At 36.0% G+C, this 57,671-nt stretch carries 55 protein-coding genes (1 of these 55 running past the window's edge); 51 read left to right on the forward strand and 4 right to left on the reverse strand.

Features of this window, described 5'->3' with window-relative positions:
- The first annotated feature begins 60 nt into the window (after positions 1-60).
- From ACFOU2_RS15190 to ACFOU2_RS15380, 39 genes are all read left to right on the forward strand, one after another.
- Entirely contained in the window at positions 61-387 is a 327-nt protein-coding gene (locus ACFOU2_RS15190; RefSeq protein WP_377916534.1) for a helix-turn-helix domain-containing protein, read from the forward strand.
- Positions 388-1,112: 725 nt separating this feature from the next.
- On the forward strand, positions 1,113-1,259 hold the full coding sequence (locus tag ACFOU2_RS15195; protein ID WP_377916536.1) for an anti-repressor SinI family protein: 147 nt from the start codon (positions 1,113-1,115) through the stop codon (positions 1,257-1,259).
- A 30-nt stretch (positions 1,260-1,289) separates the two neighbouring features.
- A complete protein-coding gene (locus tag ACFOU2_RS15200; RefSeq protein ID WP_377916538.1) occupies positions 1,290-1,478 on the forward strand; it encodes a hypothetical protein in 189 nt (62 codons plus the stop codon).
- Positions 1,479-2,024: 546 nt separating this feature from the next.
- Entirely contained in the window at positions 2,025-3,965 is a 1,941-nt protein-coding gene (locus ACFOU2_RS15205) for a lasso peptide isopeptide bond-forming cyclase (RefSeq protein ID WP_377916540.1), read from the forward strand.
- Between the two features lie 14 nt (positions 3,966-3,979).
- Entirely contained in the window at positions 3,980-4,114 is a 135-nt protein-coding gene (locus ACFOU2_RS15210) for a paeninodin family lasso peptide (protein WP_377916542.1), read from the forward strand.
- A gap of 188 nt (positions 4,115-4,302) precedes the next feature.
- Complete coding sequence (locus ACFOU2_RS15215; protein ID WP_377916544.1) at positions 4,303-5,232, forward strand: aldolase; 930 nt, start codon at positions 4,303-4,305, stop codon at positions 5,230-5,232.
- Positions 5,233-5,541: a lasso peptide biosynthesis PqqD family chaperone gene (locus ACFOU2_RS15220; protein ID WP_377916546.1), complete on the forward strand. Its 309-nt coding sequence runs from the start codon at positions 5,233-5,235 to the stop codon at positions 5,539-5,541. It begins immediately after the preceding gene.
- Positions 5,542-5,580: 39 nt separating this feature from the next.
- Positions 5,581-6,045: a lasso peptide biosynthesis B2 protein gene (locus tag ACFOU2_RS15225; RefSeq protein WP_377916548.1), complete on the forward strand. Its 465-nt coding sequence runs from the start codon at positions 5,581-5,583 to the stop codon at positions 6,043-6,045.
- A 15-nt stretch (positions 6,046-6,060) separates the two neighbouring features.
- Entirely contained in the window at positions 6,061-7,242 is a 1,182-nt protein-coding gene (locus ACFOU2_RS15230; RefSeq protein ID WP_377916550.1) for a nucleotidyltransferase domain-containing protein, read from the forward strand.
- 12 nt (positions 7,243-7,254) lie between these two features.
- Positions 7,255-9,051: an ABC transporter ATP-binding protein gene (locus ACFOU2_RS15235; RefSeq protein WP_377916552.1), complete on the forward strand. Its 1,797-nt coding sequence runs from the start codon at positions 7,255-7,257 to the stop codon at positions 9,049-9,051.
- 425 nt (positions 9,052-9,476) lie between these two features.
- Positions 9,477-10,169, forward strand: a complete 693-nt coding sequence (locus ACFOU2_RS15240) for a YveK family protein (RefSeq protein ID WP_377916554.1) — start codon at positions 9,477-9,479, stop codon at positions 10,167-10,169.
- Between the two features lie 12 nt (positions 10,170-10,181).
- The gene (locus tag ACFOU2_RS15245) at positions 10,182-10,826 is read left to right on the forward strand and encodes a CpsD/CapB family tyrosine-protein kinase (protein ID WP_377916556.1); all 645 of its coding nucleotides are present in this window, start codon (positions 10,182-10,184) and stop codon (positions 10,824-10,826) included.
- Between the two features lie 317 nt (positions 10,827-11,143).
- Positions 11,144-11,293, forward strand: coding sequence for a hypothetical protein (locus ACFOU2_RS15250; protein WP_377916558.1), 150 nt, complete (start codon positions 11,144-11,146; stop codon positions 11,291-11,293).
- A 29-nt stretch (positions 11,294-11,322) separates the two neighbouring features.
- On the forward strand, positions 11,323-13,149 hold the full coding sequence (locus tag ACFOU2_RS15255; RefSeq protein WP_377916560.1) for a polysaccharide biosynthesis protein: 1,827 nt from the start codon (positions 11,323-11,325) through the stop codon (positions 13,147-13,149).
- A 29-nt stretch (positions 13,150-13,178) separates the two neighbouring features.
- On the forward strand, positions 13,179-14,063 hold the full coding sequence (galU, locus tag ACFOU2_RS15260) for a UTP--glucose-1-phosphate uridylyltransferase GalU (RefSeq protein WP_377916562.1): 885 nt from the start codon (positions 13,179-13,181) through the stop codon (positions 14,061-14,063).
- A 74-nt stretch (positions 14,064-14,137) separates the two neighbouring features.
- Positions 14,138-15,439: an HlyD family secretion protein gene (locus ACFOU2_RS15265; RefSeq protein ID WP_377916564.1), complete on the forward strand. Its 1,302-nt coding sequence runs from the start codon at positions 14,138-14,140 to the stop codon at positions 15,437-15,439.
- Positions 15,440-15,480: 41 nt separating this feature from the next.
- A complete protein-coding gene (locus ACFOU2_RS15270; RefSeq protein WP_377916566.1) occupies positions 15,481-16,647 on the forward strand; it encodes a glycosyltransferase family 4 protein in 1,167 nt (388 codons plus the stop codon).
- Positions 16,610-17,677 carry a glycosyltransferase gene (locus ACFOU2_RS15275; protein WP_377916568.1) on the forward strand — a complete coding sequence of 356 codons (1,068 nt, stop codon included), beginning with the start codon at positions 16,610-16,612 and terminating at the stop codon, positions 17,675-17,677. The genes ACFOU2_RS15270 and ACFOU2_RS15275 overlap by 38 nt, the downstream gene beginning before the upstream one ends.
- Positions 17,599-18,795 (forward strand): glycosyltransferase family 1 protein, encoded by a 1,197-nt coding sequence (locus ACFOU2_RS15280; protein WP_377916570.1) that lies wholly within the window; start codon positions 17,599-17,601, stop codon positions 18,793-18,795. Before ACFOU2_RS15275 ends, ACFOU2_RS15280 begins: the two co-directional genes overlap by 79 nt.
- A gap of 23 nt (positions 18,796-18,818) precedes the next feature.
- A complete protein-coding gene (locus ACFOU2_RS15285; RefSeq protein ID WP_377916572.1) occupies positions 18,819-19,718 on the forward strand; it encodes a glycosyltransferase family 2 protein in 900 nt (299 codons plus the stop codon).
- A 106-nt stretch (positions 19,719-19,824) separates the two neighbouring features.
- The gene (locus tag ACFOU2_RS15290) at positions 19,825-20,892 is read left to right on the forward strand and encodes an EpsG family protein (protein ID WP_377916574.1); all 1,068 of its coding nucleotides are present in this window, start codon (positions 19,825-19,827) and stop codon (positions 20,890-20,892) included.
- 81 nt (positions 20,893-20,973) lie between these two features.
- Positions 20,974-22,095: a glycosyltransferase family 1 protein gene (locus ACFOU2_RS15295; protein ID WP_377916576.1), complete on the forward strand. Its 1,122-nt coding sequence runs from the start codon at positions 20,974-20,976 to the stop codon at positions 22,093-22,095.
- Positions 22,096-22,313: 218 nt separating this feature from the next.
- Positions 22,314-23,057 carry a glycosyltransferase family 32 protein gene (locus ACFOU2_RS15300; protein WP_377916578.1) on the forward strand — a complete coding sequence of 248 codons (744 nt, stop codon included), beginning with the start codon at positions 22,314-22,316 and terminating at the stop codon, positions 23,055-23,057.
- A 9-nt stretch (positions 23,058-23,066) separates the two neighbouring features.
- Positions 23,067-24,263, forward strand: coding sequence for a glycosyltransferase (locus ACFOU2_RS15305; protein WP_377916580.1), 1,197 nt, complete (start codon positions 23,067-23,069; stop codon positions 24,261-24,263).
- An 87-nt stretch (positions 24,264-24,350) separates the two neighbouring features.
- Entirely contained in the window at positions 24,351-25,382 is a 1,032-nt protein-coding gene (locus tag ACFOU2_RS15310) for a glycosyltransferase (protein ID WP_377916582.1), read from the forward strand.
- A gap of 18 nt (positions 25,383-25,400) precedes the next feature.
- A complete protein-coding gene (locus ACFOU2_RS15315; RefSeq protein WP_377916584.1) occupies positions 25,401-26,561 on the forward strand; it encodes a polysaccharide pyruvyl transferase family protein in 1,161 nt (386 codons plus the stop codon).
- Between the two features lie 13 nt (positions 26,562-26,574).
- Entirely contained in the window at positions 26,575-27,768 is a 1,194-nt protein-coding gene (locus tag ACFOU2_RS15320; protein WP_377916586.1) for a glycosyltransferase, read from the forward strand.
- 14 nt (positions 27,769-27,782) lie between these two features.
- A complete protein-coding gene (locus ACFOU2_RS15325) occupies positions 27,783-28,973 on the forward strand; it encodes a glycosyltransferase (RefSeq protein WP_377916588.1) in 1,191 nt (396 codons plus the stop codon).
- A 15-nt stretch (positions 28,974-28,988) separates the two neighbouring features.
- Positions 28,989-30,176: a glycoside hydrolase family 88 protein gene (locus ACFOU2_RS15330; RefSeq protein ID WP_377916590.1), complete on the forward strand. Its 1,188-nt coding sequence runs from the start codon at positions 28,989-28,991 to the stop codon at positions 30,174-30,176.
- 300 nt (positions 30,177-30,476) lie between these two features.
- A complete protein-coding gene (locus ACFOU2_RS15335; RefSeq protein WP_377916592.1) occupies positions 30,477-30,692 on the forward strand; it encodes a hypothetical protein in 216 nt (71 codons plus the stop codon).
- Positions 30,693-30,817: 125 nt separating this feature from the next.
- Positions 30,818-32,371, forward strand: coding sequence for a lipopolysaccharide biosynthesis protein (locus ACFOU2_RS15340; RefSeq protein WP_377916594.1), 1,554 nt, complete (start codon positions 30,818-30,820; stop codon positions 32,369-32,371).
- Between the two features lie 233 nt (positions 32,372-32,604).
- A complete protein-coding gene (locus ACFOU2_RS15345) occupies positions 32,605-33,696 on the forward strand; it encodes an acyltransferase family protein (protein ID WP_377916596.1) in 1,092 nt (363 codons plus the stop codon).
- Positions 33,697-33,753: 57 nt separating this feature from the next.
- Complete coding sequence (locus ACFOU2_RS15350; RefSeq protein WP_377916598.1) at positions 33,754-35,034, forward strand: TolC family protein; 1,281 nt, start codon at positions 33,754-33,756, stop codon at positions 35,032-35,034.
- Between the two features lie 166 nt (positions 35,035-35,200).
- Positions 35,201-36,253: a UDP-glucose 4-epimerase GalE gene (gene galE, locus ACFOU2_RS15355; protein ID WP_377916600.1), complete on the forward strand. Its 1,053-nt coding sequence runs from the start codon at positions 35,201-35,203 to the stop codon at positions 36,251-36,253.
- A gap of 447 nt (positions 36,254-36,700) precedes the next feature.
- Positions 36,701-37,315, forward strand: a complete 615-nt coding sequence (locus ACFOU2_RS15360; RefSeq protein ID WP_377916602.1) for a sugar transferase — start codon at positions 36,701-36,703, stop codon at positions 37,313-37,315.
- Positions 37,312-37,956 (forward strand): acetyltransferase, encoded by a 645-nt coding sequence (locus ACFOU2_RS15365; protein ID WP_377916604.1) that lies wholly within the window; start codon positions 37,312-37,314, stop codon positions 37,954-37,956. The genes ACFOU2_RS15360 and ACFOU2_RS15365 overlap by 4 nt, the downstream gene beginning before the upstream one ends.
- A 1-nt stretch (position 37,957) precedes the next feature.
- Complete coding sequence (locus tag ACFOU2_RS15370) at positions 37,958-39,124, forward strand: DegT/DnrJ/EryC1/StrS family aminotransferase (RefSeq protein ID WP_377916606.1); 1,167 nt, start codon at positions 37,958-37,960, stop codon at positions 39,122-39,124.
- Positions 39,125-39,543: 419 nt separating this feature from the next.
- Positions 39,544-40,143: a YdcF family protein gene (locus ACFOU2_RS15375; protein WP_377916608.1), complete on the forward strand. Its 600-nt coding sequence runs from the start codon at positions 39,544-39,546 to the stop codon at positions 40,141-40,143.
- A 320-nt stretch (positions 40,144-40,463) separates the two neighbouring features.
- Positions 40,464-40,811 (forward strand): helix-turn-helix domain-containing protein, encoded by a 348-nt coding sequence (locus ACFOU2_RS15380; RefSeq protein ID WP_377916609.1) that lies wholly within the window; start codon positions 40,464-40,466, stop codon positions 40,809-40,811.
- A 422-nt stretch (positions 40,812-41,233) separates the two neighbouring features.
- On the opposite strand, the gene ACFOU2_RS15385 is transcribed toward ACFOU2_RS15380, so the two are convergent.
- From ACFOU2_RS15385 to ACFOU2_RS15400, 4 genes are all read right to left on the reverse strand, one after another.
- Positions 41,234-43,579 carry a right-handed parallel beta-helix repeat-containing protein gene (locus ACFOU2_RS15385; RefSeq protein ID WP_377916610.1) on the reverse strand — a complete coding sequence of 782 codons (2,346 nt, stop codon included), beginning with the start codon at positions 43,577-43,579 and terminating at the stop codon, positions 41,234-41,236.
- A 455-nt stretch (positions 43,580-44,034) separates the two neighbouring features.
- Positions 44,035-45,144 (reverse strand): nucleotidyltransferase domain-containing protein, encoded by a 1,110-nt coding sequence (locus ACFOU2_RS15390; protein ID WP_377916612.1) that lies wholly within the window; start codon positions 45,142-45,144, stop codon positions 44,035-44,037.
- 27 nt (positions 45,145-45,171) lie between these two features.
- Entirely contained in the window at positions 45,172-46,992 is a 1,821-nt protein-coding gene (locus tag ACFOU2_RS15395; RefSeq protein WP_377916614.1) for an ABC transporter ATP-binding protein, read from the reverse strand.
- A gap of 148 nt (positions 46,993-47,140) precedes the next feature.
- Positions 47,141-47,365 carry a hypothetical protein gene (locus tag ACFOU2_RS15400; RefSeq protein WP_377916616.1) on the reverse strand — a complete coding sequence of 75 codons (225 nt, stop codon included), beginning with the start codon at positions 47,363-47,365 and terminating at the stop codon, positions 47,141-47,143.
- Positions 47,366-47,799: 434 nt separating this feature from the next.
- Here ACFOU2_RS15400 and ACFOU2_RS15405 point away from each other — a divergent pair, with 434 nt between their 5' ends.
- The 12 genes from ACFOU2_RS15405 to ACFOU2_RS15460 form a co-directional block, all read left to right on the forward strand.
- Positions 47,800-48,594, forward strand: a complete 795-nt coding sequence (locus tag ACFOU2_RS15405) for a hypothetical protein (RefSeq protein WP_377916618.1) — start codon at positions 47,800-47,802, stop codon at positions 48,592-48,594.
- Entirely contained in the window at positions 48,591-48,878 is a 288-nt protein-coding gene (locus tag ACFOU2_RS15410; protein ID WP_377916620.1) for a PqqD family protein, read from the forward strand. Before ACFOU2_RS15405 ends, ACFOU2_RS15410 begins: the two co-directional genes overlap by 4 nt.
- On the forward strand, positions 48,850-49,308 hold the full coding sequence (locus ACFOU2_RS15415; protein WP_377916622.1) for a hypothetical protein: 459 nt from the start codon (positions 48,850-48,852) through the stop codon (positions 49,306-49,308). Before ACFOU2_RS15410 ends, ACFOU2_RS15415 begins: the two co-directional genes overlap by 29 nt.
- Before the next feature lie 620 nt (positions 49,309-49,928).
- Positions 49,929-52,091 (forward strand): right-handed parallel beta-helix repeat-containing protein, encoded by a 2,163-nt coding sequence (locus ACFOU2_RS15420; RefSeq protein WP_377916624.1) that lies wholly within the window; start codon positions 49,929-49,931, stop codon positions 52,089-52,091.
- Positions 52,092-52,366: 275 nt separating this feature from the next.
- Positions 52,367-52,969 carry a YdcF family protein gene (locus tag ACFOU2_RS15425; protein ID WP_377916626.1) on the forward strand — a complete coding sequence of 201 codons (603 nt, stop codon included), beginning with the start codon at positions 52,367-52,369 and terminating at the stop codon, positions 52,967-52,969.
- Positions 52,970-53,350: 381 nt separating this feature from the next.
- Entirely contained in the window at positions 53,351-53,473 is a 123-nt protein-coding gene (locus tag ACFOU2_RS15430; RefSeq protein WP_377916627.1) for a hypothetical protein, read from the forward strand.
- Positions 53,474-53,863: 390 nt separating this feature from the next.
- On the forward strand, positions 53,864-53,995 hold the full coding sequence (locus ACFOU2_RS15435; RefSeq protein WP_377916629.1) for an anti-repressor SinI family protein: 132 nt from the start codon (positions 53,864-53,866) through the stop codon (positions 53,993-53,995).
- A 201-nt stretch (positions 53,996-54,196) separates the two neighbouring features.
- Entirely contained in the window at positions 54,197-54,508 is a 312-nt protein-coding gene (locus ACFOU2_RS15440; RefSeq protein WP_377917006.1) for an ArsR/SmtB family transcription factor, read from the forward strand.
- 452 nt (positions 54,509-54,960) lie between these two features.
- Positions 54,961-55,608: a DsbA family oxidoreductase gene (locus tag ACFOU2_RS15445; protein ID WP_377916631.1), complete on the forward strand. Its 648-nt coding sequence runs from the start codon at positions 54,961-54,963 to the stop codon at positions 55,606-55,608.
- 66 nt (positions 55,609-55,674) lie between these two features.
- On the forward strand, positions 55,675-56,808 hold the full coding sequence (locus ACFOU2_RS15450; protein WP_377916633.1) for an NADH:flavin oxidoreductase: 1,134 nt from the start codon (positions 55,675-55,677) through the stop codon (positions 56,806-56,808).
- A gap of 66 nt (positions 56,809-56,874) precedes the next feature.
- Positions 56,875-57,066 carry a 2-hydroxymuconate tautomerase gene (locus ACFOU2_RS15455; protein WP_377916635.1) on the forward strand — a complete coding sequence of 64 codons (192 nt, stop codon included), beginning with the start codon at positions 56,875-56,877 and terminating at the stop codon, positions 57,064-57,066.
- A gap of 228 nt (positions 57,067-57,294) precedes the next feature.
- Positions 57,295-57,671, forward strand: the 5' portion of a protein-coding gene (locus ACFOU2_RS15460) for an OsmC family protein (RefSeq protein ID WP_377916637.1). The gene runs 64 nt beyond the window's last position; only the first 377 of its 441 coding nucleotides appear in the window; the start codon lies at positions 57,295-57,297; its stop codon lies off the right edge, out of view.

Raw genomic sequence — 57,671 nt, forward strand, 5'->3', positions numbered from 1 at the left:
TGTGGGAGTGGAATTCTCTCTTGCGAATCGTAAAGGGAATACCGTACTTGCCTTTGCGTTGTGTACAATTACTATGTATTTGTACATATTTTCGAACGGTTATCATTGACCGAGTTAGCCAATCGTGCCGGTGTAGCAAAATCGTATATTTCTTCAGTAGAACGTGACATTCAATTCAATCCTTCACTCCAGTTTCTACAAAAAGTATCGAGTGTATTAGCTATAAGCGTAGAACAATTAATTAACGAAAAAGAGAAAGAAGACGATTCTAAAGACATTGACAGAGAATGGCTTGAACTTGCAAAAGAAGCGATGAATTCAGGTGTTAGTAAAGAACAGTTCAGGCAATTTCTTGAATTCCCAAAATGGCAGCAGTCTACTAAATAAAGAAGTCAAATCTTATACGATTTCACTTCTTTATTTTTATTCATATGTTTTTCATCCTCAATAAATTTCCGAACTTCATGTACACATACCCCAAGCTTCTTTGCTTCGATTTGTGAAAAGTTATGACATCCATATATCTGTTTTAGCTAAAATCTCCACTAGTCTCCGCTGTAAATGGACATAATCTCTTGTGTAAACCCGACTTTATCAGGAGGATCATAGAATTGATGAGAGAAAGTCAAGAGGTGGATGAAGAGCGGGCTAAACTGATATAGAAGCTAAGGAATTAGGTCTATCCATCCAGGAAATTCGAGAGTTCATTGAAAGCAATCCACTGCATCTTTTAACATAAAAGAGATTAGCAAACCTTAGATCAAATCGAAACAAAGTTAGACGTTTTGCTTAGGCAAAAAGGAAAATAGGTCATTGAAAGCCACCAGAAAAGGTGGTTTTTATTTTACACAATATTTAATTATTCATCATGAGAGAACAGAAAGGCAGTGAATAAGGTGGAGTAGAGTAGCATATGTTAAAAAGTCAAGAGGGCATGATCTTTTCTTAATTTTTATATTCCATGTTAAAAATTGGAGTTTTATGTCGCATTAACTAGATTGAAAGTTTAGGATATTCGGCATATAATGTTCTTAATAAAGAACGATGTTTTCTTATTTAAGAATATTTGCAGGGAGATGGCTGGATTGCTGTATCAGGGGGGAAGAAAATTGATGAGTCAAGAAAAAGAGATAGACCAAGAATGGCTTGAATTAATGGTAGAAGCAAAGAAATTGGGGCTCTCCATCCAGGAAGTCCGACATTTCATGACAAGTCACCAACTGCCTATATACAAAAAAGAAGATACGGCATCTGCATGAGAAAGATCTATTAATAGAGGGAAGTGAAAGATGTTGGAAGATAGGAATGTAAGAAAAGACAGTCAGTTTTCCGAAGTTTTGAGATACCAGCAACAATGGAGATACGAATCAGCACAAAAAAATAACAGAAAAGAATCGGAATTTCAGGAAAATCTCCTGCAAGCGTTAAATAGGATTGAAACAAAGCTTGATATATTACTGATGCAAAGAGGTAAATAGTGGATTTAAAGCACCTATTAAAGGGTGTTTTTCATTTGGTTAAATAAAAAAGAGTATGGAAGGCAGTTTTTTCTTACTTGATTATGTTTAAACAACTCTAATGTGTCCTCTGTTCTCCTTATGGTCTTTTATGTTACTTTAATAATTCTTTATAATGAACAAGTGGACCGAATTTTTATTATTTAAAACTTCAAGAAGTGATTGACATGTTACAGACGAGATGGTATTTTTATCTTGTGGTTGTTCTTTATAATGAACAATATATATTGTTTGAGCGTTGGGGAAATCAAGGTTTGATGAAGAATACATTAGTATGTTGAGAGTATTATCTATTTTTGTTCTTTATAAATAACGAATTAAATTCAATCCATGGACTATATGTATTGAAAAGAATTGAGAGTGTCATAACGAGGAAGAAGTGTAATGAGCTTTATCGAGTTACATATAGGATTGACCATGTCCAAACGTTCTTTAAAAAGAATGAACATGAGATATAATAAGCGGGTTTTGGAGAAATGAAGGTTTCTGGACATATAGGAGGAAAAAATGAGTGCAATAACCGGTATTTTTCATTTTAACGAAGAGCCTGTATTGATTGAGCACGGCCAGGGGTTAATGAGAGCCTTACAGAAATATCCCGCCGATGATATTCAAACATGGCATAAAGAGAACATCTTTCTCGGCTGTCATGCGCAATGGATTACTCCCGAGTCGGTTGGTGAGCAATTACCTTATTATGATTACGAAAGGCAGTTGGCCATTACAGCCGATGCTATTATTGATAATCGTGATGAATTATTCGAGAAGTTGCAAGTAGATCGTGCCGATCGAAAATGCATGACAGATAGTGAGTTGATTTTGCTCTCATACCACAAATGGGGAGAAGATGCTCCAAAGTTTTTAGTAGGTGATTTTGCTTTTATGATTTGGGATGAGAAGAAGCGGATGCTTTTTGGTGCAAGGGATTTTTCGGGAAGCCGCACCCTCTATTTTAATTATAATCAACAGCGCTTTGTCTTTTGTACGGTTATCCATCCCCTATTTTCTTTACGTTATATTGAGAAGGAACTTAATGAACAGTGGCTTGCTGAGTTTTTGGCTATCTCTGGAGTGATTGATACGGTAGATACTTCAATAACGCCTTATAAAAATATAGAACAAGTACCTCCATCTCATAGCATTTCAGTAGTTGGAGATAAAATAACGCTTACGAGATATTGTACTTTAACTTCAGGAGAACGGTTAAAACTAAAGTCAAATGAAGAGTATGTAGAAGCGTTTCAAGAGGTCTTTCAAGAAGCAGTAACATCACGGTTACGTACTTACCGTCAGGTTGGGGCTCACTTGAGTGGTGGATTAGATTCTGGTTCAGTCGTTAGCTTTGCTGTAAAAACTATGAGCACGGAAAACAAACCATTACATACATTCAGTTATATCCCTCCTAATGATTTTAAGGATTTTACACCTAAACAATTAATGCCTGATGAGAGACCGTTTATTAAATCGACAGTCGAACATGTGGGAGGGATTAAGGATCATTATTTAGATTTTGAAGGAAGGAACTCCTTTTCGGAAGTCGACGATTTTCTTGAAATAATGGAAATGCCTTACAAATTTTTCGAGAACTCTTTCTGGCAAAAGGGTATTTTTCAGAAAGCCCAAGAGGAAGGAATTGGAGTACTATTAAATGGTGGGAGAGGGAACTTGAGCATATCTTGGGGACCTGCTCTCGACTATTACTCTATCCTATTAAAAAAGCTAAAGTGGATAAAGCTTTATCAAGAATTGAATCAATATAGCAAAAATGTTGGGGGACCTAGGTTACGAAGACTACCAAACATTGTAAGATTAGCATTTCCTGTTATGAATAGGATTTTTCCATCTGGTAAAACATATCTTTTTCCTACATTAATTAACCAAGAATTTGCTAAGAACACTGGTGTTTTCAATAAACTTAGAGACTATGGTATGGATGAAACTGGATGGTTTTCCACAACGAATATATATGAACAAAGAAAAAAACATTTTGAGGATGTTTTTCATTGGAATGCTACTAATACAAAGGCGACGAAAATATCTTTACGTTATTCGTTATGGGAACGTGACCCAACCAATGATCTGCGTGTAATCCGTTTTTGTTTATCTGTACCCGAAGAACAATATGTTCAAAATGGATTAGATCGGGCGCTTGTCCGAAGGTCCGCAGAAAAATTTTTACCTGATAAAGTTAGGTTAAACCAACGTATTCGGGGTATACAAGGTGCTGATTGGGTTCATCGGATGATTCCATATTGGGACACATTTACAGATGAGGTACAGCAGCTTAGTACAGATAAAAGGGTTTTAGAATTTATAAATGGTCAAGTGATAAAGGCGGCTCTATTAAAGGCTAGGAAAGGGGTTCGACCAGAATATGCCACTGATCCTGATTATAGGATTTTAATGCGTAGCTTAATCCTATATCGATTTATTAAAAATTTTGATTGAAAGGAGGTGATATTATGAAAAAAGAATGGCAGAAACCTGTATTAGAAGTGCTTGATGTCAATATGACAATGGGTCATACAGAACAAAAGCAACATCTTGATAAAGATTATGAGGCCGGTACTGCTTATGAGGATCTAACTTGGAGTTAAGAGAGAAGAAAAAGAGGAACAGAGTGATTTAATTAATTTGCTGAATTGTACGTATCTGCCTAGATTTCATATATATTGTATCTTGCAGATTACTAGTGTTTTAGGGTTTATATGCTCTGAAAGCCCTTATACATTAAAGAGAGTATAGGGGCTTTTAACATAACCATGGATATAATGGAGTGAAAAGAATGTTAAAAGCTAAAAAAAAAGTGGTATATAAAGCCTTTGGCTTATCCGTCACTAGTGAAATTTCTCTTCCAGAATTACCCCATATGGGTAATAAAGTAGATTCAATAGATATAGAAATAAAAATTGAAGATTTATCAGAATTATGGTTTGAGTTATCAAATAAAAAAAATCGATTTGTAATTAATGAAAATCTAGTTATGTTTCAAATTCCTAATATTGCAACTTTTTCTATTCAAGAAGGAAAAAGAATATCTGTTTTACCTATGAAAGAAGATGAAGAAGATATGATTCGACTTTATATTCTTGGGACTTGTATGGGTGTGATATTGATGCAGAGAAAGATATTTCCGTTACATGGTAGTGCAGTAGCCATTAATGGAAAGGCATATGCCATTATAGGGGATTCAGGTGTAGGAAAATCTACACTGGCGTCAGGTTTCTTGAACCAGGGATATCGACTTCTAAGTGATGATGTGATCGCTGTATCTCTCTCGCATGATGACTATATTCCATTTGTTACTCCATCTTATCCGCAGCAAAAGCTGTGGGAGGATAGTCTAAATAACTTTGGGATGAAAACGAGTCATTACCAATCGATATGTCGTAGAGAAAACAAATATTGTGTCCCAGTTCCCTCTAAGTACTTTCCTAACCCATTACCTCTTGCTGGAGTATTTGAACTGGTGAAAACTGAGAATGAAAAGGTTGAAATACATCCAATCGAAAAACTTGAACGATTGCGGACCCTTTTCTGTCATACTTATCGTAACTTTCTTATTCCGCGTTTGGGGTTAATGGACTGGCACTTTCATACCTCCGCAACTATCTTAAATAAGGTTGATGTTTACCAATTACGTCGACCAGTGTCTAGATTTAGTGCTCCTCAACTAGTATCGCTAATATTAAATACTGTAAATAAAGGAGAATAAATGATGATTAAAAAACAGACTATTTCATTAAGTAAATTAATTGTACAAGGTAAAGGTAACATAGTTAGTGATATGGATGGAGAAAGAGTTATGCTAAGTATTTATAACGGAAAGTACTATAATTTAGGTGAAATGGGTGGAGCTATATGGGATCATATTGAGAAGCCGGTATCTGTTATCCAATTAGTTACCAGATTAATGTCTGAATATGAAGTAGAGCAGTCCGAATGTGAGGAACAAGTCATTTCCTTTTTGGAAACATTGTTGGAGGAAGGCTTACTTGAGATTGGCGAGGAAGTGAGCTCTTAGTCTAGTATTTTATTTTTGATAAGAAGTAGGGACGTATAAATGAACATCGTCAAAAAGGTAAGAACGTTTTTTTCATTAGATATGAAAACAATGCTTCTATTCACAGAGGCTTTTATTTATCTGGGATGGGCTCGTATTCTCAAATCTATGCCATTTTCTAAGGTTGCTCCTACATTAGGCATTCATATGAATGAAACATCTTTAAGTTATAACGAATCGGATAGGATGATATTAAAGAATATTTACGAAGCTATACATATTATGAGCCGTTACACCTTTTGGGAAAGTCAATGTCTTGTCAAGGCAATAGCCGGAATGAAAATGCTTGAAAGACGTCGGATCGAAAGCACGCTTTATTTAGGAACTGCAAAAGATGAGACTGGAAAAATGATTGCTCATGCATGGTTAAGGAGCGGTCCTTTCTATATTAGTGGATCAGAAGGAATGGAGAAATTCACTGTTGTAGGCAAATTTGCAAAAAAAATAGGCAATCAAAAGGGTTGAAGGAGAACGAATATAATGAATTATTGCAGTCTGGATTTGGAATATGTACCTAAGGAATTAAGGTTATTGCTGCAGGTTATTAAAAGAGAAAATGGCGATAAGGTTCATAAAAGCATGGAATTAACCTCAGCCATTGACTGGGGTCTTTTTCTTGCGATGGCTATGCATCATCGTACGTATCCCTTGTTAAACGCTGAATTTAAAATTATGGAAAATGAATTAATACCACCCTATGTTATTCAAGTTATTAATCAAGCGTACAAAAAAAATACGTTTCTTATGCTTCACTTAAGCGCAGAAATGGAACAATTAAGTAAACTTTTTTATGAAAATCAAATACGCCTTCTTGTGTTAAAAGGTCCGGTACTTGCGGAAGACCTTTATGGAGATTTATCCCTCCGTACATGTGGGGATTTAGATGTTCTTGTTCCAATCTCTGAGTTGGAAAAAGTGGATAAACTCCTTTTAAAGCTAGGCTATAAGAAAGATGATTATATTCAAACGGTATTGAATGACTGGAGATGGAGGCATCATCATGTAACATACTTCCATCCTCAAAAGAAGGTTAAACTAGAAATTCATTGGAGATTAAATCCTGGTCCTGGGAAGGAACCAAGCTTTAATGAATTGTGGGAACGGAAAAGAATTAGTTCTCTTACGAGTGATCCTGTCTACTATTTGGGAAGAGAGGATTTATTTTTCTTTCTTGTTTGTCATGGTGCACGACATGGTTGGTCACGCCTCCGTTGGTTGATAGATATAAACCAAATCGTTAAACAAAAGATAGATTGGATAAAACTTATCAAACTATTAAAGAAATATCAATACCTTCATGTCGGTGGACAGGCGCTTGTTTTAGCCTCACAATTATTAAACACTCCTATTACAAAAGAAATGAAACTTTTAATCAGAGGGAATCATCCCAAGCAATTGGCTCAAGATGCTATTTTCTATCTTGAAAAAATGGTGAATTTACATACAGATCCTGTTCCAGAGGATGTGGCCGCGTATCATAAGCGGCATTTATTTTCATTAATGTCTAATCAGCAAAAGTTTTTTTTCATCATGAGTTTTTTGTATCCATATCCTGAGGATGCTGAGACATTACCTTTACCAAAACATCTTCATTTTTTATATTTTCCTTTACGGCCCTTTTTATGGGCTTGGAGGAAAACGAGGAAGCATGTGTTGTCATAGGAGGAAGTAAAAATGAGAAATGTTTTATATTTTACAAAGAGAATTCATTCCTTTGCAGGAAGAATTCTATATCTTAACCTCATAGGGATGATGTTAATTAGTCTATTTGAAGGTATTGGTATTTTTCTTTTAATCCCGTTGATCAGTCTTACGGGTATTTTTGATTTTCATTTAGAAGAATCTTCCCCTATTTATTCAATCTATCGTATCTTTCAAGGTGTTCCTAAAAATGTAAGTTTATTACTTATTTTAGCAATATATGTATTGTTGATTATCGGACAAGGCTTTTTTCAACGTAATCAAATGATTTTGAATGGTAAAATTCAACAAGGATTTATTCGGCATTTACGAGATGAAACATATAAGAATTTGGTTCAAGCTAATTGGGATTTTTTTTTAAAAAAGAGAAAATCTGATATCATTAACTTAATGACAACAGAGTTATCACGTGTTGCTGGTGGAACGCACATGTTTCTTCAGTTCATTACCTCACTTGTTTTTACCTTCATACAAATTAGCATTGCATTTTGGCTTTCAGCACAGGTGACAATAGCCGTTTTATTATTTGGATTAGTACTTATCTTCTTTTCTCGAACGTTTATTCGAAAATCAAATTCGTTAGGAAATGAAACAGTAGAGTTATCAAAAACTTTTCTGGCAGGAATAACAGACCATTTTAATGGGATTAAGGATATTAAAAGCAATACGCTTGAGAAATCTCATTTAAATTGGGTTCGTTCACTAAGTTTGAAGATGGAACAAAATGTAAATGAGTTAATTGAATTGAAGACAACTTCTCAATTTATTTATAAAATTGTTTCTGCTTTTTTAATTGCAGGATTTGTATTTTTTTCCATCAAAATGTTTCAAGCACAGTCTGCACAACTAATGTTAATTATCGTTATTTTTTCAAGATTGTGGCCAAGAGTAAGTGGGATTCAATCAAACTTAGAGCAACTAGGTTCATTAATACCTTCATTTAAGGCTCTAATTAATTTACAAAGTGAATGTCTAAAAGCGAAGGAGTTAAATGAAGAGGACTATATGGATGTAGACCCGATTGTGATTGAAAAAGAACTTGAATGTCAGAATGTATATTTTCGATATGATCAAAACCAGTCTACTTACGCTCTTCAAAATATCAATATACAACTTCCAGCGAATCATATGACTGCCATCGTGGGCCCTTCTGGTGCAGGAAAAAGTACATTAATAGATTTATTAATGGGACTTAATCGACCGGAGAAGGGCGAAGTTTTAGTAGACGGAATACCTCTTACAAGTGATAATTTATTGTCATTAAGACGATCAGTCAGCTATGTTCCACAGGATCCTTTTTTATTTAATGGAAGCATAAGAGAGAATCTGTTGATGATTGAACCGGATGCAAGTGAAGAACAAATTTGGGAGGCACTCAAATTTTCGGCTTCTGCTGAATTTGTAAAAAGGCTGCCCAAAGGTCTGGATACTCTCATCGGGGATCGGGGAGTCAGGCTTTCAGGGGGAGAACGCCAGCGGCTTGTCCTGGCTAGGGCAATATTGCGAAAGCCTTTCATTCTTGTTTTGGATGAAGCGACAAGCGCATTAGATACGGAAAATGAAGCGAAAATTCAAGCGGCACTTGAAAGATTAAAGGGAACGATGACGATTATTGTTATTGCCCATCGTTTATCGACCATCCGTAATGCTGATCAGGTCATCGTATTAGAACAGGGAGAAGTCATTCAAAAAGGTGGATTTAGTCAACTGGCAAACGAAAAAAGAGGTATGTTTAGCAATCTATTAGAAAAGCAAATTAATAATTTATAATGAACACCTGCATGTATGCGGGTGTTTTCATCTGTGAATAAAAATCAACTTATATCTTTGAAATACAATTAGTTATCTTAGCACTTTTTATGGACACGTGACAATCTCAGCCGGGGATTTGTTCACTGATTCTTCAATGGGGAGAACTGGTGAAAATTGATTGGTGCTGATTATACACTTAATTTTTTGAAGAATTAAAAAAATAGATTGACTTGTTCGTTATAAAGAACTAAAATGATTATAGAATTCATACATAAGACCTAAAATAATATAAATTTGTCATTATATATTTCGTTATGACTTAAAAATTATAAAAAATTTTATTGTTTAGTTCTGTATAAAGAACAAAAATGTTTGGAGTAATGCATACAAATGCAGTGTTAAAGCTTGGTGCTAAGACATACCGAATATTGTTGGAGGTTGCTATGCAAAAGGAAATAAACCTAAAAGTGCTATTTAGCGTCATTAAAAAACGCCTCTGGCTCATTCTAATCATTACAGCAATCGCTACAACGGCAAGCGGCTACTATAGCAGTATATCTAAGGATCCTCCACCAGTCTACCAATCTTCCACAAGTATTTTACTTAACACAATTGATAAAGATGCTCTGAGCACACTTGAAGTCATTCTTAGAGATCCTGCCGTTTTGGATAAAGTAGTTGGAGAGCTGGGGTTAAATAAATCATTAGATGAATTGAATAAACAAATCAACTTTGCGAATGAGGGCGGCTCAAAAATAGTGAACATTATGGTGGCAGATACGAATCCAGAGTTAGCAGCCCAAATAGCCAATTCAACGGCGAACATCTTTACCAAACAAATGGGCAGTATACTTGGCATATACGATACTAAAATTTTATCAGAGGCACAGGTAAGCAGCACTCCTTCCTCCGTTGGCTCAGAGTCAACGTCACTACTAAAGTATTTGGTCATTGGATTTGGTGCGGGGCTCGTACTGAGTATCGGAATCGTGCTTTTTCTGGACAGCTTAGACGAAACTGTTCAGTCAGAACGTGAAATTGAGCAATTGTTAGAGTTCCCGGTGCTGGGATACGTTTCGAAAATGAACGGAAAAAATACGAAGAGCAAGAATAAAAAACGAGTAGTCCAAACTTAAGGGGTGGAACAGATGACGCTTAAAAAAAGAGAAAGAGGTTTAATTTCATCTATCAGTCCTGCTTCAACCATTTCTGAACAATATCGAGCCATTCGTACAAATATTCATTTTTCATCTGTTGATCACAAGTATCGGACATTGCTTATCACTTCTCCAGGCTTGGGAGAAGGAAAGTCAACAACTACCACAAACCTGGCCATTTCCATGGTACAACAGGGTGCAAAAGTATTAGTCATTGATGCTGATTTAAGAAAACCGACATTACATACAACGTTTAATATTGATAATACGACAGGGTTGGCGAACATCCTCAGAAGAGAAACAACACTTACAGAAGCGGTGAATCGGACAGAAATCGAAGGGCTGGAGATCATAACAAGCGGACCGGTCCCATCAAATCCGGCCGAACTCATTGGTTCACAGGCTCTGGACGAATTGATTGGAACAGCACAAGAGCATTATCATATTGTATTATTTGACTCTTCTCCCGTGCTGGAAGTAACGGATGCAAGAATCTTGGCCAACAAATGTGATGGAGTCATTTTAGTCTTATGCAATGGCAAGACAAAAAGTGAAATGGCAGTTGAGGCAAAAAGATTGTTGGAACTTGTAAAGGCGAAGTGTATAGGTGCGATCTTCAATCAAAAAAGCAAATAATTTTACCCAAAAAATTTTATCATTTTGTTCTTTATTAAGAACTTGTGTGTATTTTATAAAGTGCTACAAATAAAAAAATTGTTTTACAAGATCATTATTTTGGCGATGTCTCCTTGCCATTATCAATGGAGGCACTCGGTCATGCTGTGGGTTGAAAGAAACCTTAGACGCCAGTCGTCGAAAGTGTGGCGTGAGGAAGGGTTGGATGCCCTATTAAATTCAATTAAAGTTTTTAACTATGCGGTCTTTATGAACAGGATTTATAGTTAAGTACTTTAATAGGCACATTATGATTGATAAGGAGTTGTATGAAGGAAATGAAACATATAGATCAATATCCAAAATCTATTAAAAAAGCCGTCCGCTACATTAAGCAAGATGCAACAAAAGAACAATTGGAAGAGATTAAAAAGCTCATAGAAGATGCGATCGAAAGAAGAAAATCAGCTTTAAAGAAGACATCTTAATATAAACCATTGTTGAAAGGGTGAGTCTGTTGACATACCGTCAAAGGTTATCATTTTTAGCCTTCATGGATTCGGCTATTGTATTAACCGCCATTTTTTTTAGCAGTTTTTTAGTAAATGCCGATCTTCATGTGATAACTGTACCAATCATCGTAAGCTCCGTTACATTACTGCTTGGCCATCATTTTTTTTCTTTTATTTACAAGCTTTATAAAAAAGCATGGGAATATGCAAGCATAGGGGAGTTAATCATTATTTTCAAAGTGATTACATTTTCGATCATGGTGGCAGCTGCTGTCCAACTGCTAATTAGTCAAAATGTACACTTCCGTCTGCTTGCCGTCATCTGGATGTTACATATGTTGTTAATCGGAGGGTCGCGTTTTACTTGGAGGATGTTTCGGGACGCCTATATGAAAAAGGCTGATAACAAAAAACGAACTCTAATTGTAGGAGCAGGTTCCGCAGGTGCGATGATTGCCAGACAACTGCTAAATAACCATCATGCAGAATTACTGCCTGTTGCATTTATTGACGATGACGTCAAAAAACATCATCTTGATATACTCGGAATTCCGGTAATAGGAGGGGTGGATCATATTGAGAGATCCGTTCAAGAACTAGATATCGACAACGTTGTGATAGCCATTCCATCCTTGGGCAAAAAAGAACTGAATGTCATCTTTCAAGAGTGTGCGAAAACGAAAGCAAAAACGCAAATCCTTCCAATGATAGAAGATCTGGCGACAGGGAAGGTTTCGGTTAATCAATTTCGGGATGTACAGGTAGAGGACTTGTTAGGCAGGGATCCGGTCGAATTAAATATCGATAGTATTTGTGAATATATCACCAATAAAGTGGTATTAGTTACCGGCGCAGGCGGGTCAATCGGTTCGGAAATTTGCCGGCAAATTGCCAAGTTCCATCCTGAGAAATTAGTTTTATTGGGACATGGTGAAAACAGTATCTACACGATTGAGATGGAATTAAAGGATTTATACAAAAATACTGAAATCGAATTTATAACTGAAATTGCAGATTTACAAGATAAGTTGAAAATGATATCCGTTATGAACACATATAGCCCTCATGTTGTCTATCACGCCGCTGCACATAAGCATGTACCGTTAATGGAACGTAATCCGGAAGAAGCGGTCAAAAACAATGTCATTGGAACCATGAATGTTGCCAAAGCAGCCAGCATGCACGGTGTTGAAACGTTTGTCATGATATCGACTGATAAAGCGGTGAATCCGACAAGCGTCATGGGGGCAACAAAACGGCTGGCTGAAATGATCATCCAGTATATTGATCAAACGAGTAACACAAAGTTTGTGGCCGTTCGCTTCGGAAATGTATTGGGAAGTCGCGGCAGTGTGATTCCGCGGTTCAAGAAACAGATTCAAATGGGAGGACCGGTGACCGTTACGCATCCAGACATGATCCGGTATTTCATGACAATCCCGGAAGCATCCAGACTGGTCGTCCAGGCTGGCGCTCTTGCCAAAGGCGGCGAAATCTTTGTGTTAGATATGGGAGAACCGGTGAAAATTGTGGATCTTGCCAGGAATTTAATCAAGCTGTCAGGAAATAGCGTTGAGGACATCGGAATAGAGTTCACGGGAATAAGACCGGGTGAAAAGCTGTTTGAAGAACTGTTTAAAGAAAACGAAGTGAATGAACAGCAAGTATATCCAAAGATTTATATAGGCAAAACGACAAATCTTTCAATTGAAGAGATTGAAAACATCATCTCAACTTACCCTGCTCTTGATAAAGACAAACTAAGAGAAGAGCTATTAGCGTTAGCGAATCATAATGTCCAGTCGAAAAAACTAATTCCGATATCCAGCTAAAATTTCTTTTAAAAGGAGTGTATGTAAAGATGAAAGTAAAAAAAGCCATCATACCAGCGGCAGGACTTGGGACAAGATTTCTTCCGGCGACAAAGGCGATGCCTAAAGAGATGCTGCCAATCGTCGACAAGCCAACCATTCAATATATTGTGGAGGAAGCGGTAGAATCGGGGATTGAAGACATTATTATCGTGACAGGAAAAGGAAAAAGGGCGATTGAAGACCATTTTGATCATTCCTTCGAGCTGGAACACAATTTACTGGAAAAGGGTAAGTTCGATTTATTAGATGAGGTCCAAAAGTCTTCCAAACTAGTGGATATCCATTACATTCGCCAAAAAGAACCGAAAGGATTAGGTCATGCGATTTGGTGTGCCCGTAAATTTATTGGAAACGAGCCATTTGCTGTGCTATTAGGTGATGACATCGTAAAAGCCGATAAACCTTGTCTAAAGCAGATGATCGAACAATATGTGCGCCACAATTCATCCGTTATTGGGGTACAGCATGTACCGGATGATGAAGTGTCAAGATATGGCATTGTAGACGGAAAAATAATAGGTGACCGTTTTTATAATGTCAATAGCTTAGTTGAGAAACCAAAGAAAGAAGAGGCGCCATCTAATCTGGCTATATTGGGGCGTTACATTCTTAGTCCGAAGATCTTTGAGATTTTAAGTAACCAAAAGCCGGGGGCTGGCGGGGAAATCCAGCTCACCGACGCGATCGCGGAATTAAATAAGTACGAAGCCGTTTATGCATACGATTTTGAAGGTGTACGCTATGACGTTGGCGAGAAAATGGGTTTTATCAAAACAACGATTGAATTTGCATTGCAGCATCAGGAGTTAAAGGACCATGTCTTAGAATATCTTGCAGGTGTGATGGAAAAAGAGTTATCCAGGAAGATTTAGAGGATAAAGCTGGAAAATGAGATAGGGAATCCATTTATATACCGAGCAATGGCCGCAAAAAGGGGAGAAATTCGATGGCATTAAAGAAATTAGGAGCTGCTGTTTGCTGTATCGTGCTGTTAAGCGGATGTAACACAGATACAAAAGCTTCTAAACAATCTTCCAGTCAAATGGAAGCGAAGGATGTAAAACAAGACAGTTCCCAAGAAGAGATGACGCTAAGCGGTCGGGCTGAACCGTATCAAGAAGTACTTGTTTCTCCATCGATCGGAGGGAAAATCAAAAATATTTATGCTGACTTAGGTTCTTATGTGAAACAAGGACAAAAGTTGGCAGAACTGGATGAAGGTGATCTGGCCGCTAAAGTCAAGCAGGCAGAAGATCAAGTAAAGATCGTTGAAGCACAAGGACATTTAACCGCAATGGAACAGCAAATTGCCTTAAATCAAACAATGGCAAGTCTCAATCAGGCCATGGCAAGTCTTAATACAACGCTTCCTCCTGAAGCTCCCAAAATGCCAGAGGCACCGGAATTTTCGGGGTTTCCGGAACTAGAAGCAGCTAAAACTGCCGTGAAGGATGCGGAGATGACACTTACTGAAGCCACTCAAGAGTGGGAAGAGACGAACGAGCTGTTTGAGAATGGGCTCGTTTCCAAGCAAGAGCTGGATCAGGCTGCTTCGGCAAAAACGAAAGCGGAAACTGAACTGGAAAGAGCAAAGAAAAAGGTAGAAACCGAGACAGTCAAAGCTGATATCCAACAAAAGTATGAACAGGAAAAAGCAAAGTATGAACAGGAAACAGCGAAGTATGATCAAGAGAAAGCGAAGTATGATCAGGAAACGGCGAAGCGTGAACAGGAAACAGCGAAAAAGGCTGCCAGGGAAACAGATAAGTCTGCTGAAGACACAATGAGACTGCAAAAAGAATCTGCCCGTGTGACAGGTCAAATGACGGAAATAGCCATTAAAGATGCAAAAGAGCAATTGCAAGCTATTCGCAGCCAGTATAACAATCTGCCGGTGATTGCACCTGTTAACGGATTTATTACAGAGAAAAAAGGGAGAATTGGAGAATCCATTTCACCACAAACTTCATTATTTGTGATCACGAACCTGGATAAGCTTTACATCAGTATCGATGTTCCAGAAAGCATGATCAATCGCTGGAAGGAGAATCAGCCGGTAAAAGTACAGATTCCAACACAAGGGATCAAAGCTGAAGGAAAGGTTGTTTATATTGGGCTCATGCCTAATAAGAATGAACAAACATACCCGGTTAAGGTGTTGATCGACAACACCGACCATAAAATAAAAGGCGGCATGAAGGCTATCGTCAGCTGGAAAATGGAAAACGGAGGCAACGAACCTCAATGATGGATAAGGTACGATAACTAAAAAACTTGAGGGTGATAAAAATGCCTGGGAAAGTACTGTTTTGCGCAACAGTCGATTATCATTTTAAAGCATTTCATCTGCCATATATGAAATGGTTTAAAGAGCAGGGGTGGGAGGTCCATGTTGCAGCGAGCGGTAACATGGACCTTCCGTATGTAGATAAAAAGTATAACATTCCGATCCAAAGATCTCCTTTTAATCCGGCAAACTTTTATGCTTACAAGGAGCTAAAAGCCATCATGGATCAAAACAAGTACAAAATTGTTCATTGTCATACACCGATGGGAGGAGTACTTGCACGATTGGCTGCACGCCGGGCAAGGAAAGAGGGAACAAAGGTTATTTATACGGCGCATGGTTTTCATTTTTGTAAAGGTGCCCCTCTTTTAAACTGGATGATCTACTATCCGATTGAAAAAGGCTTGGCCCGTTATACAGACTGCCTGATCACGATTAATGAAGAAGATTATAATTTAGCAGTTAATCATCGATTTAAGGCAAAGCGCATTGAACATGTTCATGGTGTTGGTGTTGATACAGAGAAGTTTCAGCCTTTGAATGAGGACAAAAAGCATGAACTGAGAAGATCGTACGGATATGAACCGGACGATTTTTTAATGTTTTTTGCGGCTGAGTTCAATAAGAACAAAAATCAGCAGCTATTACTTCATGCTTTTTCCTTATTAAAAGATGAAGTGCCGAACGCAAAGCTCTTGCTGGCGGGGAAAGGGCCTCTACTTGATGACTGCCGGGACCTGGCTACCAGGCTAGGGATTGAAAATATGGTTCATTTTCTTGGACACCGAAGCGACATTTCCTCATTACTGCAGATATGCGATCTTGCTGTTGCTTCAAGCCTTCGCGAAGGGCTTCCTGTCAACATCATGGAAGCGATGGCGTGCGGGCTTCCGGTTGTAGCCAGTGATAATAGAGGGCATAGAGAATTGATTAAGGATAAAATTAATGGTTATGTTATACCACCTGCAAATGATAGATTGTTTTCTGCGCGAATATTGGAGCTTGCCCAATCAAATGATATGCGGAAAAAAATGGGGATAGAAAGTGTAAAACATTTGAAAACATACTCATTATCCCATGTTCATTCAGAATTAAATAAAATTTATACACATTATATTTCGGGGGATACACATGAAACCAAAAATCAGCGTAATCGTGCCTATATATAATGTAGAAAGTTATTTGAGCAGATGCTTAGATAGTCTACTAGCACAGAGTCTTAGAGAAATTGAGATTATTGCAGTAAACGACGGTTCTACAGACAGAAGCTCGGAAGTCCTTAAGAAATATGCCGAAAAAGATAGTCGGATTGTCGTCATAGAAAAGGAAAACGGTGGCGTGTCTTCAGCGAGAAATAAGGGGATACTTGCAGCAGAGGGGCAATATATTGGCTTTGTAGATCCTGATGACTGGGTAGACAAAGAAATGTATGAAGAATTATATCATTCTGCTATCCATGAAAAAGCAGACATCGTGATGTGTACGTACATTCGTGAATTTGGAACACATTCAAAGGAAAAAAAGTTCAATATGCCTGAAAAGATTTGCTATCAAAATGAAGAAGTAAAACTCGAGGTTATGAGACGTTTGGTAGGGCCTATGAATGAAGAAGTAGCAAATCCGGAACTTCTGGATGCATGGGGGACCGTATGGTCAAAGCTATACCGTGCCGACATGATTAAAGAAAATAAGATCAATTTCATCGATCTTAACGTAATAGGCACTAACGAAGATTCCCTTTTTAATATACATACATTCTATTATGCCAATACGTTTGTCTTTCTCAATAAACCTTTTTATCATTATTGGCGGGCAAATACAACTTCAGTTACAGCCGGGTATAAGCCCGATTTAAAGGATCAATGGTTCAAACTTTACAGTATGATCGAAAGCTTTTTGAATGAAAATAATATGCAGCATGAATTCCATATAGCCCTCAATAACCGCATCTGTCTTAATACATTGGGGCTTGGTTTAAATACAATCAGCAAAAGCAACAAAGCATCGGTTTTGATGAAAATCAGGAAACTATATTCAATCCTAAATGACAATCGTATAAAACGCTCCTTCAAGCAATTTGAGATGACCTATTTTCCAATTGTTTGGAGGGCGTTTTATTTTTGCGCAAAGTCAAGGTTTGCAACTGGTTTTTATTTAATGCTAGTGGCTATGGATTGGCTCAGAAAGATAATGAGATAGGAGTGGAAGCCGTGGAACCAATTCGGATCCTGCAGGTAGTGACCATCATGAATCGTGGTGGATTGGAAACGATGTTAATGAATTATTACAGACATATAAACCGAAATAAAATACAGTTTGATTTTATGGTAAATCGGATGGAACGTGGAGATTACGATGATGAGATAGAAAGTATGGGTGGTAAGATATATAGAATGCCACCTATAAGGCCTGGTAACTATAGGAAATATTTTATGATGTTAGATGAGTTTTTCAAACAGCATTCAGAGTATAAGGTTGTTCATGCCCATATAAACGAAAATAGTGCATTTGTTTTAAGGGCTGCCAAAAAAGCTAATGTACCTTGTAGGATATCACATAGTCATCTAGCTGGATTGCCCTTAGATTATAAATTTCCATTTAGGCTATATGCAAGAATGAATTTAAATAAAAATACAAATCAATTCTTTGCTTGCTCTGATGAAGCCGGGAAATGGTTATTTGGAAACAGTTTGGAAATCAATAACAAATTAATAATTTTTAAAAACGCTATAGATTGTAATGAATTTAGTTACAATGAACAAATAAGAAACAAATTGAGAAAAGAGCTAAATATAGAAAATAAATTTGTGATAGGTCATGTAGGTAGATTTAACCCACAAAAGAATCATAGTTTTTTAATAGATGTATTTAGTGAAGTATATAGAAAAAACAATGATGCGATACTGTTGTTAATTGGACAGGGAGATTTAATGGAGGAGGTTAGAAAAAAGGTAGAAAAATTAAACCTTACTGAGGTGGTTAAATTTTTAGGATTAAGAACAGATGTCGCTGATGTTATGCAAGCTATGGATTTATTTTTATTTCCATCATTATATGAAGGGCTTGGAGTAGTGCTAATCGAGGCTCAGGCTTCAGGATTGAAATGTATAACATCTACAGGGACGCCAAAAGAAGCCAACGTTACAGGTTCAGTAGATTTTTTAACATTAAATCTGTCAGCAAAAGAATGGGCGGATAAAGTTTTAGAATACAATACAGAGAGAAATACAGATTTACAGAGCATCATCGATAGAGGTTATGATGTTTCTACAAATATAAAATGGCTGAGTAATTTTTATACAAAAAACTATAGCTAGAATTGATAAAGAGGTGAGGTTTAATGACAACACTCACGGTTTTCACACCTACATACAATAGAGCTTATACATTACATAAGTGTTATGAAAGCTTAAAAAGACAAAGTTGTAAAGATTTTATATGGCTTATTGTAGATGATGGGTCTACTGATAACACAAAGGAACTTGTAGCCAGTTGGATTTCCAGTGGTTCAGTTCCAATCCGCTATCATTATCAAGACAATCAAGGTATGCATGGTGCGCATAATACAGCATATGAATTAATCGATACAGAACTTAATGTCTGTATCGATTCAGATGACTATATGGCTGATGACGCTGTAGAAAAGATAATCTCTTTTTGGAGCAAGTATGGAAATAATAAATATGCTGGCATCGTAGGGCTTGATGCTACTCCAGATAGACAGATTATTGGGACTAAAATTCCAGGAGAATTAAGGGAATCTACACTGTCCAATTTATATGGGAAATACAAGGTAAAGGGTGACAAAAAGTTAGTGTATAGATCAGAGTTAACAAAAAAAACACCACCCTATCCTCTATTTCCAGGTGAGAAATACTGTCCATTAAGTTACAAGTATATTCTTATTGATCAAGAACATCCGTTACTTATTATGAATGAGATCCTTTGTCATGTTGAATACTTACCAGATGGCTCGAGTATGAATATCATTAACCAATATAAAAGAAACCCCCGGGGTTTCTCTTTTTTTAGAAAAGTTGCCATGAAGTATGCTCCTTCGTTTAAGGAAAGATTTCGAGAATGTATACATTATGTGTCAAGTAGTTTAATGCTGAAAAATTACAAATATTTGTTTGACTCGCCATGTAAATTGACTACGTTAGCGGCCACCCCATTTGGAGTATTGCTCTATATTTACATTCAGAATACAAATAAGACTACGGTTTTAAAAAATAACTAATGACATTATTTTTATTTAACTAGACTAACGAGAAATAAGATCAAAATCTGCACATTATTTTTCGTATTAATTATATACTTGCATTCTTGATGAAAGGGTTTGGCAAATGACAATATTTTGGATAAGTCTTTTTGCGGTGTACATTCTTTCTTTCCTAGCGAGATATTTTGCCACTCCTGTGCCTGCTGAATCTACTTTTATAAAACCAAACAAATTTTTGACTTTTTTAGCTGTAACGATTTTGATATTAGTTTCAGGTCTTCGAAATAATATTGGTGATACAGTTTTCTATATACATTCCTATGTCACTATACCTTTGAGTTGGGATGACATCGGCTTTAAAGCGGATTTTGGGTTCAACCTCTTCCAGATGCTTTTGCAAAGAACTACAGATGATCCTCAGTTGTTAATTTTTACAACTGCGTTGATAACAAATTTACTTATAGTACTTGTGTTATATAAATATTCAAGAATGTTTGAATTGAGTTTATATGTATATATAACTTACGGAATGTATTTAACTTCAATGAATGGAATTAGGCAGTTTCTAGCAGCTGCTATTTTTTTTGCGGCCACACAATATATATTTAATGGTGAATGGAAGAAGTACATGATTGTAGTTCTTTTTGCATCAACCTTTCATCAAACTGCACTTATTCTGATTCCCATGTATTTTCTTGTTAGAAGGAGAGCATGGACTTGGGAAACATTTATGATCCTTCTTTTTTCAGTCATTATGGTTATAGGGTTCAATCAATTTACAGGAGCCTTGTTTGCTGCTATAGAAGATACAAAATATAGTGAGTACAAAAATTTTTCTGAGGGCGGCGCAAACGTAATCAGGGTTGTTGTATATGCGATGCCACTTGTGCTTGCATACCTTGGGAGAGAGAAACTTAGAGAAATTTTCCCGAAAAGTGACTACATTGTGAATATGTCTATATTAGGGTTAGTTTTTATGCTGATTTCAACACAAAATTGGATTTTTGCAAGATTTACTTTTTATTTTGGCTTATACAATTTGATTTTAATTTCATGGGTTGTGAAGCTATTTGCAGATAAAAATCAAAAATTTGTATATTATACCATTTTAGTATGTTATTTTATTTACTATTTCTATGAGAGTGTTATCACTTTAAACGTTATTTATGAGAGTGACTTTATTAAAATTTAACTTTTTAATTTAAAACAAGCTAAAAATAATTAAACTCCAATAAGTTTATCCAGACTTATTACAAAGACAAAGGGTGGGAGTATGGATACAAATAAAAAGATTAAAGTTTTACAAGTATTAGGTGGTTTGTGGAGCGGAGGTACAGAAGCATTTGTAATGAACATGTATCGTTCTATAGATAGAGAGAAAGTGGAATTTGATTTTTTAATTCATGAAAAGTCTAAGGCTCACTACGATGATGAAGTCTTGTCTTTAGGGGGGAGAATTTATAGAATACCCGGGCGTCATGAGGTAGGAACACTTAAGTATATCGTTAATCTTGTACGAGTGTTACGTAAAATAAAACCAGATGTTATCCATTCACATGCTATGTTCAATTCTGGAGTTGTCATGCTCGCAGCGTTTTTAGCAGGTATTAAAAAGCGTATTTCTCATTCGCATAACACTTCTGACCAAGGCGGAGGCGGTATATCGCGAAAAATTTTCCGGTTTATAATGCGCTTGTGTATCTTTCTTTTTTCAACTAATTTGGCAGCTTGTAGTAATAAAGCCGCTAAGTATCTTTTTTTTAATAAAACTTATAGTAAGAAACAAGCTCTTATACTTAATAATGCTGTAAATATAAATGATTTCATCTACAATGAAAAGCTGAGACATGAAGCAAGGAATGAACTTTGTGCAGGTGGGAAACTAGTATTGGGGCATGTAGGCAGGTTTACGGAACAGAAAAACCACCATTTTCTAATAGATATCTTTAAATCAGTGCATGATCAGTATCCAGATTCTATGCTTGTAATGGTAGGTGATGGGCCCTTACGTCCGGGATTAGAAACAAAAGTAGCCGAATTAGGTTTATCTTTAGCTGTTAAATTTTTAGGTGTTAGGAATGATATTCCGAAATTATTACAGGGAATAGATTTATTTGTACTCCCATCGCTTTATGAAGGTTTACCAGTTGTTTTGATAGAAGCTCAGGCAGCAGGTTTGAGTTGTATTTTATCTGATACTATTACCCGTGATACTGATATAACAGGGAGGGTGAAGTTTATAGGTTTAAATGCTTCGCCGAACATCTGGGCTCACGAAATACTTTCTTCACCAAGCAACCATGAAGATACATCAGAAATGATACGTAGGAATGGCTATGATACTGCTACAACGGCAAAAAGGCTGGCGGATCTTTATATAAATAAGGCCATTTAAAACTGAAATTTTGATTTCTATTATAAATGAATGCATATAAAAAGCATGAGTAATTATTGAGAAATGGTTTTATAATAAATGTTTTGACCATTTCCTTATTTATTTTTAAATTCTAATTTTGTCATTTAATAAGTTCATTAACAGAATTAAACCATCCTCTTTCAAACATATATAGTAACTTCTTATAATTTAGCTTTGTTATGAAGGGAGAATGCCAAATGAATACAAGCAGTAATAAAATCCCTAAAACGATTCACTATTGTTGGTTTGGAGGAAAAGAAAAACCAGACATAGTAAAAAGGTGTATAGAGAGCTGGAAAAAAAATTTGTTAGAATATGAAATCACAGAGTGGAACGAAGATAGCTTTGAAATAAACTGTAACTCATATGTAAGAGAGGCTTATGAATCTAGAAAATTCGCCTTCGTGAGTGATTATGTAAGAGTACACGTTTTATACCACTTTGGAGGAATTTATTTAGATACAGATGTTGAAGTCTTCAAACCCTTCGATGATCTATTGCATCATGATTCATTCTGGGGATTTGAACAAGAGAACTATATAGCTACGAGCACGATAGGGGCAGCGAAAGGTAATAAGCTGATCAAAACATTTTTAGATTCATATACAGAAAAGACTTTCATTAAAGAAGATGGAAGTTACGATGATCTAACCAACGTAGCGATCGTTACCGAGATACTAAAAAACATAGGACTAAAAACCAATGGACAATATCAAGAAATAGATAATATAGGGACATTTTATCCTCAAACATATTTCTCTCCATACGATTATATCAACTGTAGGAAGTTTATAACTGAAACCACGTATGCTATGCATCATTTTTACAAAAGCTGGCTGCCGCCCAAAGCAAGATTTAAAGGCAATATAAAAACAATAGCAGCTAAAATGATAGGTGGAGACAATATAGCTAGAATTAGAAAATTAGTTTCAAGAACTTAGGAGGCCAAAATGAAAGATATATTGATCGCCTCTTTTGATATGGAAGTTGGAGGAGTAGAACGAAGTCTTATAAGTATGCTTGAAAACTTTGATTACAAGAACCATGTTGTTGATTTAATGCTGTATAAACATCAAGGTGATTTTATGGATTTAGTTTCTAATAAAGCAAATCTATTAGATGAAATTCCACAATACACCACTTTTAGAAAATCCATAAGTAAAACACTAAAAGATAAGCAGTATAGTATCGGATTGGCAAGAATTTTATCAAAGATAAATGCTGATCTTACAGGAAGAATAAAAAAAACAGCGGAGCCAGGATATTACCAGATGCAATTAATGTGGAAGTATGCTTTGCCGTTTCTGCCGAAAATAGATAAAGAATATGATGCGGCTATTAGTTATTTGTGGCCGCATTATTTTATTTCTGAAAAGGTTCAGGCCAAGAAAAAAATTGCATGGATTCATACGGATTATTCTACAGTGGATACGAATATAAACATGGACTTGAAAATGTGGAATAAGTTTGATCATATTGTAGCTGTATCGGAAGCATGCAAAAGTTCATTTATAAAAAAATATCATCAATTAGAAAAAAAGGTTATTGTAATAGAAAATATCACTTCTCCAGAGTTCATAAAAAAAATGGCTAATGAAGTAGTAGATAATCCTCTGACTAATGACAACAGGTTTAAAGTTGTAACAGTGGCTAGATTATCTCATGCGAAAGGAATCGATAATGCCGTTAAAGCTTTAAAAATATTAAAAGATAAAGGTTATGAAGATATAGCCTGGTATGTAGTCGGATATGGCGGAGATGAAGTGATGGTTAAAGGCTTGATTAAAGAATTGAAGCTGGAGGACAGTTTTATATTATTAGGGAAACAAACTAATCCATATCCATATATGAAAGCAGCTGATATATACGTCCAGCCATCCAGATATGAAGGAAAGGCTGTGACAGTGGGGGAAGCCCAAATTCTCTCAAAGCCAGTTATGATCACGAATTACACAACAGCCAAAAGCCAGGTAAAGGATGGGATTGACGGATATATTACAGAATTATCAGTTGAAGGAATAGCAACTGGAATTGAAAAGTTATATAAGAATTCTGTTGTAAGAAATGGGTTAACTAACAACTGCAGTAAAACAGATTATAGTAATAGTTATGAATTAGATAAGTTGTATGCGATTATAGGAGATTAAAAACAACAAATTTAATTAGGTACCATAAAAAATGTATCTAAAATTATGATTCAAAAGATTCGTTAGTAAAGGAGGAGGGATACAGACATGAGTAAAAAAGTAAGTGTTATAATACCTGTTTACAATGCGGAAAAATATATTGTTGAATGTATCGAATCACTCTTAAGTCAGACACTTCAAGAGTGCGAGTTTATATTTATAAACGATGGTTCTAAGGATCGTAGCAGGCAAATTATTGAGAACTATAAAAAAGTGGATTATAGAATAAAACTTATAAATCAAGAAAATCAAGGTGTAAGTGCTGCAAGGAATACTGGATTACATATAGCTGCTGGCGAATATATTGGATTTGTTGATGCTGATGATTATATAGAAAAAGATATGTATGAAATATTATATAACTCAGCAAAACAAAGTGATTGTGATGTAGTCATATCAAATTTTGAAAGTGAGATGGAAGGGCATAAAGTAATTACGAAGTATCCATTTCCGATAGGAATTATCCTTAATAAAGATTATATAGAACAGGAGATATTACTTTATTTCCTTAAGGAAGAGAATTTAAATGCTGTATGGAATAAAGTTTATAAAAAGAAAGTAATAAAAGAAAGTAATGTGAAGTTTCCAGAAAAGGTTATATTAGGAGAGGATGAATTGTTTAATATACAATTTTTTAGTAATGCAGCCACTATGAAGTATATAGATTATACAGGATATCATTATAGAGAGGTTATAGGAAGTGCCACTAGAAATATATTAGAAAATAATTATTTAAGCATAGCTTTAGGAGTATACACTTTAGAATTACCAGAAATATATATTGGTAAGATTGATAAAGTGAAGATACATCAACTAAAGTCGATAAGGCTTATAAAAAGTGTAATGTCTTACATACATATGTATTTTGCGCCATGTAAAGATGTAAGTTTCAGTAAAAGGTATGAATATGTAAAGAATATGGTGAGCAATAAATATATTAGGGATGCACTACCTATATATTATAGTGAAATTTACAACACTTTAGGAAGATATGAAAAATTTATAATAAATATGATAAAAAGAAAATCTGTTATGGGGTTATATTGTGCTACTGCTTACAGTAGATTCAGAAATAAATGATTGATGGGGGAATTTAGTATGAAGATTATGATGTTTGCTCATGCTGGCAGTCTTAATAGAGGGTGTGAGGCTATCGTTCGTTCATCTACTAATATCATAAAAGAGAAAATAAATGGAGCAAAGGTATATTTAGCATCACAAAGACCAGAAACAGACAAGATAATAGTTAAATTAGATGGGATTTATGATGGTTCTAAACGCAGTCTAAAGAAATACTCATATGATTGGCTACTATCTTCACTTCAATATAAGTTTTTTAACAATGATTCCTATGCATTGAGTAAAATTGAACACAACATAATAAAGCATCTAAAAGACATGGATGTCTATTTATCTATAGGTGGAGATAATTATTGTTACGGGGAACAGCCCGGATGGTATGAGATTGATAGAAGAGTGAAAGCAAAAGGAAAGAAGTTAGTTTTATGGGGATGTTCAATTGGTGAAGAGGATATGTCAGAAAGAAAACTAGAAGATTTAAAATTATTTGATTTAATCCTGGCTCGTGAAACCCTTACTTATCGTATGCTAAAAAGTAAAGGACTTAAAAATGTTAAATTGTGTGCAGATCCTGCCTTTACGATGGAAAAAGAAGAATTAGAGCTCCCTCAGGGCTGGCAAGAAGGGAATACAGTAGGACTTAACTTCAGTCCGCTTGTATGGAATAGAAATAAGGAATCTCAGGCTTCAGTACGAGACCTTATAAATCATATATTACATACGACAGATTCAACAGTAGCTTTTACACCCCATGTTATAGAAGATGGAAATAATGATTATGAAGTTTTATATAAATATTATGAAGAGTTTAAGAATACAGGCAGAGTGATTATACTACCAGATCATTTGAATGCAATTCAGTATAAGGGCTATATTGCAAGGATGAGATTTTTTATCGGAGCTAGGACGCATGCAACGATAGCTGCTTACTCAAACTATGTTCCAACTATGGTATTAGGCTATAGTGTAAAGTCAAAAGGAATAGCAAAAGATCTATTTGGAGAAGAAAAATTAGTTCTAGGAATAGAAGAAATATCTAACAGTCAAAAGCTAAAAGCTTCATTTGATGAAATGGTGAGAGAAGAAGATGTAATAAGACAAAGACTGCAACAATCCATACCGAATATAAAGAAAATGTCATACAAAGCTGTAGAATATTTAAATGAGTTAGTTCGGTAGCATGAGGTATATTATGAAGAAAAATTTATTATTTGTTATGCCTAGCTTATCTGCTGGTGGCGGAGAAAAAAGTTTAGTGAATTTATTATCCCAGATAGATTACGATTTATATAATGTAGATTTATTTTTGTTAAATCATGATGGTATATTCATGGAGTTTGTACCGAAAGAGGTTCAACTTCTATCATTACCAGATGCATATCATTTATTTACTTTACCACTATTTAAATCAATTAAAAAGCTGTTATTAGGAGGGAAAATATCATTAGCCTGTAATAGAATCATGTTTGCCATAAATAATAGAAGTACTAAAAATACATCCATTAGAGAACAACATAACTGGAAACATCTTTCTGAATCTTTAGATAAATTAAATAAAAAATACGATGTAGCTATAGGATTCCTCGAGAAAACATCTACATATTTTTGTGTAGATAAAGTCGATGCATATAAAAAAATAGGATGGGTCCATATTGATTATGATAAGTTAGGCATGGATCCAAGTATTGATATTGAGTACTTTAGCAAGCTGAATAATATTGTTACTGTATCAGAAGAGTGTGCAAATATACTAAAAAGTAGATTTCTCAGCCAAAAAAATAAGATAGATGTTATTTATAATATTGTATCACCAACGATGATTAATAAAATGGCTAACCAGGATAATATCGATGTGTATGATAAAAAAGGTGATGAGATTATTATCCTCTCTATAGGGAGGTTACATTATCAAAAAGGCTTTGAGATGGCCATAGAAGCCTGTAAGAAATTAGTTGATAAAGGATACAACATAAAATGGAATATTATAGGTGAAGGAGAAGAAAGAGAAAAGCTAACAAGTCTAATAAAAGCAAACAATTTAGAACATAACTTTAAATTACTAGGTTTGAGATCTAATCCCTATCCATATATAAAGCAAGCAGATATATATACGCAAACATCAAAGTTTGAAGGGAAATCAATAGCTATAGATGAAGCGAAAATATTGAATAAACCTATTATTGTTACTAATTTTAGTACCGCAAAAGATCAAATAAATGACGATGTAGATGGTTTAATCGTAGACATGAATCCAGCTGCTGTTGCAGAGGGGCTTGAGAAACTTATAACAGACGTAAGTCTAAGAGAGAAATTAACACACAACTTATCCCATTTGAAATTAGGCACGGAAGAGGAAATTCATAAGTTATATAAACTTTTTAACTAGGTGATGATAGGTTTATGAAAAAAAATATCTTATTCGTAATGAATAATTTGACCTGCGGCGGTGCTGAAAAAGCATTAATTTCTTTATTAGAAACGATAGATTATTCTATGTATAATGTAGATTTGTTTTTGTTTAAACATGAAGGGCTATTCTTTAGTAAAATACCTAAACAAGTGAACCTATTAGAAGAACCTTTTGAGTATAAATATTTTGATATGTCAATAAAGAAAGCTATGGTCGATTGCATAAAAAAAGGAAGAGTGGATATAGCTTTATCAAGAGTATTTGCAGGCTATATATTTAAAAGAGAAAAAAATAGAGCTAGATGTGAGCAGAGGGTTTGGAAATATATATCAAAATCTTTGAAGGCCATCGATAAGAGATATGATGCAGCTATTGGATTCCTTGAAAAGAATCCAATTTATTTTTGTATAGATAAGGTAAAAGCAAACAAGAAAATAGGATTTATACATACTGATTATGACAAGTTAGGAATGGATCCAGATATTGATGTAAAGTATTTTGGCAAATTAGATAATATTATAACGGTATCTAATGAGTGTGTTAATATACTTAAGCAAAGATTTCCTATGTATAATAAAAAAATAGAACTTATGTACAACATAGTGTCTCCTAAGATAATAAATAAAATGGCATTAATGGAAGTAGATATAAAGCGCAATGGTATAATTACTATAGTTTCTGTAGGGAGACTACACTATGCAAAAGGATTTGGAATGGCTGTAGAAGCTTGCGAGATGTTAATTAGAAATGGATATAATGTTAGATGGTATGTTGTTGGAGAAGGAGAAGAGAGAGAAAAATTAGAGAAGCTAATAAAAGATAAAAATTTAGAAAAAGTATTTATATTAATGGGGCTCAAAGAAAATCCATACCCATATATAAAGCAATGTGATATATATGTACAAACTTCATTATTTGAGGGACAATGTTTAACAATTACAGAAGCAAAAATATTAAACAAACCTATTGTTTCAACGAATTTTCCGGTTATATATGACCAACTTAATAATGAAAAGAATGGTTTAGTTGTTAATCAAGATTCGACATCAATATACGAAGGAATAAAAAAATTAATAGATGATGATAAATTAAGAAATAGACTAATAGGTAATTTATCTAAAGAGAAGTTAGGAACTGAGTCAGAAATACAAAAATTATATGAATTAATTAAAGCAGTATAGAAAGGAGGCAAGTATATGTTTATTCAGATAATAAGCTTGGTGCTGCTTAGTGTGATAGCAGTAATTATCCTGATCGATATTATTCCTATATTTAAAGATTGGGTAAGCAGAATACATATAGGAAGATATAATGATAAAAATGTCTGGAATCAATCAATCACTGAAACAGGTGTTAAGTGGCTAAATAGGACGCCAAAGATTAAGGTAACTGATAATACGAGGTTAGTCGCGATAGATATGCTAAAGGGTAATTATACTAAAAGTGCTATACAGGACTGGCAAGAAGCATCTTTAGTTTTAGGGTTGTCAGAATATGTGAAACACAATGATGATGAAATAGTTAAAAATGAAATGATGAAGTTTTTGAATTCAAAATTTGATTATAACGGTCAATGGATCAATAAGCCCGAACATGTAGATGGAGCAATACTTGCTTATGCTGTTATGAAGCTGGATTTTATAGATACAGATAAATATAAAAAAGCATTAGATTACACGTGGGAAATGATTAAAGAGCATATAGGTGAAGATGGGACGGTTGGATATAGGAAGTCTATACAAAGCTACAGATATGTAGATACGATAGGCTTCATATGTCCTTTTTTAGTTTCTTACGGGACTAAATACGATAAAAATGAATGTATAGATTTAGCAATAAAACAAATTAAAGAATATGAACAATATGCAATGCTAGAGGAACATTATATTCCAAGTCATGCGTATAAGCTGGAGAATAAAGCTCCGCTCGGGTTATATGGATGGGGAAGAGGTCTTGGATGGTTTGCTATCGGCCTTATAGATGCATGGAACGAACTGCCGGAAAAAAATCCATATAAGCCGGTGCTGGAGGAAAGTATCAAAAGATTTGCTAAGGCAGCTATGAGGTTTCAACAAGAGAATGGAAGCTGGAATTGGACTGTGACTAGGAATGAATGTAGACCTGATTCTTCAACCACAGCAACCTTAGGGTGGTTTATGTTTAATGCAGTAAAAATAGATGAGATTTCAAAAGAGTGTTTAGCCAGCACAGATAAAGCTATAAACTACTTAATGAGGGTTACAAGAAGAAATGGAGCGGTTGACTTTTCTCAAGGCGATACGAAAGATATAGGAGTATATTCAATGTTGTTTAATACATTGCCTTTTACTCAGGGGTTTTGTATTAGGATGATAAATTCACATAACAATTCTAAGGTAGCGTGAGCTTTTATGATAAAAAAGATGATTAACTTTTTTCAGGCCAGGCTTAGAAAGAGTATTTTAGAAGAAATATGGTTAGAAGATTATATAAAGCTGGGAATGAAAATAGGTGATAATTGCTCTATTCAACTTGGTGTAATATTCCATTACTCTCATTGTTGATTGATAAGGATAGGTAATAACGTCACCATAGCACACCAAGCATATTTATTAGTTTATGATGCTAGTACAAAAAAGCTAAATAATTACACTAAAATCGGGAGTATTACTATAGAAGACAATGTATTTATAGGGGCAAGAGCCTTGATTACGCCGGGAGTTACCATTGGTAAGAATTCCATGGTTGCAGCTGGAAGTATTGTAACAAAATCTGTACCAGAAAGGAGTGTAGTAGCCGGCAATCCCGCTAAAGTTATATCTACAGTAGAGACATACATGGAAAAGACTAAACAATTAAGAGATGTTACTAAGGTATATGGTAGTAGTTACACGATAGGGGGGAAATATATCACATCTTGATAAGAGTAAAATGTGTGAAGAACTAATAAATAAAATAGGACTTGTTGAATAAAATTTTATATTTAAACTATACCTTTAAAGAATTTTGGTTTTTTAATATATATGTATTCCATGAAGGGGATCAAATGAGAGTCAAAAATTCTATCATTAATATATCCGCAGGTTTAGCAAATCAACTTATTATTACATTATTAAGTTTTATTTCAAGAACGGTGTTCATTAGCAGTTTAGGCATTGAGTACTTAGGAATCAATGGGCTCCTTTCCAATATATTGGCCATGCTGACTTTAGCAGAGGCGGGAATAGGGGCTAGTATCATGTACAGCCTTTATAAACCAGTAGCAGAAAATGATCAAGTGAAAATTAATGTGTTGATGAAATTTTATCGAAATGTCTATATGGTAATAGCCTTAGTTGTATTGTTACTTGGCTTATCAATTATGCCTTTTCTTGAATATTTCATCAAAGATTCAAATGTTGAAAACATTTATTTAATTTATAGCATTTTTTTGCTTAATACTGTTTTACCATATTTATATGTACACAAAAATTCGTTTTTAAATGTTTGTCAAAAGGGCTATATTGTAACGGGAATCTACTCTGTATCATCGATCGTATCTGCTTGTCTTAAAATAGGAATATTATATTTTACGAAAAATTATATTTTATATTTAGTGATAGACAGCATTATAACGATCATTACCTCTATTTTCTTATCTATTACAGTAAACAAAATGTATCCATTTCTCAAAAATAAAGTATCCAGTAAATTGGATGGTGAGACGAAAGGTAATATCATTAAAAATGTAAAGGCTATCGTATTGCAAAATATAGGCAATTACTTAGTGTTTGGTACTGACAATATCATTATCTCTTCATTTGTTAGTGTTGCGGCGGTTGGATTGTATTCTAATTATAATATGTTAATCGATATTTGCAGGACTTTTATCAATCAAGTTTTTAATAATATTTATCATAGTGTAGGAAACCTAGTGGCAAATGAAAGTACAGATAAAGTTTATAGTGTATATAAAGTATATATGCTTCTCAACTTTTGGCTATATTCGTTTTTTACTATAGGCTTGTACATTATGGTAGAGTCCTTTATTACTTTATGGTTAGGTAGAAAATTTTTAATGAGTGAAGGTGTGTTAATCATATTGATGATTATTTTTTATGAAAGAGGAATGAGAAACTCGATCACTACGGTGAAAACAACATCAGGAATCTTTCATGAAGATAGATACGCTCCTTTATATCAGGCTGCTGTGAATCTTGTTGTTTCAATTGTATTGGTTCGATATATCGGAATAGCCGGTGTTTTCATTGGAACCCTTATAAGTGCATTAGTTGTCCCATTTTGGACTACACCTTACTTAGTGTATAAAAAAGTGTTTCATATGCCTGTTAGTCATTACTTTCGTAAATATACTTATTATGCAGCTGTAGGTATGGGAACTTGTCTTATAACAAGTTTTATATGCAGCTTTATTTCATATAATGGGATTTTAAATTTGATATTAAGAGGAATGTTTAGTTTAGTCATTCCAAACTTAATTTATATATCTATTTTTTATAAAACAGATGAGTTTAAATATTTATTTGGCATTGTTAAAAATATTATGGGAACGTTGTTGGGGAGGTTTAAGGTGAATAAGAAAATTAGAAATGCAGGTTAAACAAGGATCATCTACTACTCTGAGTTTTATAATTTACGAAAGTATTTTTATAGTGGGTTACAATAAAGAAAACTAAGATAAGCATAGTTTCTTTAGTTTGTAGAATGGGCTTTTCTTTGATATCTAGTTTCTTATTGTTTTAGAACGGATTCTTGTGGAGTAGCCACTACTTGTTTGGTGTTTGCTCTTAAGAGATCATAGAAAGACATGGGGAAGAAAGGAGTACAATCATCGTGGAGATTTCAAAAAATGATACGAAAACTCTAAAAGGAGTAGCTATTTTATTCATGCTGCTTCTTCATTTGTTTGGACGGAAAGAGATTAATGGATTGTATGAAGTCTTTCCAATAATTAATGGAGTTCCTTTGATTTACTATCTAGGACTATTTGGCGATGCGTGTGTACCTATATATTGCTTCGCAAGCGGGTATGGATTGTTTGTGGTACATAGTAGGGAACAGAAATCTAACGTGATGAAGAATTTTGCACGTATCTTCAAGCTGCTGATTAATTTTTGGATAGTACTAGTACTGTTTGTTGGTATTGGGTTTCTTGCTGGCAAGGCAGAGTCTTTCCCAGGGAGTTTAGCTGAGTTTCTTCTTAATTTCTTTGTATTATCAAACTCATATAATGGAGCATGGTGGTTCTTGCAGACATATATCATCCTTGTGCTTTTAGCGCCTTTGCTTGTCAAGTTTGTAAGGAAATATAATTCTATTATGTTGCTGTTCCTTTCCGGTATTATCTATTTGGTGAGTTATGTTCAGCGTATAAAACATGTTTTCGACTTTGGTGATCATACAATCCTAAATATGTTTGTAAACACTATGGTATTGGTTGGTACGTCCTTACTGCCATTCATGATTGGTACCATTTTCGCAAAGGAAAAGGTTTATTCGAAGCTATACAATAAGTTTTACAGTTACTCTTATAAGAATATACTCTGTTTTATTGGTATAGTCATGCTGGTAATCATACATTCTCTTTACGAGTCCATGATCATTGCCCCATTTACGGCCATTGCCTTTATATGTTTCTTCAATCTTATGGATAAGAGCAGGTTCATACAAAAGGTATTCACCTTTTTTGGTGATCATTCGACAAACATATGGTTGACCCATATGTTTTTTTATATGTCGATTTTTCCGGAACTGACATTTGCGCCTAAATATCCGATCCTAATTTTTGCCTGGCTGCTCATATTATGTCTCATTTCATCATCTGTGATCAATTCTATATATAAACCCATTATACGGTTGGTTGACAAAAGGGCTTCCAATAGGCCTAAAGATTCCTCTAGTGTAGTTGGTCAAAAGACAATTTAAAAGTTCTATCGATTGTTTTAAAGATTTATCACCATTTCTTTCTAGGAGGAGATATCCATGAAAAAAGTTTTTCCACTTTTTTTTGCTGCAACTATTGCAAGTTCATCATTTGCTGTTTATGCACAAGCGGGTGAAACCAAGCAAGTGGTTGGAGCCGGTCAAACAGAAGGTGAAATGACAAAAGAGAAAAATTCACTGGAAGAAGTAAAAGAGTTAACATTAGAGGATGTTATAAGAAGGGGAACAGAGAATAGCAAAAATCTAACAGTTTTACAACTTAACTTAGAAATAATAAAAAATCAAATTTTAAAAGCAAACTATGATAAAGATAAGGCTGCTCAAGAAATTAAAAAATTAGAAAATAAAATAGAAGATTTAAAAGATGAAAAAGAACGTTTATCAGTAGCAAGTAAAAGAAGTATAAATATTGAAGACAGAACTAAGTATAGGGAGTCTATAGAAGCGTTAGAAGATCAAATTAAATCTTTAGACACGTTGATTAAAAAATTAGAAGCAGGGCAATTGCAGCTGCAGTTTCAAGAAGAAGAGGTAAAAGAAGGCGTCCGGCTGATGTTAACTTCTTCCTATACAAACATCTTATTGCTTCAAGAGCAAATGGGTGTCACTAAGAAATCCCTGCAATCAGCAATAAATGCGGTCAATAAAGCGCAACGTTTATATGATCTTGGCAGAGTATCGAAGGAAGCTGTCCGTCAAGCTCAATTAGCTCGAGAGAATGTGGAGAAACAGCTGAAAGATCAAGAAAAAAGCTATGGTCATACAGTGGCTGATCTTAGTTATGAGATTGGTGTCGCCTATAACCCGAATGTGATAATGAAGCCTATTGAATTTAAAGCGACCGATTTTGCACAGCCTACGGATATCAGCTTTTTAATTGAACATTCATTTAAGATGAAAAAAGCTCAAAAAGATTTAGAATCTGCTATTTTAGAGCGCGATAACGTTTATAAAGATTACGAAAATGGCGATGCTAAGGTTACGATTTATGACAAAGCTCAACAAGATTACCAAGTGAAAATTGCTGAAGAATCATTTGCTTCAACAAAAGATCATATAGCGACCGCAATTAAACAATTATATCAAGCTGGGGAAGATTCTTATTCCTCATATGAAGAAGCGGTTCGTCAATTAGAGAATAAAAGAAAAGATTTGAATGGCTTAACAATTCGTTATAAGTTAGGAAGAGTTTCAAAATACGATTATGAACAAGCACAGCTTGGGCTGGAACAAGCAGAACTAAAAGTTTTTACAGCTAAAGTTCAAAACTATACAATCCAACAATCCATTGCCGCTTTACAAAGGGGATATGTTCAATAAAAAGTAAGTAGCAATGTTACTTACTTTTTTTATTTTTATCAATAACCGTGATCATAAATGTTAGAAAATCGTGCATCCCAATGAACGAATTGAGGTGCTTTTTTTGTTTCCAAAAACTAATTAGCCTGGCTTCAAAAAATTAAAGATAACTGGAGGGAAGGGATTTATGAAAATTCTAGTCACAGGCGGAGCGGGGTATATCGGAACACATACGTGTGTGGAGCTGTTAAATGCGGGTTATGAAATCGTGGTGGTCGATAATTTTTCGAACAGCAAACCGGAAGCTTTAAAACGTGTCAGCGAAATTACAGGTAAGGATTTTCCGGTTTATGAAGCCGATTTGCTGGATAAGGATGCGTTGAGTACCATTTTTTCTGAAAACGAAATTGAGGCCGTGATTCATTTTGCAGGGCTGAAGGCAGTTGGGGAGTCCGTTACCTTGCCGCTTTGGTATTACGATAACAATATTACCGGCACGATTCGGTTATGTGAAGTCATGAAAGACTATGAGGTCAAAAAGCTAGTCTTCAGTTCTTCCGCTACTGTATATGGAATGCCGGAATCTGTCCCTATATCCGAAACATTTTCACTTGGAGCAACGAATCCATATGGGCGCACAAAGCAGATGATTGAAGAAATCTTGCGTGATCTGAATGTGTCTGACCATGAATGGAGCGTTGCTCTTTTGCGTTATTTCAATCCTATCGGCGCGCATAAAAGCGGACGCATTGGTGAAGATCCGAATGGCATTCCAAACAACCTTCTGCCATATATCTCGCAAGTGGCTATCGGGAAATTAAGTGAGCTAAGCATTTTTGGCAACGATTATCCAACTCCTGATGGTACCGGAGTCAGGGATTATATCCATGTTGTGGACCTTGCCATCGGTCATTTGAGAGCGCTTGAAAAAATATTGGTATCAAATGGTGTAGGAGCCTTCAACCTTGGTACGGGAAATGGATATAGTGTATTAGAGATAGTGGCTGCCTTCGAAAAAGCATCAGGCAGAAACATTCCATATAAGATGGTGGAACGCCGTCCCGGTGATATAGGGGTTTGCTATGCAGATCCGACAAAGGCAAGATTAGAACTCGGCTGGGCTGCTGAAAGAGGAATCGAAGAGATGTGTGAAGATTCATGGAGATGGCAGTTCAATAATCCGAATGGGTACGAGGAAGAGATTGAACAGCTAACGGGAATCGGTGTGAGAGAAGGATAAATTGGAAAGCATTCTCTGGAGCCGCCCTAAAAACAAGTCATCTGACATAATGATGCAAATGCAAAGAAAGAAAATCGGTACATTACGAATGGGTGATTTTCTTTCTATCTAAATTTCTAGACTCTTAGACTGCAGGAATGGGGTTAAATAGATGAATATTTCTGATAAGCTAACTCAACAGCAATTTCGAGAAATTTTATTCAATATATACAAAAAAGGTCAAGAATCAGAAAAGATGGAAGTCATAGATTTAATAAACGAAATTAAGCAACAAATTATGTCGGTGATGAATATATCCAAGTAAAAGGACATAGAAAAAAAGATATAGTGGTAGGCCTGAAAGCGACAGTTTACTCCTATATTTAGAGAAAATTCAATGATCGAGATATGTGGGGGATTTTGATAGAAAGTGATCTCCCAAAATCTTGATGAGGAGCATGGTTACACATGAAGCGACTTTTTGATTTGTTGGTTTCTTTGTTGTTATTAATGTCTTTCTTTCCCATTATCATGATCGTGGCAATCCTAGTTAAATTAAAGCTGGGATCTCCTATCATCTTCAAACAACAACGCCCCGGACTGCATGGAACTCCTTTTTATGTGTGTAAATTCCGGACAATGACGGATGCAAGGGATAATGGCGGCCAACTATTGCCCGATCATATTCGATTAACGTCATTTGGAAGATTCCTTAGAAAATATAGTTTAGATGAATTACCGCAGCTATTAAACGTTGTGAAAGGCGACATCAGTTTAGTTGGACCGAGACCGCTGTTAATGGAGTACTTGCCATTATATACGGAAGAACAGGCGAAACGGCATAATGTGAGACCTGGAATTACGGGCTGGGCTCAAGTGAATGGAAGAAACGCGATTACGTGGGAAGAGAAATTTAAGCTGGATGTATGGTATGTAGAGAATCAATCATTCTTACTTGATATGAAAATATTAGTTCTAACGATCATAAAGGTGTTTAAATCTGAAGGAATCAATCAAGACGGTCATGTAACGGCGGAGAAGTTTTACGGAACAAACTCATCTGCGAAAAGGGGTAACGGATGAAAATTGTCATTGTTGGAAAAGGCGGTCATAGCAAGGTCATTAAAGATATTATCCTATCAAACAAAGAATATAAGATTGTCGCCTATTTAGATGATCGATATGAAGATGTCACGATGATCGATGGCATGTATTATGGACCGATTATGGCAGCACAAAAGATGATCGGTTACTTCGACGATCTAAAATTCGTTATAGCCATCGGGAATAACAAAATTAGAAAATCAATCGTCGGACAGCTAGCCCTTTCTGAACGTGATTATGCCACATTGATACATAGCAAAGCTGTCATTAGTCCAAGTGCGAAGATCGGGAGCGGTACAGTTGTGATGGCTTCTGCCGTCATTAATACGGATGCGGAAATTGGTCATCACGCCATTATTAACACAAATGCGGTTGTGGAACATGACAATAAAATAGGCGATTTTGTGCATATTTCTCCAGGTGCCACCCTTACAGGCTCTGTTACGGTAGGAGAAGGGACGCATATAGGGGCATGTGCTGTCGTTATTCCAAACGTTCAAATTGAAGAATGGTCTGTTGTTGGCGCCGGAGCAACGGTTATACATGATATTCCAACAAACTGTACGGCTGTTGGTACTCCGGCCAAAATTATAAGAAAAGAAGCTATTGGGGGTGTGTGAAATGAACATGGTTAAAAATAAAAAAAGAATCTATTTATCTTCTCCACACATGAGCGATAATGAGCAAGCGTATATTAAAGATGCTTTTGATACAAATTGGATTGCGCCGCTTGGCCCGAATGTCGATGCCTTTGAGAAAGAGCTTGCCTCCCATGTTGGGGTGAAAGATGCGGCAGCGGTCAGTTCCGGCACGGCAGCCATTCATTTAGCCTTAAGGTTGCTGGATGTGCAAGCAGGAGACAAGGTGTTTTGTTCAAGCCTTACCTTTGTCGCAAGTGCGAATCCGATTGTTTATCTAGGAGCTGAACCGGTCTTTATTGATTCAGAACCCGAAACATGGAACATGTCTCCAAAAGCGTTGGAACGTGCCTTAAGTGATGCGGCGAAAGAAGGAAAGCTGCCAAAAGCGGTGATCGTCGTCAATTTATATGGCCAGAGCGCTCAGATCGATGAAATCCTTTCCGTGTGCGAGCACTATGATGTTCCTGTCATAGAGGATGCGGCAGAGTCGCTTGGTTCTAGATACAAAGGTAAAGCGAGCGGAACATTCGGCAAGTTCGGGATTTATTCCTTTAATGGCAACAAAATTATCACCACATCCGGCGGAGGCATGCTTGTTTCCAATGATGTTGAAGCATTAACAAAAGCACGCTTTTTGGCAACTCAAGCTCGGGATCCGGCTCCCCACTATCAGCACAGCGAGGTAGGCTACAATTATCGCATGAGCAATATTCTGGCGGGAGTGGGAAGGGCGCAGTTAGAAGTATTGGAGGATAGAGTGGAAGCCAGACGATCTATATTTGAACGGTATTATCAAGAATTGGCCTACATACCTGGCATTTACTTTATGCCTGAATTGGAACATACCCGCTCTAATCGTTGGCTTACAACCTTAACAATAGAGGAAAAAGAAGCGGGTCTTTCTGTCGAATCATTGTTACAATCATTGGCTGAAGAAAACATTGAAGCCCGCCCTGTTTGGAAACCGCTTCATATGCAGCCGCTTTTTGAAGGAGCTGCATACTATTCTCATAGCGAAAGTGAACATGTATCGGAACAATTATTTAAAACGGGTATTTGTCTGCCTTCTGGATCGAATATGACAGAAGAAGACCAAATGAGGGTTATCGATTGTGTTAAAAATTCTTTAAGAGTCATCAAGGTTTAACTTATGAAACAATCTTCTCTTCATGATGTTTTGCCTTTCTATAGTACTTTTCTTTTAACTGAATATCGAGACAATCTTTATAGAGGGTGTAACAGTAAGCATACATGATGTTATGATAATGGTACCTAGTTTTTTTTATTGCAGCCGTTAAAATTGAAAACATGGTACATTACCTCCACATTAAATGTTACGATTGCAGATATGGATGAAGCGAAGACGACAATGGGGCAATAAAGAAATACGGTTTCTTCGCCATCTTTTACCATCTTATGATGAGCATTCGTGATTTTTATCTTTAATTTACACTAGAAAGCTATCATAAGTCCAAAACAACATTTTATAAAGGAAACGATCATCTTCTTCAAAAAATAAAGAAGTTACAATCGGTTTAAAAGCTTATTCAGAAAGTTGGATATTTCGTGCGTAACAAAATGAAAGTAAAAAAAACATTGATCGGTACGTTCTTTCTAGTCATCATTTTGTTAATCGGTCTCGTTTATTTTTATGCCGGGAAGTTTTTAGTGATCGATGAAAAAGCTAAAAAATCCGATGTCATCATCGTTTTGAGCGGTGATCGAGGTGCTAGAATCGAACAAGGTGTTGAACTTTATCATCAAGGATATGGCAAATATATCATGATTTCGGGTGGAACGGTTTATGATGATGTGACGATTGCTCAGCTGATGAAGGATCACGCCATGAAATTAGGAGTGCCGGAAAGAGCAATCGTGATGGAAGATAAGGCCGACAGCACGTATGAGAATGCTGTTTTTTCAAGAGAGCTGGTTCAAAAACTAAAATTCAGATCAGCTATTGTCGTTTCATCTAATTATCATATGAGAAGGGTCAAGATGCTGTTTGACAGGGAGTACAAACATGGTCATGTGTCTTTGTCTTATGCAAGTGCAGCAGACCCTAATTTTAATCCAGAGCATTGGTGGTCCAGCAATAAAAGTTTAATGACAACCATCACGGAGTATATAAAATTAGCAGGCTATGCTCTAGGTAAAAATTCATAAATCTGTTTCAAGATCCTTCTTAAGAAGGGTCTTTTATTTCGCTAACGGGGTACGATAGTTGAATACGAGTGGAGCAGTTGCTGATAGTAATGGCATATAAATGTTAACGGTTACAAATGTAATGACGCTAACTTTATCCCGTGACTTATCATATATATTCTATACTTAGTTGCGTGAAAGAATCATCAATCATACTGCCCATATTTAGCAACTTTCATAGGACGGATAAATTCTTTGGCTCCCTTTATATGAATAGCTTATTTTTATGTAAGAAAACTAAATGTTTTTTAAAAGATAAGGGTGAAGATGAGGTATCAATCATGATTGGTAAAAATATTTCCAGAATACGAAAACAAAGAGGATTTACACTATCTGAGCTTGCAGAAAAATCTTCAATTTCTAAATCTTATTTAAGTAATATTGAACGTAACCTAAATAAAAATCCATCTATCCAATTGATGGAAAAAATTGCGGCGGTTTTGCAGGTCGATCTCCAAAAGCTGCTTAAACCTGAGACAGAGTTAGAGCTAATGGAGCAACCGGTTGAAGAAGAATGGCTTAGTTTAATCCATGAGTTAAAAGAAGCCGGGATTGATAAAGAGGATGTTCAAGATTATAAAATACTCGTTGAATTTATCAAATGGCAGCAGGAGAATAAATTAAATTGAACGAAGAAAAAGGATCTCTTTGAAGAGCTTATAACCAAGCGGATGAAAAATACCACAGCAACAAAACCTGTTCCTTGTTGAGTACATGGAACAGGTTAGTTGGCTTCTTTTTGGGGCCATAATAGTGACCGGAATACTTTCTTGTGCTTATGTGGAGGAGAATCAATATTAGATTTTGAAAAAGTTATACATAAGACAGGCAGTTACACAGTTTAGGGATAAAGTTTATCATCTACGGTAAATTTTTTATATTTATATTTTTTCGTCAATTGTAACGGGATGTAGACTAAATAAAAGCATATTGATATCCTGATCTCTAAATTAATTTATAGATGAGCTTCTAGTGTAAGGATACAAAAAACGAATAATGGACTTTTTTCATGTGTCCATTATTCGGGTCATGGTTTGATTTGAGAAGTGTTTTACTGCAGTTTTTTTACAGTGACTTTTAAGTTGATGTTTTCTGTATGTTTTATGACGATTGAATTATTATTTGTTATAAATATGATAGGTCGTACAATTTCAGATGCAGGGGATACAGAGAACACATAGGGTTCCAACGTATTCAGGTTATGGTGAACTATAGCAGAGTATTTATCACCATCTGCCTGTAACATTACATTTTCTTTGTAAGTGTCATCAATGTCATAATTCACATAGATTCCTGGGTCCGGGGCAGGTAAAATGATGTCAGTGAATACATTATCTGATGATATAAATTTAATCATAGGATTGATGCTGTTATAGTAACGTAGATTTAATGAAGTGCTGCCGCCGGTGTATTTAAATTTGCATTCTTTTAGAAATAAAGTAAAGACAGCTTTTACAATTGTTTTATCATGGGAGATTAGATAGGAAAAGTTGGGGTTCGAAATCTCAACATTACATCTATTTAATTTTATCATGCCGCTTGGTTGGTTAAAGTCCGTTGCAAATAGATTGCTCACTGTATTTGCTATTAGGTCACAATCCTCTAATATAGTTGTTGCGGGAAAACCTGGAGTGTTTATATTCCCAACCTTTACTACGGTGTCTATAAATTTGGATTTAGTAACTTTTACTTCCCGGTCTTTTGTAAGAAAAATATGATTTATTAATACGCTGTTAGTATATTCACAATTATCTATTGCCACTTTTTCACTCTTAGTCGTCCCATTAGGGGTTTGGATATTAATCCTTAAATTGTTAAAGGTACACCCACTTTGTTTATATACCTTTAAAGTAATATCTCTTACGGTTGTTGAGTCAATAATACAGCCTTCCATTTTGTTGGCTGTAATGGAGGGAGTTCCAGAAACATTAGCATACTTAATACGATTATTTCTAAAAACATTGTTTATATTGCTGTTCCCCATGTTTATAGTAGTAACGTCTATAAAATTATTATCTGTTACGTTTATCTGATATGAATTGTTGGTGCTGAAAGACATATTTCCACCGTGCATACTATTCTCTGAAATATTAACATATGCATTTCCGAAATTAGAACTCATCAATCCAATAGTAGTTGCACAATTATAAATGACGTTTCCTCTAACATTCGTATATAACAAGCTATAAAGATTGATACCTATAGAATCCATGTTATAAATATGGTTATTTTCGATTTGAATGGAATAACATCCAGCCAATATTCCGTGATTACTGCCATACAAGAGGTTATTTCGAATAACACAGTTATCACCATACGAATCTTCTTGATTTATAGCATATCTTGTGGAATCACTAAATATAGGCTTTCCGTCCAAGAAGCTATTGGTCCCTTTACCATTGTCTCTAACTACATTATGCTGTACTACATTATAGCTTCCTCCGAGTGTTATACCTCCCCTGTGTCCATTGTATATTTCATTATATTCAACTACGTTATGGTGAGGGATTAATCCAAATTTCAATGTAATTTGTAAATTCTTAGATGGGTTTGTTTCGTTGAAAAAAAGCATTCTCATTTTTGCGGCACCCACGGGTATTGAAATATCTGTGTATATTTTCTTTTTCTTCAAAACTCCAATAAAAGTATTATCCGCCTTATAAAAGAAGACATCTACTTCTTTAGTATTTAAAGCTGTTAACCTTGTATAACCGGCCCCTGCTATTTGAAATTGGGAAAACTGGGCATCCGTAGGTATATTAATAAACCCTGTTGCTAATGTATTAGTTGAAGGAGTGGTTTGTCCTGTGGTGTAGTCTAAAGAGTTTAATGAAAGATTCATATTAAATTCCGCTAGTTCCCTAATTGCCGTACTAGAAAAAGTTATATTGTCTCCCATATAATCTCTTACAATGCAATGTTTGATAGAAGAGTATCTCGTACTTTTTTGAAAGACGACACCGTAAGAAGATTCCACTTTTCTTTCTTCGGCTGCATTTGAAAAACTTCGATCATCCCTGCATCCTATAATGGTGCCACCAATTAGGTGGGCATTTGTTACATTTTCAAATATTACACTGTTTCCTGTAAACTTGTAATAATCGGTGGTTGTTCGAGTGTCAAATGGCGATTTTCTGTCCGAATCATAAATGACTTTTAATGTTGATCCGTTTAAGTTGAAGGTCATGTTGCTGACCATTCTTATGGCTCTTGGATAACATAAAGCATATTGTCCTCTAGGCAGAACTACATCAGTAAAACCATGATTATATGCATACTGTATAGCATTATTGATACCTTGAATGTTAGTATCGGCCATAATATAATCTGCATCAGTATAAGGTTTGCTTGATAATCCCTGTTTTATGTTCCACCTATCAAGTTCTATAATATACATCCTCTAACACTTCCTTTATGTGAGATTCTAAAATGTCCCTGGATTTCTCTTTTTAGTTGGGGATTAACCTAAATATGAATATAGATAAATGATGCTTTTGGAATAGGACTTATATATAATATGAATTTGTTTTTTTCTTTGTTTGGACAAATTGTAGGGTTTTTGGCAAATGCATTTCTAATTTGCATGATAAAAAAGTAAAGGGTGAAAGTAGCTAAATAAAACTATTACAAAACTGATTGGAGGAATGTTAATAAGAATAAGCGAGGGAAAAGAATTTTTGAGGGTTTTAGGAAATTTGTATAGTAAAAGAATTGAAAATAAGACAGAAAAAGACCTGTTCCTTGTCTCGTGCATGGAACAGGTCAGCCAGCGTCTCTCTTAACGAGAAAATTAAAGTATAATCTCGAACTCTCTCATCATATTTTTCTCTAATTAACCTTTGTTTTCGGAATCTACCTGAACAGCATTGTTTTTAAAAAGCTGTTACACCGCTTTTTAAATAATTGGAGATATCCCCTAAAAAGGGAGCTATGGTGGTTCTTTAATTCCAACTCAAAGGCTAATTCGACTTTAGAAGGAAGCAGCCATCTACCTATAGTGATTGTGGTATGTTTGACTGAATCAAAGTCGAGAAATTGAAAGTAAGCAAAATTTATATATTGTGTTATGGATTTAACGTTTGTATTTCTAATTGCTTCATATTCCCACCATAAGTTTGTTCTTTTTTTCAGAGAAAGCCCCTTTTTCTCTTCTAATTGCGGGAATTGGTAATACACAATCGATAATGTTCTGATTACTCTTTTAAATGTTTTATGTGAAGCAGCATCCTTGAATAGCCTACTGTAATCCAGAGTTTCATGGAGAGAGCAGATCATTTGAATGATATCGATAAAATACTTCAGCGAATTCATGTTATGCTTCCAGCCATGTAGACAGATCATATAAAACGTATGGTAATCGGATAGCTCCATGACATAGTTGTAAGGCTTCAGGGGCTTTGCCTCAATCCAAAATTCTTCTATCCGAAGGTTGGAGGTCTTTTCTTTCAACAGAGTCCAATGGATTTCCACTGTCAGCGGAACCGGGGAACCGGGTATATGTTTACTGAAGCTGCAATGGAAATGAGAGGGGATATATTCCTCCTCTGTTGTATAGCCGAGTGATTTCACACAATCAATTGCTTTTTCAAGGTCAGGTATTTTTATTAATAAATCAATATCGGATGTGCCTCTTGCACCTAAATGGCCAAAGTATTTTTCAGCAAACGTGATACCTTTAAGCGGAATAATAGGAATTCCAGCATTTTCAAATTCTTTAAAGATGAGCTCCATTTGGTTTTTTATGAAGAGGTTTTGGTATAACGCTTCATTGTACTTTTGCTTTAGGAATTCTTGAAAAAATATTGGTGTCTGCTCAAGTTTTTCTTGTTGTTTTAATAGATGATAAATCTGAGAAGAAATGGAGAAAAACTCAATATCTTCGATGGCTTGTTTATAAAACTCCTCGTCACTCGGTAAAGAGGTTCGAGAATCATATAATGCTTGTATTAAATCAACAGCCAAGAAATGTGGCTCCTTTCCGAAAAAGATCTAAGTATTTACCGCTGTTATATAAGTTTCTTCAGATGACTGAGAGGCTTGTGTATCATATAGGCTTCGGTATACTCCATTCCTCGCCATTAGTTCTTCATGGCGCCCCGTTTGCACAATCCTTCCTTCATCCATGACAATAATCAAATCAGCGTTCTGGATGGTTGATAATCGATGGGCAATGACAAGTGTCGTACGGTTTTCCATTAATCGATTTAAAGCTTCTTGTACTTCATATTCCGTTTTGTTGTCCAGGGCAGAGGTAGCCTCGTCCAGCAAGAGCATAGGGGCATCCTTTAAAATAGCCCGCGCTATCGCGATCCGCTGCTTTTGGCCGCCTGAGAGCTTTATGCCTCTTTCCCCAATTTCGGTGTCATACCCATCCGGAAGAGATAGGATGAATTCGTGAATGCTGGCAGTTATTGCGGCCTTCATCATCTCGTCCTCTGTCATATCGGGACGTGCCAACATTAGATTTTCTCTTATGGTCCCGCCGAAAAGAAAGGTTTCCTGAGGAACATGGGCGATTGAGCTCCTTAGCTCAGACGGAGACAGCGCCTCAATCGGTCGATCATCCATGACAATACGGCCAGACTGCGGTTTGTAAAAACCTTGAAGCAGGTTGAATAACGTCGTTTTCCCGGCTCCGCTCGCACCGACAATGGCCGTCACTTTTCCTGCCGGAACAGTCAGATGAAAATGATTAAGAATCTTTTTCTGTCCGTCATAGCTGAACACAATGTTTTGGAATTGAATGAACTTTAAAAGGGGGTTAGGCGTAGTATAGGCGGTTAGCTCCGTTGATTCAGTCGGAAGCCCCAAAATCCCCAAAATTCTCTCCACGGCTGTAACCGACCGTTGGAAGCCTGCCCACTGTCCGGCGAGCCCTGTTAGCGGGTAAACTAAATGACCTACGAGATTAATGAAGGTTAACAGCGAACCAACCGACAGGATTCCATCAGAGACAAAATACGCTCCTAATCCCATACTTACAAGAAAGGTGAGGGAACTGATGGTCTGGCCTCCTGCATAAAACCAGCCATTCAGTTTCGTGTTGTCTAACTCTAAAGAATAGAGTTCTTGATTTAGAGCCGCAAATTTTTTATAAAACAGCTTTTCCAGCGTAAACGAATGTATAACCGAGGAACCAAGAAATGTTTCGTTAAGCAGGTGGTTCGTCCTGCCTAATAGACTGTGAATCAACCTGCTGTTGCGCCGAAGCAGCAGGCCGAAAACAACCCCGGCTAGTGCGGCAACAGGGGCGATCAACAGACTCAGTAAAGCGAGCTTCCAATTAATATAAACTAAATAAATGAATACGGATATGTAGATCAAAGGAAGTCGGATTAGATTAATGAGACTCGCACCTATAATCCCATCAATACTATGAATATCATTCGTAAAATGTGACAACAATTCCCCTGAGCGGAGGTTAGAAGCATCTTTAGCTCGGAGAAGCAATATATGCTTAAATAAATGAGCCTTTAAGTCTCTTTTGACTCCGTTTGTTGCCACAGACTCAAAATAAATGTCCAAAAACCCTGATGTAATGCTAATGAACGTGAGGAGGCAGCCAATCGGGATTAACCATTTAATGCGCTGAAGGTTACCTTGAACGGCCGCATCAAGGATATTTCCAAAAAACCATGCAAAAGCCAGGGTCAAAACGATATTAACGAACAACAAGAAAAAGAGAACGATATATGATTTCCGTTGTTTCATAATGTAAGGCATTAAGAAAGAAAATGTTTTTTGAACATCGCTCATGGCGAAGTACGGTTTAATGACAGCTAGTATTTCCTGTTTTTTTCGTGTAATCATAGGGACACTCCGGAAAAATTTAATGTGTTATGCTTCTTTTCTATTAAAATGTATTCTTAGTAATGGAGGCTAAATGAACGGTTTATCTTCCACAGAAGTCAAAAGTAAAGAATACTAATGACTTCAGTGAAAGGTATTAACTTATTACTTACTTCCTGCCATTACCATTACCATTACCCGGGGCTCCAGCTCCACCTGGAGTAGGATTTGGATTAGTACTTGGCCAATTGGACCCGTTGTTGCCTTTTCCAGGATGATCTAGGTTCCCTTTTCCTGGATTCCAGCATTGGGCCGTCTCAAATCGAATCGGCTGACTGCTTAAGACCATGGGGCGACTGTAAATCTTGGGGGCATTGCGGGCTGTTGACTTCATTATTTTGCCTCCTAGAATAAAATGTGGTACTATAGTTCATTATAAAGAACGGATGGTTGGAAGTAAATATTCATGGAAAATATTTTAAGACCTGAATAATTATCATCTTATATCTTCATCATCTCCGTTTTATAAAATATTCTTTTTTGTTCTTTATAATGAATTCATAAAGTACATTTAGGAATCTTTCTTCGTGTTGAATTGCTTATTTGGGAAACAAGAAGGCAAGAGACTATCTTCATCCATTTTACTGCAAAATATATTTACAAAGAGAATAGAACGGATTAAAATGAAAATGTGTTCATTATAAAGAACTATTTTGTGTATTGTTCTTTTTGGAGAACTAACAACAAGGCTGGATGGTGATGTTGAGAAAATGAAAAGGCTGTTTTCATTACAAGTAGAATCCAATATGAAATATAGGAGTTAATCGTATGCAAAATATAGTAGTTAAAATAGGGGAGCATTTCGCTTCAATCTACTCCAAATCTGAAAGGCTCATTCGCTGGATCCAAACATATTTTCAAGTCATTGAGTGGATCCCTTCTTTAAAAACGAATTCACCTTATTTGCTCATTCATATTGAGGAAGGGTATGGCATCCCTTTTGTAGATTATCATGTGGAAATCGACTCCAATCCAAGCGGAATCATTTATCGGCGTGCTGACTATTTTCTCGAGGTTAACCACGATTATAGTGAAGCATCGATTTCAGTTTATGATGAGCTAGCTTTAAAGCATGCCTTACATAATCTGTACAGTGCTTTTATTATCCATAATCGGTGGGGGCTGTTAATTCATTCCTCCTGTGTTGAGCATCAAGAAAAAGCTTATTTATTTGCCGGTCAATCAGGGGCAGGCAAATCGACGGTTGCCCGATTATCGGCTCCTAGACCCATTCTCTCAGACGAAGCGACCCTTGTGAAAATAAATGAGAATCAAGTAACGGTATTTGATTCACCATTTCGCAGTGAACTGACGTCACCTTATCTTCCACATTCCTGTAATCTCTCGTCCATCTATCTTTTGGTTCAATCCCTGGATGTCAGAACGTCATCCCTTAAAAAGTCAGATGCCTTGTTGGAACTGATGGATAAAATCTTTTACTGGCATCACGATTCCTCAGAAACAGCAAAACTATTAAACATGTGCAAACAATTAGTAGAGCAAGTTCCGGTCTACAGGATGCATTTTCAAAAAAATGATACGTTTTGGGAGTTGATATCATGAGGACAAAATACGAATGTATACAAAATATCGATATAGTTGAGATCGATGATGAGTGGATCATCATGGATACAGAGAATTTTAGGGTTACCAAAGTAACCGCTATGGGCGCCTATATTTTAGAAGAAGTAAGGGAACAAAAAGAAATCGAAGCCATCATTGAAACGATCGCAGCCAACTACGATGTGGATGGAAATATTGTGAGGGCAGATGCACTAGACTTTTTAGAGGAATTGAAGGGGATAGGTATACTTAAAGATGAAAGAACAGCAATTTCCAATAGCTAGTATAAAATCTTTACTTAAAAAGAAAGGATGGATTGAAATCCCATCCTCTGGAGTCAGCATGTATCCTTTGATCAAACAGGGGGATATTTGCAGATTCATTCCTTTAGATAGTAAAAGCAAATTGAAAAAAAGTGAAATTATTTTATTTGTGTGTGAGGATGGACGGTTAATAGGACATAGATATTACCGCACTTTTGTGGAAAATGGTGTGTCTTACTATGTATTCAAGGGAGATACGAATGTTTTTCCTGACCCCCCTGTAGAGGGATCCCAATTAATTGGGAAACTAGTTTTAATCAAGAAAAAAAAATTTAGGATTAATCCGCAAGGCTCTTTTTCTCAATTATGGGGATCTATTGTTTTTGCTTTTCCTCTTGTGCCCAGGTACTGTAAAAAATATCTTTCTTTAAAAAGCCGCTTAAGGGTATAGGGCAAGGAGCCTCATATACCTAAAATCAAAAAAATACTTAACATTATAATTAACAGTGCTATAATATCAGGTCAAAAAGCTACATATCTATTTTGTTTTAAAGAGTGGATTTATTTAATGATCACCACTTTATGTTGATTGTTTATTTCTATATTGGCAAGAAACGTAAATTTAAAAATCAGAAAAATGTTCTATATAATCAATAAACATGCTGTTAATAAAGAACAATAGAAAAGGATTATCAGATAAAAATCGATTATACTGCACTATAGGTGTTATCACATTTGAAACAGCTTAGTCGGTAACTAGTAAGGGTCATTGGGCATTTCAATGGATTAATAATTGTTGGCAAACAGGATGGGTTAAAGAATAATTGAAAATTTTATTTAGTCTTAACATAAAAGCTCTCTCAACATTAGGGGGCTTTTGTTTGTCTTATCCTTTTATCTTTCATTAATCCTATTCTTTATTCAAATTATCTGCAAAATATATTTACAAAGAGAAAGGGAATGATTAAAATGATAAGTGTGTTCTTTATAAAGAATTTTTTATAAAAATTATTCTTTTTTAAGAACTTTTTGTGCGGTTAGATGGTAATATCAATAAAAAGAGGTGAAGAAATGAAAAAATGGTTAAGCTGTACTTTAACGCTTCTTGTATGGTCTTCAACCGTTCATACTGGAAGTGTGATTGCGACAGACGAGGTGGGGAATGATGGAAAGGCTCTTCAACAAGCGATCCAACAGGATGCAACCGTTTATGAGTTAGATAAAAGAGAACAACAACGCTGGAAAATCTCAAATGATGGAACTCATCCCGTTGAAACAACCAAAGGAATGAACGAAGCGTTAAAATGGGCTCACCAAAACGGTAAAACCACCTTCAAAGTACCGGCTGGCACTTATTTAGTGGATAAAAACAGTCAAATTAATATGGTTAGTAATATGACATTTTGGTTAGATGATCAAGCCGTTCTTCAAAAAGAAACCAACGGAAAAGAACATTATGTTACCTTATTTGTCGGATATGGTACCAACAATGTAACACTAAAAGGAGGAACGTATAGGGGCGATAAAGATACCCATGATTATTCTGGTAAAGATTATCCTTATTCAGCAGGTACACATGAAAGCGGCTATGGAATCTTATCGGAAGGAGCCATCAATCTAACGATAGATGGTGTGAAAGCGGAAAATTTCACAGGCGATGGTTTATGCATTGGCGGGAAAGGGACAATGATAAAAGATTTGTATGCAGGCCATTTTGAATCAGGGGCGATTGACTCAAATGGCAAATTGGTATCAGATTCAACCAAAATTCGAATAAAAGAACCTTTGAGCTTTAACAATCCAATCTTTAAAACAGAGCGTGGGTTTGAATTTTCTAATGCGCAAAACCTTACTTATACCTTTGATGTTTATTTTTATAAATCAGACGGAACGTTTCTATCAAGCTTAAAGAATCAAAAAGTCCGGCAGATCATGCAAATACCTGATGGGGCAAGTTATTTTCAAGCTGTTTTTAACAAATCTTCAGCAGCAGGAGCTTATGTAGAGTATTGGAATAAAGTTGTGTCCAAAAATGTGGTTGTGAGAAATTCTGAATTTGCGTTTAATCGAAGACAAGGGATCACAGTCGGCGGAGGAGATCATATTGTTATTGCCAATAATGAAATCCATGATATAGGAGGAATAGCTCCCCAATCAGGGATTGATGTAGAAGGTGGGTTTGGAGAAAATGGCCATCGAAACAGTAATATCTTTATAAAAGATAATAACTTCTACAAGAATCGTGCCTATGATGTGATTTTATTTGACGGGCAAGACGCAACCGTTGAAGGGAACCATTTAGGTTCAAAAGGAGCGATCGGTTTAGCAATCTCAACTCCATTTACTGGAGCAAAGGTCAAAAATAATCACTTCGATGGTACAAGAATCATAGCATATCATGATGCAACGTTTATTGATAACAAAATGAATGACTCCTTTACACTTTTTGAAGGACCAAATATCACTATTGATAGAATGACATTTACCGATTCACTATTCAGTATTAGCAGTAAGGTTCCGTTTGGCGTAAAAGCCTCTAATATTACGATCTATAATACTAAGAAAAGTGATTCAGGGTTATCTGTATGGTCTAAACCTGTCTGTTTGAGTAATATTACGATAATCGGACAACCAGCGTTGCGTGCAATTGGAGGCGGCTCAGAAGAAGGCAGTATTTTTGATAATTTAAAAATAATCGGCTATAATTCCGCATATAATTTAGACCTTCCAAGAGGAACGTATAACAATTGCGTGTTTGAGGCAGCAGCAGGGGGAAATGGAGAGCCGGCAGTGAATAAATCAGGTAAATATGTGTTTAATGGATGTTCGTTTAAAACAAACGGAATGGGTCTAGGCATTTATCACAAAGATGCAGATGTAACGGTGAAAAATTCAACCTTCAATATACTAGGAAATGCACCTGCGCTATCTGTTCAGTCGGCTAAAAAAGCGATGATAGAAAATAATACAATAAACGCTAACCACTTAACAAATGCGGACACAGAGATTATCAAAATAAACGATTATTGGCAAAGAACCAATCCTTACGATGTGTTAGATGCCGTCATAAAAGGAAATACCCTTACATCAAATATGATAGCAAAAGGGATTTCAACCATTTATGCGGGCATAGGTGCCCCGGGTTATACAATCGAAAACAACATTTTATACAACGCAAAACTCCATTTACGTAAGACAGATCGAAACATCAACAATCAAGAATTGATAAAATGAGGATGACCCAAATGGTATAAAAGGCATACCATTTGAGTCATTCTCTTGAAAGGACCCGTCATGAAAATCCAGCGAAATCAAGGGATTCATGGACGGGTTCTTTCAATAAAAATCATATTTTGTGATCTATTCGGAACTTACGGGACAGCCCTATTTATTGACAAATGTAAGGGTGCTGCCTGGAAGCGGATGGAATGGTGAAAGACCTCACTTAATAACATTCATCATCCTCCAGCAATTATGGTAGGTGAAAAAACAAGGATAGGGGAAATAAGATGTTTAAAAAAATTCTTTTAATCATAACAATAGGAGTATTGTTCACAGTTACGATTATGTTGAAGGTTGCCGGGGACTTTCTTGTTATGGATGAAAAGCCAGTGAAATCCGATGTGATCATCGTTTTAAGCGGTGGAGGGATTGAGCGTTTAGAAAAAGGCGTTGAGCTATATAAGAAAGGGTTTGCCCCTTACTTCATGATTTCGAACGGCCAAGAAGACGGATTATACGAAGCTGCACAAAAAATGGGAGTGCCTATTGATTCCATTATTTTAGAAAATAATGCAAGTAGTACGACGGAAAATGCATTATTTACGAAAAAACTCATGATGAAGCATAAATTTCAATCAGCTCTTGTCGTCTCCTCAAACTATCATATGAGAAGAGTCAAAACGAATTATTCAAAAGCGATTAAGAATACTGGAATCAAACTGGTATATTGCTCTGATGATAGTGATGAATATGACCCTGGTAGATGGTGGGCAACAAAAGAGGGAAGGCAAACCACCTATATAGAGTATATTAAGCTGGTTGGCAATTTCTTTGGATTTCACGGTAACGATGCTAAGAAGGAATTAAAGAATATGTTCTCATTTCATTGAACGAATGGCGCCCTTTCTAAACATTTTATTTACAAAAAATTTATCATATACGTATTGAAGACAAACGTTCTATTACGTAGTATATAGATAAATTCACCTCATCTTCAGTCAAGTAATGGAAAAACTACCCCTAACACCTCGTTTTAGGATCAAATTTGCCGCTCCCTCTCTTTAAACCTATCAGTTAAGTAACACAACGACCGCAGGAATGCTCCATTCCATCTTTCTTTATTATTTTTTAAATAGTTGGTTTAACCGTTCACTGATTTGGGTAGATACAATAATATGCTCGATTTATTAAAGTAAATGGCTTGCTTATACCTTTACGTTTTGCCATGTAATATCAAACAAAACATTTACAATTTCTTTTGCAGGAAGGTCATGGAAAGTAAACCATTAGATGAAAAATGGCTTAAGTTGTTGAAAGAGTTAGTGGAACCCGGAATATCGAAAGAAGAATTTAAGGGTTTTTTAGAAGCCAAAAAAGCTTCCAAAAGGGATTGAGAAGATGGACAAAGATAAAAGGTAGAAAGAACTATATAAGTCTAACTTAAGTTTTTTAATCTCTGTCATCGAGTCTTGTTCTATTTGCGTTTTTTTGTTCTCTCATCTTAAGCAGACTTACAAAGGTCTTCGAATTTATATAGTAGACAAACCCTTTATGAACGAGATTACATGTCTAATTACCTAGGGGATGATCAGCTAAAAGAGAATTCGGAAGAAAAATATAATAATAATTATTCGATAGACATAAAGTGACATTATTCTCCGGTTTTTATTTGGTAAAATATTCATAAAAAGACAAACGAATTGGAAGACGGGGAACAAAGCCAAGGGCCTAAGGAATATGTCCCACGGTAACCTGGGTATTTGATAAATTGGGGGAAGGTTACAATGTCAAGTCGGATCGATGTCTTGGTAAAAAAACTGGATGAAGAATGGATTGAACTCATTCAAATGGCACGTGAAATGGGAATAACGATTGAGGAAATTAGAGAATTCCTTGCTAGCGAGAGTAAGAAATAAAAAGAAATCCTTGTTTATCAGGAGTTTTTGAGATGGAACATATGGTAGAGGGTTTCTGTTTCTGAATTGATAGGAACAAAAGGTATATGGACAAGGGATAGAGGGAATCCTAATTGGATGGATTGACTTCCTTCTGGCAACAGTGTTTCAATGCTGAATAAAGATATTGACACATCCAAAAATGTCGATATAATCAACACCATGGACTATATAACAATTTTTAAAACGTTAGCAAATGATACTCGTTTGCAAATCTTACGATGGTTAAAAGAACCTGAAGTGCATTTCCGTCCACAAGCGCATATGTCTAAAGGAAGTGAGTTTCCAGGAGGCGTTTGTGTAGGAGATATTCAGGAAAAAGCCGGTTTATCACAATCCACGACTTCCCAATATTTATCCATGCTTCAACGGGCAGGGTTGTTAGAAGCAAAACGCATTGGACAATGGACTTATTACAGAAGAAACGAGGAGGCATTTCAACAACTGTCTCATTATTTTAGGGAGGAGTTATAAGCTGCTCTTTGAACAATGTCTCATTGTTCATTTTTTTAGAAGTTTATATCGGTAATTCCCGATATATAAATATAAGGTGTAAAAGTGAAATGAGCTTGATTTAGTTCTTTAAACAATGGCACATGATAAATATTCATTTATCACGCATAAGTAACTTTCTGAAAGTAAAAGTAAATAATAAAAAATGGGGTTTATATCAAATGAAAGTAAGTGTATTAGATTAATCATGCAACAAGCATTAGATCTTTATGTAAAAAACTTTAAACTATCCGATCGATTGGCGGAACCAAAAGTTCTGGCGGCCATGAAAGTCATTATGGCAGATACGGATTAACTTAGATTGCTTATCCCATTAAGCAATATGTTAGACACATATACAGGTATATGTATATAATAACATTTGAATTAATATATCTTGAATTAAATATAAATGGCGGAAAGAAGTGTGTACTATGTCATTGAAGATAAAGGTTTATTCAGACTATGTTTGTCCATTTTGTTTTTTAGCAGAAAAACCGCTTGAAGAGGCCGTAAAAGGGAAAGATGTAGAAGTGGAATGGATGCCTTATGAGCTGCGCCCATACCCTAATGAAACGTTGCGACCTGAAGGAGATTATTTACAAAGTACCTGGAAACAATCGGTGTATCCAATGGCTGAACAGATGGGGGTTCACATTGTGCTGCCGAAAGTATCGCCGCAACCGTATACTCATTTAGCCTTCGAGGGGTACCAATATGCAAAGGAAAAAGGGAAAGGCAATGAGTACAATGACCGTATGCTTCGTGCTTTCTTTCAAGAAGAACAAGATATTGGAGACATCGATGTTTTAACAAAACTAGCGGGTGAAATTGGATTGGATGAAACAGAATACCGAGCAGCCCTAGAAACAAGAAAATACAAAGAAGAACATCAAAAAGCCCTTCAACATGCCTACACAGAAGCAAATATCACGGCGGTCCCTACGTTTGTGATCGGCGGTACGACCATCGCAGGTGTTCGTTCAAAGGAAACCATTGAACAAATGATTAATGATGAACTAAAAAAACAAAAACCTGACCTTTTAATAGAAGGGATGGCCTGTGGAGTAGATGGCTGTTAAATAGAATGTTTTTATTCGCAATGGAACATACTATGGATTGTTTTTTATATAGGAAGGAGTTTTATGATGGCTGAGACAAACCGATTATTTGAAACAGTCAAACTAGGCAGTACTACATTAGACAACCGTGTAGGTGTTGCTCCAATGACACGTACGAGCGCGACACCTGAAGGGTTGGCAACGGATCAGATGGCATCATATTACACAAAATTTGCCCGCGGCGGGTTTGGACTCATTATTACGGAAGGTATTTACCCCGATGACAAGTATAGTCAAGGATATTTGAACCAGCCAGGAATCATTAACGATGAGCAAGTGCAGGCATGGAAAAAAGTGACGGATTCCGTTCATCAAGAAGGCAGTAAAATCTTTGCTCAGTTAATGCATGCAGGAGCCCTTTCTCAAGGAAACCGTTTTGTAAAAGAAACAATCGGTCCTTCTGCTGTTCAACCGAAGGGGGAGCAATTGGGGATTTATGGTGGAGAAGGCCCTTTCCCAATGCCAAAAGAAGCGACAAAAGACGATATTGCAGAGGTTATTAAAGGTTTTGCTGATGCTGCCAAACGGGCAAAAGAGGCAGGATTTGACGGAGTTGAGATTCATGGAGCCAATGGGTACATCTTGGACCAATTCCTGACAGATTATATGAATCAACGCACAGATGAATACGGCGGTTCGACAGAGAATCGTGTTCGCCTGCTGGTGGAGGTTGTTCGAGCTGTTCGTGAAGCAGTTGGACAGGACTATACAGTTGGAATCCGTATTTCACAAGGAAAGGTAAATGATTTCCATCATAAGTGGGCGGGTAAAGAAAATGATGCCGAAATCATCTTTGGCCAATTAGGAAATTCTGGTGTTGATTTTATTCATGTTACAGAATATGAAGCATGGCAGCCTGCTTTCCCGGAAGGTGAGGGTACAAGTGCGTTAGACTCCACCTTTGGTGATAAGGGTGTTACTCTTGCAGCGCTGGCCAAAAAATATGGAGAAGTATCGGTTGTAGCCAATGGACATCTTGAGAATCCTGACAAGGCTAGAGAAATCATTGAAAAAGGGGAGGTTGATGTTATTACAATCGGTCGTGGAGCTCTTGCGAATGGTGATTGGGTAAACAAAGTGAAGAATGGTGAGCCATTAGAAGAGTTTAACCCGGAAAAAGTCTTAAGCCCGGATGCGAAAATCAAAGATTTTGAAGCGTGAAAACAGTGAAGAATGGGTAAAAGCTCTTGGGAAGAGAGAGAAATAAGAAGGGAAGGTTGAACACAGATGCCGTTTATTACAGTGAAGGTATTAGAAGGAAAGACGAAAGAACAAAAAAGGGAACTTGTAGAGAAAATGACAGAATTGGTTTCCCAAACATTTGAGGTTGAAAAAGATCGTGTGTTTATCTTCATTGAAGATTTGCAAAAAGATAATTACGGAAAACAAGGAAAACTATTTTCAGATCTTGAGGCTTGAATAAGAGAGAATGGTAATATGATTGCCTGGCCATCATAGCAGCCATTCCTGCGATAAAGGTCGTATGTTGACCAACAAATTGATGGTAAATCAACGGTAACTTTAAACATACTAAAGGTATGAGAGATTTGAAAAACTAAGTAAACGGACTCCATTCATATTTCGACAATGGCTATAGGATCAGTAGAAGAGGCTTTTGGAGGCTGGCACATTTAAGGAGGAATTCACGTGGAAAATAAATTAACTTTTCATGTAGCAGGGAATACCAAGGGAATGCAGACGGTAGTAAAATCCGGGAATCACACGATTACGATTGATGAACCCCCAACTATGGGTGGACAAGATACAGGAGCCGATCCATTAACAACATTATTAAGTGCCCTTGCCGGCTGTGAAAATGTAGTGGCAAACGTAGTGGCTAAAGAATTAAATTTCGATTTACAAGGAATAGAATTTGATATTAAAGGTATTTTGGATCCAAGAGGATTCATGGGTGATCCGAATGTTAGGCCGTATTTCGAGAAAGTAACGATTCATGCAAAGGTTAAAACGAGTGAGTCCCAGGAACGAATCAATGAGCTGCAAAGAATAACTGATTCTCGTTG

Source organism: Bacillus songklensis, from assembly GCF_042649685.1.
Classification (GTDB): Bacteria; Bacillota; Bacilli; order Bacillales; family Bacillaceae_H; genus Bacillus_BA; species Bacillus_BA songklensis.

Excerpts from the sequence above, each read along its gene's own strand:
- ACFOU2_RS15195 (WP_377916536.1), top strand. The coding sequence starts at position 1,113 with ATGAGTCAAGAAAAAGAGATAGACCAAGAATGGCTTGAATTAATGGTA.
- ACFOU2_RS15200 (WP_377916538.1), top strand. The coding sequence starts at position 1,290 with ATGTTGGAAGATAGGAATGTAAGAAAAGACAGTCAGTTTTCCGAAGTT.
- ACFOU2_RS15205 (WP_377916540.1), top strand. The coding sequence starts at position 2,025 with ATGAGTGCAATAACCGGTATTTTTCATTTTAACGAAGAGCCTGTATTG.
- ACFOU2_RS15210 (WP_377916542.1), top strand. The coding sequence starts at position 3,980 with ATGAAAAAAGAATGGCAGAAACCTGTATTAGAAGTGCTTGATGTCAAT.
- ACFOU2_RS15215 (WP_377916544.1), top strand. The coding sequence starts at position 4,303 with ATGTTAAAAGCTAAAAAAAAAGTGGTATATAAAGCCTTTGGCTTATCC.
- ACFOU2_RS15220 (WP_377916546.1), top strand. The coding sequence starts at position 5,233 with ATGATGATTAAAAAACAGACTATTTCATTAAGTAAATTAATTGTACAA.
- ACFOU2_RS15225 (WP_377916548.1), top strand. The coding sequence starts at position 5,581 with ATGAACATCGTCAAAAAGGTAAGAACGTTTTTTTCATTAGATATGAAA.
- ACFOU2_RS15230 (WP_377916550.1), top strand. The coding sequence starts at position 6,061 with ATGAATTATTGCAGTCTGGATTTGGAATATGTACCTAAGGAATTAAGG.
- ACFOU2_RS15235 (WP_377916552.1), top strand. The coding sequence starts at position 7,255 with ATGAGAAATGTTTTATATTTTACAAAGAGAATTCATTCCTTTGCAGGA.
- ACFOU2_RS15240 (WP_377916554.1), top strand. The coding sequence starts at position 9,477 with ATGCAAAAGGAAATAAACCTAAAAGTGCTATTTAGCGTCATTAAAAAA.
- ACFOU2_RS15245 (WP_377916556.1), top strand. The coding sequence starts at position 10,182 with ATGACGCTTAAAAAAAGAGAAAGAGGTTTAATTTCATCTATCAGTCCT.
- ACFOU2_RS15250 (WP_377916558.1), top strand. The coding sequence starts at position 11,144 with ATGAAACATATAGATCAATATCCAAAATCTATTAAAAAAGCCGTCCGC.
- galU (WP_377916562.1), top strand. The coding sequence starts at position 13,179 with ATGAAAGTAAAAAAAGCCATCATACCAGCGGCAGGACTTGGGACAAGA.
- ACFOU2_RS15265 (WP_377916564.1), top strand. The coding sequence starts at position 14,138 with ATGGCATTAAAGAAATTAGGAGCTGCTGTTTGCTGTATCGTGCTGTTA.
- ACFOU2_RS15270 (WP_377916566.1), top strand. The coding sequence starts at position 15,481 with ATGCCTGGGAAAGTACTGTTTTGCGCAACAGTCGATTATCATTTTAAA.
- ACFOU2_RS15275 (WP_377916568.1), top strand. The coding sequence starts at position 16,610 with ATGAAACCAAAAATCAGCGTAATCGTGCCTATATATAATGTAGAAAGT.
- ACFOU2_RS15285 (WP_377916572.1), top strand. The coding sequence starts at position 18,819 with ATGACAACACTCACGGTTTTCACACCTACATACAATAGAGCTTATACA.
- ACFOU2_RS15290 (WP_377916574.1), top strand. The coding sequence starts at position 19,825 with ATGACAATATTTTGGATAAGTCTTTTTGCGGTGTACATTCTTTCTTTC.
- ACFOU2_RS15295 (WP_377916576.1), top strand. The coding sequence starts at position 20,974 with ATGGATACAAATAAAAAGATTAAAGTTTTACAAGTATTAGGTGGTTTG.
- ACFOU2_RS15300 (WP_377916578.1), top strand. The coding sequence starts at position 22,314 with ATGAATACAAGCAGTAATAAAATCCCTAAAACGATTCACTATTGTTGG.
- ACFOU2_RS15305 (WP_377916580.1), top strand. The coding sequence starts at position 23,067 with ATGAAAGATATATTGATCGCCTCTTTTGATATGGAAGTTGGAGGAGTA.
- ACFOU2_RS15310 (WP_377916582.1), top strand. The coding sequence starts at position 24,351 with ATGAGTAAAAAAGTAAGTGTTATAATACCTGTTTACAATGCGGAAAAA.
- ACFOU2_RS15315 (WP_377916584.1), top strand. The coding sequence starts at position 25,401 with ATGAAGATTATGATGTTTGCTCATGCTGGCAGTCTTAATAGAGGGTGT.
- ACFOU2_RS15320 (WP_377916586.1), top strand. The coding sequence starts at position 26,575 with ATGAAGAAAAATTTATTATTTGTTATGCCTAGCTTATCTGCTGGTGGC.
- ACFOU2_RS15325 (WP_377916588.1), top strand. The coding sequence starts at position 27,783 with ATGAAAAAAAATATCTTATTCGTAATGAATAATTTGACCTGCGGCGGT.
- ACFOU2_RS15330 (WP_377916590.1), top strand. The coding sequence starts at position 28,989 with ATGTTTATTCAGATAATAAGCTTGGTGCTGCTTAGTGTGATAGCAGTA.
- ACFOU2_RS15340 (WP_377916594.1), top strand. The coding sequence starts at position 30,818 with ATGAGAGTCAAAAATTCTATCATTAATATATCCGCAGGTTTAGCAAAT.
- ACFOU2_RS15350 (WP_377916598.1), top strand. The coding sequence starts at position 33,754 with ATGAAAAAAGTTTTTCCACTTTTTTTTGCTGCAACTATTGCAAGTTCA.
- galE (WP_377916600.1), top strand. The coding sequence starts at position 35,201 with ATGAAAATTCTAGTCACAGGCGGAGCGGGGTATATCGGAACACATACG.
- ACFOU2_RS15360 (WP_377916602.1), top strand. The coding sequence starts at position 36,701 with ATGAAGCGACTTTTTGATTTGTTGGTTTCTTTGTTGTTATTAATGTCT.
- ACFOU2_RS15365 (WP_377916604.1), top strand. The coding sequence starts at position 37,312 with ATGAAAATTGTCATTGTTGGAAAAGGCGGTCATAGCAAGGTCATTAAA.
- ACFOU2_RS15370 (WP_377916606.1), top strand. The coding sequence starts at position 37,958 with ATGAACATGGTTAAAAATAAAAAAAGAATCTATTTATCTTCTCCACAC.
- ACFOU2_RS15380 (WP_377916609.1), top strand. The coding sequence starts at position 40,464 with ATGATTGGTAAAAATATTTCCAGAATACGAAAACAAAGAGGATTTACA.
- ACFOU2_RS15385 (WP_377916610.1), bottom strand. The coding sequence starts at position 43,579 with ATGTATATTATAGAACTTGATAGGTGGAACATAAAACAGGGATTATCA.
- ACFOU2_RS15395 (WP_377916614.1), bottom strand. The coding sequence starts at position 46,992 with ATGATTACACGAAAAAAACAGGAAATACTAGCTGTCATTAAACCGTAC.
- ACFOU2_RS15400 (WP_377916616.1), bottom strand. The coding sequence starts at position 47,365 with ATGAAGTCAACAGCCCGCAATGCCCCCAAGATTTACAGTCGCCCCATG.
- ACFOU2_RS15405 (WP_377916618.1), top strand. The coding sequence starts at position 47,800 with ATGCAAAATATAGTAGTTAAAATAGGGGAGCATTTCGCTTCAATCTAC.
- ACFOU2_RS15410 (WP_377916620.1), top strand. The coding sequence starts at position 48,591 with ATGAGGACAAAATACGAATGTATACAAAATATCGATATAGTTGAGATC.
- ACFOU2_RS15415 (WP_377916622.1), top strand. The coding sequence starts at position 48,850 with ATGAAAGAACAGCAATTTCCAATAGCTAGTATAAAATCTTTACTTAAA.
- ACFOU2_RS15420 (WP_377916624.1), top strand. The coding sequence starts at position 49,929 with ATGAAAAAATGGTTAAGCTGTACTTTAACGCTTCTTGTATGGTCTTCA.
- ACFOU2_RS15425 (WP_377916626.1), top strand. The coding sequence starts at position 52,367 with ATGTTTAAAAAAATTCTTTTAATCATAACAATAGGAGTATTGTTCACA.
- ACFOU2_RS15430 (WP_377916627.1), top strand. The coding sequence starts at position 53,351 with ATGGAAAGTAAACCATTAGATGAAAAATGGCTTAAGTTGTTGAAAGAG.
- ACFOU2_RS15435 (WP_377916629.1), top strand. The coding sequence starts at position 53,864 with ATGTCAAGTCGGATCGATGTCTTGGTAAAAAAACTGGATGAAGAATGG.
- ACFOU2_RS15440 (WP_377917006.1), top strand. The coding sequence starts at position 54,197 with ATGGACTATATAACAATTTTTAAAACGTTAGCAAATGATACTCGTTTG.
- ACFOU2_RS15445 (WP_377916631.1), top strand. The coding sequence starts at position 54,961 with ATGTCATTGAAGATAAAGGTTTATTCAGACTATGTTTGTCCATTTTGT.
- ACFOU2_RS15450 (WP_377916633.1), top strand. The coding sequence starts at position 55,675 with ATGGCTGAGACAAACCGATTATTTGAAACAGTCAAACTAGGCAGTACT.
- ACFOU2_RS15455 (WP_377916635.1), top strand. The coding sequence starts at position 56,875 with ATGCCGTTTATTACAGTGAAGGTATTAGAAGGAAAGACGAAAGAACAA.